We start from the raw sequence: 57,671 nt of genomic DNA, 5'->3' as shown, positions 1-57,671 counted from the left end.
ATTGTTCTTGCGGGCATTGAACCGGTAGCTCCACCACGAATAATGCCCCGGCTCCTGGTTGAACATGCGAAAGGTATCCACATACCCGTGCTGGATGAACCGATCGATCCAGGCCCGCTCGCAAGGAAGAAACCCGGACCGTTTGGCGTTGGCCTTGGGATTTTTCAGGTCAATCTCCTTGTGGGCGGTGTTGAAATCTCCGAACACCACAATGGGCTTGGTCTTCCTCAGTTCCTGGGCATAGGCGAGAAAGGCGTCGTAATAGCCCATTTTGAACTCCAGACGCTCCTCACTGGACTGCCCGTTGGGAAAATAGATGTTAAAAAGATAGAATCCGGGATATTCAAGGAGAATGAGCCGCCCTTCTCCCTTGAAGCTGCCATCCGGAAACCCGGTGCTCACCGAAAGGGGCTTGATGCGGTACAGACAGGCCGTGCCCGAATACCCTTTCTTGACCTTGGAGGCATTCCAGATGGCATCATACCCTTCAGGGGATCGCTCCTGGGGCTCAAGCTGATCTTCCCTGGCCTTGGTTTCCTGAATGCCCACCACATCGGCGTCGGCCTGGCGAAACCAATCCCAGAACCCCTTTTTCATGGCCGCCCTGATTCCGTTCACATTCCACGAATACAGTTTCATGGTGCTCCTGCTGGTTATTCTGTTTGCTGGACAGCCTGTTCCAATCGAACCTGCATGTCCCCCTCATGCTTTTCCACAAGCACATACCCGCCAGCGGCAAAACTTCCCGGATTGACAATGACGGTATCACCAATACGATCCATGCCCCTGGATTCATGGATGTGCCCGGTTATGCAGACATCAGGCTGCACCCGTGCAATAAAATCCCGAACCGATCGGCTGCCCACATGCATTCCGGAGGTGATTTTGTCCGTGGCCGTGTCCATGGGCGGATTATGGGACATGAGGATCAGATGCTCGTACTCGCCACAGGAGGCATGGGCCTGATCCAGCCACTCCTTGAAGACCTCTTCTGTTTGTTCAGACGGAGTATGAAAGGGCGTGGGCAGGGAATACCCCAGACCGATGAGCCAGACACCGTATCCCAGGTCCACGGCCCGCCCATGGGTATTTATCCCCTGTTCCGTGAAAAACCGATCCACATCGGCCAGGTCCATATTTCCGATCTGGGCCAGCACACGGAGGTTGTACTCCTTGATTTTGTTGATGATCCCTGCGGCTTTTCTTCTGTCTCCACAATTGGTAAGATCCCCCGAGATCAGGACATGCTGGGCTCTGTCAAGCTGGGAGATCCCGGGCAGGTACGTCAGATTTTCGTGAATGTCGCCCAGGGCGATCCAAATTTTCCCGGTATCCATGGACTTGCTCCTTTGTGTCCGCGCATATGGTCGTCCCTTGTCCATATTCACATGCGTTGTTGTTTTTTCAGTTCACCATCATGCTCTGCCGACTGACCGGACAGGAATGCTCGCCTGACGAATCTCCATGTCCGCCACGGACCAGCCACCAGGGCAGTCAGACATGCCAACCATTGATCCCTTACGCCACTTGCCATGGACAAATCAACCATCCGTTCCCGACTTCTTCAATGCCGCAAGGCCATGTCCAGAGATGCCAGGTTAGCGGCCAACGAACGCATCCTCCGCAGGATCACCCGCCTTGAGGCATGGCAGCATGCCAGGTCCATGCTCCTGTATCTTCCGGTCAACGGCGAGGTGGATACCTGGCCCTTTTTCGAGGATTGCATGCGTCGCCATGTGCAGGTGTTCTTGCCCTGCTGTCGCAAACAAGAACCCGGGTGTATGGATTTTTTCCAGGTCAGGAACAAGGATCAACTGGTCCCCGGGGCCTACAACATCCCGGAACCCGACCCGGACCAATGTCTGCTCATGCGCGAACCCAGTGCCGACATCGTCCTTGTGCCGGGCGTGGGATTTGACCGACACGGCTTTCGCATCGGCTACGGAGGCGGCTACTACGACCGATTTTTTGCCCGCCACCCCATGGACAAAGCTTTGATCATCGGTCTGGCCTTTGCCTGCCAGATCATGGACCAGCTCCCCCATGACCCGTGGGACAAGCCGGTGGATATGGTTGTGACGGAAGATGAGGGTATCACAGAATAAACACTGTGCTCAATGAGCACACAGTGCGCAGTACACAGTGCACAGAGTATTTTGTTTTGAAGTAGTTTCTATTTAATCTGATACTTCCTCTTGAAATTGAGGAGGTCTGTTGTTTGCTTTGTGGTGTTGAGTCAAACAGATATGTTTAAACGCTTCTGATGTTTTGCATACCCAAAAATTGAATATTCGTATTGGATTGGAGCAATGGATTCTACTCTGCGAACTGCGTACTGTGCACTGTGTACTATACTATGCACTGCGTACTCTCCCATGTTCTGCGAATTTTATTCTACAAATATCATAAACCACAAGTAACGCCATGATCCCCTACATTCCCTTTACCTTTCCCCATCTCCCCTTCATTCGCTGCGCCTTTGGCACCCGGATGCAGGGCGCCAGTACAGGTCCTTTTGCGGAAAGCAACATCTCTTTTGAAGTGGGTGACAAACAAGAAAGGGTTCTTGCCAACCGCCACCGTCTTCGCCGGGAACTGGGCTTTACCCGGTGGTGCGAACTCAGGCAGGTGCACGGCTGCGACATGGTCATTGATCCCTTGGATGACGTCATCCAGGGGACGGAACAACCCGGCGATGGCCTCGCCACCCGGGAACCCCGCGTGGGCTTGGTCATCAAGACGGCCGATTGCCAGCCCATCCTCTTGGCCCATACTTCCGGAAAATACATTGCTGCCATCCATTGTGGATGGAAGGGCAATCGCCAGAACTTCCCCTGCAAAGCTGTGGTCGCCTTTTGCAATGCCTACGGGCTCGAACCCCGGGAAATTCTGGCCGTCCGCGGACCCAGCCTTTCCCCGGCGGCCAGCGAGTTCACCAAATTTTCCACGGAGTGGGGTCAGGCCTTTTCCAGGTATTTTGATCCCGCAACCCAAACAATGAATCTCTGGCAGCTCACCCGTCATCAACTCCTTGAGGCAGGCCTGCTGCCCAGCAACATTTTCGGTCTTGACCTGTGCACCCACTCCATGTCCCAATGGTTCTTTTCCTACCGAAGAAACAAGGTTTGCGGCAGACAGGCATCCATCATCTGGATGGAAAAATAAACGCCACATATCCCCCGACGACAACCGAACATAACGACACGTCCGGGCGGCAACAGGTTGTTCCCTGTGCACCGCGTCCCCTCAACCCGTAAACATTAACCTTTCGAACTTACAATAACGGAGTTCAACCATGCACAATCCCATCGACACCTTCTGGAGCCTGCGCCTGCAGGATACGGCCGAGGCCCTGGAAAAAAACAATTTCGAGGTCTTCACCGCTGCCACGGCCAAGGAGGCCCAAACCCTGGTCATTGAAACCATCCTCCCCCGAACCGGGGCAAAGGTCCTCTCCTGGGGCGGGTCCATGACGTTCAAAGACACCGGTCTGTATGAATCCCTCAAGGACCGGGATGATCTGGAGATCATCGACACCTACGCCAAAAACCTGTCCAAGGAGGACGCTTATGAACGTCGCCGCCAGGCCCTGCTTGCGGACCTCTTTTTCACCGGCACCAACGCCATCACCCTGGACGGCAAGCTGGTCAACCTGGACATGATCGGCAACCGTGTGGGCGCCCTCACCTTTGGTCCCACCAACGTGATTGTTCTGTCCGGCAGAAACAAAATCGTCACCGATGTGGACGAAGCCATGTACCGGATCAAGAACTATGTGGCCCCGGTCAATGCCATGCGCCTTGCCAAGAAGACACCGTGCGCCAAGACGTCCTTTTGCCAGGAATGCAAAAGTCCGGACCGCATCTGTAACACCTGGACCATCACGGAAAAATCCTTCCCCCCCAAACGGATCAAGGTGGTCCTGATCAACGAGGACATGGGCTTCTAGCAAATCCATGCTCTGCCGGAAGATTCCTGTCCCGTTCTTCATGTAAAAAGCCCCGTCTTGTGGCGGGGCTTTTTACATGGCAACACGGTCCTCACATCTTCAAAGGGTTTATATGAAACATGTCCAGGAACATATGGCCTCGACATCCTGAGGATCATGTATCTCCTGCCTGTGCAGGGGGAGGGTTGCCTTCACGCCCCTGCCCGTAAATTCTTGTTGACAAGAACCCGGGTTGGTGCGAGCAGCGCCCTCCGGCAACGTGCCGCGCCATTTCAAAACCACTTTTTCCTTGCAGGTAGACCGCTATGCAAACCATGCCACACATACCTTTCACAGGAACCTCTTACAGGGACATAAGCTATTCCATTCCATGGAATCTTTTTTTGCTCACCCTTGGCGCCCTGTTGCTGGCCACAGCAATCAATGGAATTGCCATCCCGCACGGATTTGTGACCGGTGGGTTTTCCGGGCTCGGCATCCTGCTGTACTATCTGTTTCCCGTGATCACACCGGGCATCTGGCTGTTTATCTTCAACATCCCCATCTTTGCCCTGGGATATTTCACCATCAGCCGAAGGTTCTTTTGGTACAGCATGTACGGGGCCATCATGGTCTCCGTTCTTCTGGAGATCGTTCACATCACCATGCCCATCCATGACGCCTTTCTGGCCGCCCTGTCCTTTGGATGCGTGGCGGGCGTGGGCCTTGGCATCTGCTTCCGGTCCCTGGGATCCACGGGCGGAACGGATATCATTGCCATCTGGCTGAACCAGAAATTCGGACTTCGCATCGGCCAGATCGGATTCATGGCCAATGCCCTGGTGTTTGCAGCGGCCTTTGCCACCCTGGATACCGACAAGGTGCTCTACTCCCTCACCGCGGTATTCATCTCGGCCCAGGTCACGGACTACATTCTCAGTCTGTTCAACCAGCGCAAGCTGATTCTCATCATTTCGTCAAAACCCGATGAAATCGTCAAACAGGTCAACAATCATCTCCGCCGGGGAGCGACCATTCTCTACGGCCGCGGGGCCTATTCCCACGCCCCCAAAAAAATCATCATGACCGTGGTCAATACGCTCCAGATCAAGGCCCTTGAGGAGATTGTCTTCTCGGTGGATGCCCATGCCTTTGTCATCCTTGAAAACACCTTGAACGTCATTGGCAAGGGATTTTCCAAACGCAAAATCTATTAAGCCCTGACTCCCTGCCGGTGCAGGAAAAGGACTATCTCAATTGTTTCGTTTCAACCGTTTGAACTCACTTACCTTTTTTCCGAAGGCATGCACTTGATCCTTTTGCCTCTTCTCAGGAGGAGCATAACGCAATGCCACGTACAGATCCCTGATGGCGCCAATTTCCCGGCTGCGGTCCGGATTCCTGTGCATGAGCTCCGTCATGTATGACACGGGAGGCAATCCCCCTTCATTGGGCCACGCCGATGTCTTCTTCAAAAAACGTTCATAGATCACGGCAACCCTGTCCTGGTCCCGGCGCACAGGCCTTGCCAGATAAAGGAACAATCCCGCTCCGAACCCGAACAGGGCCGCCACGCTCAGCAGAATGCCCATGGGTATTCCCTTCCAGGACCGGACAAGGCCCAGCAATTGGAACAGGCGGCTCTGCCGCGCAGCGCTGTAGTCAAGGACCCACTGGTTCCAGACATTGTTCAGGGCATCCCAGTTGAGGCGCACATGATTCCAGACCCGGCCAAGGGCTCCCAGGGTCGGCGTCCCGAACAGGGTGTCCCCCGCCCGGCCGACCAGGGCCTGAGCACCCTGCTCAATACGCAAGGGAGAAACCACTGCCGTGGGATCAATGCGGGTCCAGCCTGCATCCTCCAGCCAGACCTCGGACCAGGCATGGGCATCGGACTGGCGGACAATGAGATACTCTCCCACGGGATTGGGTTCTCCCCCCTGATACCCCACCACAACCCTTGCCGGGATACCTGCCGCACGCATCAGAAAGGAGAAGGCCGAGGCAAAGTGCTCACAATATCCCTTGCGCACGTTGAACAGAAAATCATCCACGGGATCATCCGTGGCCAGAAGGGGCGGATTCAATGTGTAGAAAAATCCGTTGGTTCCCAAATAATCCAGGGCCTTGTCCACGATCTCACGATCAGTGTCACCGGTTGTTCTCCATGACCGTGCCAGATCCCGGGCCTGTTCTCCCCCAAATGCAGGCAGATCAAGCAGTGCATCCACATCGCCGGTCACCCGATTCGGGCAGTCCGGACATGAGACAAGGGAATACCGCAACCGCGTTGCAATCTTTGCTGGCGCCTTCAGGGTCAGATCCTGCGTCAGGACCACGCCCGGGGGTGCTTTCAAAGGAAAATCAAGGGCGTACATCCATTTCTGATCCGATGGTTCGGCCGTGATCGTGTACCGGACCATGGTGTCTGCTACCAGATCCCCTGCCCGGCCTGGTCCGGGAACGGCCTGGCCCTGCGTCCAGCTTCGGCCATCAAACCGGGAAAGCACAAGCACTCTCCAGTACAGGGAACCCCTGGAGGGCATGAGATCGCCCTCAAAACGGACCCGGAAGGCAACGCCCCGGTCCCGGGCCAAAGAACTGATCCGCCCGGGCTCCATCACATCGGAAAGACCGGTCACCCCGGTTGTCTGCGGCGTTCTGACCCCCCACAAACTTCCTGAAAGGCGGGGGAACAGCACAAAAAGCACCAGGGCCAGAGGCAGGGCCTGCCCAAGGAGCACACAGGTTTTTTTGAGATGTTCTCGGGTCTGCCCTTCCACATGGTTGATCCTCATCTGCACCATGGTCGCCAGAATCACGCACATGATCATGTAACCGGCCATGGCCAGGGACTGGGAATAGAGAACATTGGTCAGGATCAGAAAATAGGCCAAAAGGACCGTGACCATCCTGTCCCGATGGGTTCGCGTCTCAAGGGGTTTCAGAGCGAGCATCAGGCAAAGAAGCCCCACCCCGGCATCACGGCTTGGAGCGCCGGCAAAACTCAAGGCCGCACCGGCCGTGCACCCCAGAGCCAGTCCCACCATCACCCGCCGGGAAAGGAACCCCATCCCCTTGCGACGCATGAAAAACGCACCCATCCAGGACAAGCCGCACAACACGCTGATCCACACGGGAACCCGAACCACATGGGGCGCAAAAACCACCGCCAGCAGGACGAGAATCAGATTATCGGTCCGCAGGTCTTTTATCGTCATCCTTCACCCCCTGCGTCCATTCCATACGAGGCAAGACGCATCAGGCACTCATGCCGGTGATCCGGCCCCTGATCCACGTCCGAAACATGCCCTGGGAGTTCCAGCCAATAGGGAACCCCTTGTTTGTCAGCAGCCAGAACCATGGCGCAAAGTTTTGCAAGACGTTCTTCATCCGATCCTGCTACATCATCCCAACAAAGGCCCACATGACGCCTGGAACCGGTGACAAACTCCTTGGTCAGCAGCCCGGTTCCCCGGGAGGATGCCTTCCAGGCAACCCGCTGCAGGGGATCACCGGGAACATACGGTCTGAGTCCCTGGAAATCATCGCTTCCAGGCTGCCTGCCCATGCCCTGATCCCTGCCGACATGGCCGGACGTTTTCTGGGATACCAGCGTGACAGGTCCGGATGGTTCGGGAAAGACCGCACAGGTTTTCCTGACGGCCACCGTGGACCAGGCCCGAAAGAGTCCCAGAGGATAGGTTGTGGAGATGACCATGGGGGGCAGGGGATGGATTCCCCGGGGTCTTCCCTTGCCAACGACCTTGACTACCCGAGTCTTTCCCGGGTGCAGATCCACGCTACGGGGAAAAAGCGGCTCTCCGGCCAAGGTGATTCGGATGTCGTGCACCTGACGAAACCGGGACCGGCAATGCACATGCAGGATCAAAGGAGCAGGAGCAAACACCTCGTCGGCCTCCACCCTGGTTATGTGGAGCCCGCGCAGCTGGGCATGGGCATGAAAGATGGAGACAAAACCCATGCTGGCCAAAAGAAAGGTCAAAAACAAACCGAGGTTGTTGGTGTAATTGAGGGAGCCCACGAGCAGGGCGATGAGCAGGAGGGCAAACAAAAGCCCACATTTGGTGGGAAGAATGAAGATGTGCCGGCCATCAAGAACAACGGGCAGCTCGACCCGAGGCCGCCTGTCCAACCAGTAGCGGATGCCAGGAGGGGAGTTCATAGGGGAACCGGAACAGAATCAAGAAGTTCGCTGACTTCCTCAACCCCCACAGCACCCTGCCCCGAGGCCGGGGACAACCGGTGAATGGCCACAAAGGGGAAAACATCCTGGATATCCTCGGGCATGACATACTCCCGGCCCTGGACAAAGGCCCAGGCCTTGGCTCCCCGCAGCAGGGCCAGACCGGCCCGGGGAGAGAGTCCGGCCAGAAAACGGTCGCTGGTCCTGCTGGCCTCCAGAATGGACCGGATATAGCTGATCAGGATATCTGAAACATGGACCTCATCCACCCGGTGTTGCAGATGCAGGAGTGTTGCCGCGTCAATAACCGGTTCAAGGTGCATCGGCCGTGTTGTTGCGGCGTCCTGCCTGAGAAGGGTCTGTTCCGCCTGGGCATCGGGATAGCCCATGGCCAGACGAAAAAGAAACCGATCCTTCTGGGATTCGGGCAGGGCAAAGGTTCCTGCCTGTTCCAGGGGATTCTGGGTGGCAATGACGAAAAACGGGGATTTGAGGGACCGGGTTTGGCCCTCCACTGTGATCTGCCCCTCTTCCATGGCCTCAAGCAGGGCAGACTGGGTCTTGGGTGTGGCTCGATTGATTTCGTCGGCCAGAAGAACCTGGGTGAACACGGGTCCGGGATGAAAGGTGAAAAGACCCGCGTTTTGCTCGTACACGGACACCCCCAGGATATCCCCGGGCAGAAGATCCGCAGTGAACTGAATACGGGAAAACTCCAGGCCAAAAACCCTGGCCAGACTCTGGGCCAGGGTTGTTTTGCCGATGCCGGGCAGATCCTCAATGAGCAAATGCCCCCGGGCCAGGAAACAGGTCAGGGCCAGCCTGATCTGCTCCCTCTTGCCCAGGACCACCGTGCTGATGGCGTCCACGGCCGAATCCAGGATATGCTGCATGCACCCTTTCATCCTTGAAGCCCGGGATGACCTACCCCGGGCTTCCTGAGATTACACCTTCTTGACTTCCTTGTACCATCCGCTGGACTGTTCCAACAACTCGTTGATCCGGTTGACCATCTTGTGGGGATCCGAAAGATACCCCTCAAGAAGAAGTGACGACTCGTAAAGCTGCTCGATACACGCGCCCAGATAGAGATCGTTTTCGTCCGCGCCGAATATGGCAATCAGGTTCCGGACCAGGGGATGATCGGCATTGATTTCCATGGCCTTGGGAGGAATGGTATCATCCTTGGCACCGCCGCCCACAAGGCGCATGATCTTCTGCATGTGGGAACTCATGGTGCCGTCCGGGCTGACCAGGCAGGCCGGGCTGGTGGTCAGGCGGTCGGACAGCCGGACCTCGGTGACCTTTTCTCCCAGAATATCCTGCATCTTCTTCAAAAGCCGATCCAGGATCTTGGAGTCGTCCTTGGAGAGTTCTTCCACCGGTTTTTTCTCGTCCTTGTCGGTGTCGGCAAAATCATCAAGGTTTTTGAGATCCGCATTTTCAGCTGCCTTGAGCTTGAACTTCTCGAACTCGCCCACGGCCTCCAGAGCAAACTCGTCAATGGGCTCGTAAAGATAAAGCACCTCGATCCCCTTTTTCCTGAAAATTTCGAAATGGGGATTGAGTTCCACGGCTTCTCTGCTCTGGCCCGAGATGTAATAGATTTCCTTTTGCCCTTCCTTGGCCCGGGAGATGTAATCGGCCAGAGAGGTCAATTCATCCTTGCTCTCGTGGATGGACGAATTGAACCGGAGCAGGCCGGCAAAGCGGTCCTTGTGGGCAAAATCCATGTACCCGATCTTGAAGATCTTGGAGTGTTCCTTCCAGAATGCGGCGTACTTGTCCGGATCGCTCTTGGCCATCTTTTCCAGGGCCGAAAGAATCTGCTTGGTGATGGTGGACTTGATCTTGGCGATGACCCGATTTTCCTGCAGGGTTTCACGAGAAATGTTCAAGGGGAGGTCTTCGGTGTCCACAACCCCCTTCATGAATCCGAGGTACTGGGGCAGAAGGTCCTTGTTTTCTTTCTGAATGAGAACCCGTCGCACATAAAGATCAAGCCCGTACTTGTCCCGCTCCTGGTTGAAAATGTCGTAGTCCTTCTTGGGGATGAACATGAGGGCCTTGAACTGCACCGGGGCATCCACGGATATGTGCAGGGTCTCCAGGGGCGGTTCGCTGTCATAGGTCAAAAACTTGTAGAACTCGTCATATTGTTCCTGCTTGACGGAAAATTTGGGCTCCCGCCACAGGGCCGTGACCTGGTTCACGGTTTCCTCACCCATTTTGATGGGGAAAGAAATGAAGTTGGAGTGGGTCTTGATGATGTGCTTGATGCGGTTCTCGGTGGCATACTCCTTGTGGTCTTCCTTGAGATGGATCTCAATGGTTGTTCCCCGGGGCAAAGATTCGTCCAGGGTTTCCACGTCATAGGAACCCAATCCGTCCGAAGTCCAACGTACCGGTTTCTCGTCGCTTCTATAGGATTGCGACGTGACCACAACCTTGTGGGCAACCATGAATACGGAATAAAAGCCCACACCAAAGCGGCCAATGATATCGCTGGCGTCCTTGTTCTCCTTGCTTTCCCGGGCCATGTTTTCCAGAAACTGTTCGGAACCCGAATGGGCAATGGTTCCCAGAAACCGGACAATTTCATCCCGGCTCATGCCGATACCCGTATCCTTGAGGGTCAGGACATGCTTGTTGTCGTCGGCCTCAAGGGTAATCTCCAAGGGAAGATCCGGATCCTTGACCTCGGTGCCCCTGCTGGTCTCGAAACGGAGCTTGTCCAGGGCATCAGAAGCGTTGGACACCAGTTCACGCAAAAAAATCTCACGGTTGGTGTACAGGGAATTGGTTATGATATCCAAAAGTTTTTTGATTTCGGTCTTGAACTCGCAATGTTCCTGTGCTGCAGCCATATTCTCTCCTTGTGTACACTGACTATGGACTTCAAAAAAAGACGGTAACGCCCGGCCAACAGGGCGTGACCCGATCAGGACCGGATGGCCCGATCAGCGCCTGATTGTCTCTGCGTCTTTCCACACCTGTTCCGCCATAACGGAAGCGAGCATCTTGATAAAACCGATCCCCGGGAAGTCAATATTTACGAACGATCATTCTTGGTATAGGCAATACACCGTTGTCCGGCCAACCATTGCAACCCTTCACGACGTCCATGTCTTTTCTTGCCCATTATTGCGCTCCCCTTCGGAAAAAATATCAGAATCTGATCCGTTACGCAGAAACCAGGGCCAAATACCAGGCATCCGTGGTTTGCGACCTGCATGAGACCCTTGTCTCAAGCAATCTCTTTGAAAAGGGAATCGGGTATGCCATCTTCAGCAGAAAGCTGATCACCGGGGAGATAGCGGCAGGAGTCTTCAGGCTGGACGTATTCTGTCTTGGCGTCCGCACCGCCTACGCCAATGTCATGGACGAAGCAACGTACCAGGAGCGCATCCGCAAGACCAATGAACAAGCGCCCCTGGAGACCATTCACCCGGCATGCTGTTGCAAGCTTGTGGACCAATGCGTGCATTTTGCCCTGAATCTGGGCTTTGGCCCGCACAAGGAATATGATCTGGCCAGAATCATCTTCGGCGATGTGGACCCCGGCGTTTGTCCCAGACGATTCACCTTTGGCAGAAACGGCAGGCCCACCTTCATTCCCCGGGCCGAAGACGATGCGGACCGGTGCCAGAAAATCCTGAATCTCCTCAAGTCCATCTGCGGCCCGGACGGATTCGATTATATACGGGAGTAACCGGTTTCACGGCAAGCATTCTTTCTGCAGGGACCTGCACGCAGGGCTCATGCTGCTGCAGAAGCAATGGCGGACACAGACAGGGCAACAGAACAGATCCCGCCTGCCCTGTGCATGATCCGTCAGGACCCGGGTCGGTCCCCCTTCATCCTGCATCCTGCCGATACACCCGCACCCCGTCCCGGGTGTCCACGATACGGAATCCAGCGGCTGCGATCTCGTCGCGCAGTGCGTCGGCAGCCTTGAAATCCTTTTGTCTGCGCGCCAGGGCCCGCTTGTTGATCAACTCCCGGATGGCCTCGCTGTAGGCACTTTCCCCCAAGGGAATCCCTGAGTAATCCACGATGCCCAAGACCTTATCCATGGACTCCAGCTGATCCCGGCACGCCAGGGCTCCGGCACGGTTCAAACCGCCAGCTGCATGCAGCTGCTTGACCATCTTGCAGAATTTGAACAGCTCCGGCCAGAAATGATGCAGCCCCAGATCCGTGTCAAAGGCATCTCCAAATCCCTGCTTGAGGTCGAACAGGGCCTGTCTGACCTCCTGGCTCACCCCGCCATGGTCTCCAAAGCTATCGGCCCACAGGGTGACCACCAGATCCTGGACATGACGCCAATTGCGCTGCCACATGACCAGATTGTCCCGGGAGGCCGTCAGGGGCTTGTGATAGGACGATGCCAGCAGCCACATTCTGATGGCCCTCGGCTCAATGCCCAGGGCAAGACATTCCTCCATATCGCACAGGGAAAACTCGTCTGACTTGCGATCCACCCCATGGGAAACCATCCAGGCCTTGACCCCAGCCTTGTGTTCCACCGCCCAGATGGAACGCAGATTTTCCAGATGGGGAAAAACCTGATTGGTTCCGGCCAGGCAGACACCAATATCATCAAGCAGATCGACCCCGATACCGGCCATCTGCAAATACCAGGAGGGCCGAACATTGCCCCACTTGGTCTTCAGACAGGTTCCCTCCTTGAGATCCTGCAAGGTGGCCCTTTTGAACAGGGTAAAATCACGCGGATTCTCCTTGACATAATCCGTCAGATCCACGGTCTTGCCAAGGCTCAGCTTGTTCAGGTCAATGCAGCTCAGATCCCCGTACTCCTTGTCTCGCATGATATCGAAATACACGGACCTGAGCTTCTCGTAGGCAAGACCCTTTTCCAGCAGTTTCTCGCACAGGCCCAGCATGGTCTGGACATGGTTGCTCGCCGGTTCGAACACGGCCTCTTCCCCCACCCCCAGCATCCGGGCTGTTGCCGCCACCGACTGCATGCGCATGCGGGTAAACGCTTCCCGGGAAACCTTGGACTCCCTGGCCCCGAGAATGGTCCTGTCGTCATAATCGGCAATGCCCACAACCGCACGGGCTTGTCCCCCCTTGAACTCCGTGTACCGGCGGATGACATCCAAAAGGACCACCCTTCGCCAGGGCTCAAGCTCGGTGACCCGCTCCAGACTGGGGCCAAAGGTGAACAGCCCCAGTGCCCGGCTCGATGCTGCCGGATACACCAGGGATTGCGTTCTGGTATCCAACAGTCCCATGCCTGTTTTTGCCGGCGGTGTGAACAGCGGAGTGGACAAGTACCGATCCCCTCCATCCGGCAGGATACACACCATCAGCCCGGACGTGAGATCACGCGCCACCTGAACAGCACCGGCCATGGCCGCACCGCTGCTCATGCCCACAAAAAGCCCTTCCTTGCGGGCCAAATCCCGACACATGGCAAAAGCATCCTCATCGTCCACATGAATGATACGGTCCAGGGCATGTTTGTCATAGATACCTGGTGGATAGGACTCCTGCATGTTTTTGAGCCCCTGGATGCGATGCCCGGCATAGGGTTCCACAGCAATGACCTCAATGGTCGAATTCAGTTCCTTGAGTCGCTTGCAGATACCCATGGCCGTGCCCGAAGTGCCCAGACAAGCGATCACATGGGTGACCTGGCCATCGGTCTGATCCCAGATTTCCTGACCGGTTCCCCGGTAATGGGCCTCAATGCAGGCCGCATTGTTGTACTGGTCCATGAGCACATAGGTATCCGGTTCTTCACGGGCCAGCCGGTAAGCTTCCTCAATGGCCCCGTCAGTAGCCAGGTGCCCGGGAGTCAGGCGGATATCGGCACCATAGGCACGCAGAATCTTCTTGCGTTCCTCCGAGGCCGATTCCGGCATGAGCAGCATGAGTCTGTACCCCTTGACCGCGCAGACCATGGCCAGTCCAATGCCCGTATTCCCGGAAGTCGGTTCGATGATGATCTTGTCCCGGGTCAGAATGCCCTGCTTTTCAGCGGCCTCGATCATGGCCAGGGCCACCCGGTCTTTGATGGAACCCCCGGGATTGGCAACTTCCATCTTTCCGGCAATGATCACCCCGGGATTGGGGTTGAGACGGTTGATGCGAACAAGGGGCGTCCTGCCAAGGGTCTGAAGTACGTTATGGTGAATCATGATCCGCTTCCGGTTAAGGGAAAGGTCAACAACAGGTGAAAACACGCTTTCTACTCCCAAACGCATTGACACGCAAACAAGGTCCCCGGCTCAGGCATGATCCTCCCGGCCCTGCGAGCCAGCCACATGAGGCTGTAAGGAGCCGTCACCGGCAAGGGACCCGGACCCGAACAACCTGCCGGCGCGCGGCAGATGCCCATCAACGACCATGGAACATAAACACAAGGGGCAGATGGTTCGCCACCATCTGCCCCTTGTGCGTGATGTATTTGTCAGGACTACAAACGCCATACCGTCAGTCCATGCGCCTTGGCCTGGTCACGGTCCAGCATGCCCTTGATATCCGCCACCACGTTGTTCTCCCTTGGCCGGAATACGGACAGAAGATCCTTAGGACGGTACTTTTTGTACGCATCATGGGCCACGGCAATGATCAGGCCATCCAGATCCCTGAACGTTTCCCAGGGTTGCATTTCGATCCCGTACTCCCTTCTGGCCTCAAGGGCATCGGCATAGGGATCATGAACCACAACCTCGCACCCGAATTCCCGGAGTTCGGCAACAATATCGATCACCCGGGTATTTCTGAGGTCAGGACAATTCTCCTTGAAGGTCAGTCCCATGATACCGACACGAGCCCCCTTGATGGTACAGCCGCAGTGGATCATTTTTTTGATCATGGTCTGTGCAACATAGGAACCCATGGAATCGTTGATTCGCCGTCCCGACAGAATGACCTGGGGATGATACCCGAGCTCCTCGGCCTTGAAGGTCAGATAATAGGGGTCCACCCCGATGCAATGGCCCCCCACAAGTCCGGGCCGAAACGGCAGAAAATTCCATTTGGTTCCAGCGGCCTCCAGGACTTCAAGGGTATCAATGCCCATCATGGCAAAAATGTGGGACAGCTCGTTCATGAGAGCGATGTTCAGATCCCGCTGGGTGTTTTCAATGACCTTGGCGGCCTCGGCCACCCGGATGGACGAAGCCCTGTGAGTCCCCGCAGCCACCACGCGCCCGTAGAACGCACCCAGAAGATCGGCAACTTCAGGAGTCTGCCCGGCCACGATCTTGGTAATGGTCTGCAAGGTATGCACCTTGTCTCCCGGATTGATACGCTCGGGCGAATACCCCAGAAAAAAATCCTTGCCGCACACAAGACCGGATTCCCTCTCCAGAATCGGCCCGCACACCTCTTCGGTCACACCCGGATACACTGTGGATTCGTACACAACAATGCTTCCCCGGCGCAGATGCTTTCCCACCACGGTGGAGGCCCCCACAACCGGAGTGAGGTCGGGACGTCGATTCCTGTCTATGGGGGTGGGCACGGCCACCACGATCACTCCGGCCCGTTCTATGGCTGCAGGATCCGAGGTGAACTCCATGTCTGCCTGCTGCAGACGCTCGTTATCCACTTCAAGGGTACGATCCCTGCCGGCCCTGAGTTCGGCAACACGTCCTTCGTTGATATCAAAACCAATAACATCAAAATGTTCGGCAAAAGCCACGGCAAGGGGCAAGCCCACATAGCCCAGTCCGATAACGGCTACAGCCACCTTTTTGTCGGCAAGATCATCATATGTCAGCATAAAAGAACTCTCTGTTAGATGTACAACCCCAAAAACCGGAAGATTGCCTCCAGGGCCCTCTCCCGGCAAAACGGATAAAACAGACCAAGCGGCTGTTGCCCTTCAGGGACACAGGGCAGATATGCACGCCAACCTGACAGCCTTCGACCTTCCATTCCCTGGCAAAAATACGTTTGTCTAGGCAAGGGTAAAGGGTGTGTCAAGAATGCCAGGCAGATGGATCACCCGCCAATACTCACCCCCTGGCGAGCAGTCTGCGCCCAAGTCCCGACCCCCGTTGGATTCTGCGCCCCACGGCCCGGACAATCATCTCCGGGTCACCCACCAGAGTAACCTTTTCCCTGGCCCGGGTAATGGCCGTGTACAGGAGTTCCCGTGTCAAAACAGGGCTGTCGGCATCGGGAAGGACAAGCAGGACATGATCAAACTCCGAACCCTGGCTCTTGTGCACGGTCATGGCAAAGGCGGGTTCATGAGCAGGCAGGCGGACCGGAGCAATGGAACGCATGCTGTCCTGTTCCTGGTCGGGGAAATGGATATGCGGGCGCCCCTTGGCATCAAGGGCCACCAGGCCGATATCCCCGTTGTACAGACGAACCCCGTAATCATTGACCGAAACCATGACCAGGAGTCCTTCCGGCCAGAGAGCATGGCGTTGCATAACGCCCTGGGCCTGGAGAATGTCGCCCACAAGCTTGTTCAGCATGACGGTCCCGCGTGCACCGTCATGCACAGGGGAAAGGATCCTGAATCGTTGCAAAAGGTCATAACGGGTCTTGACCTCGCGGCTGACATAGGCAGGAACATAGCCTTCCTGAATCACCGAAGTGACAACGGATGCAGGATCGCGAACGGTTTGCGTGTTGATCCAGGAAATATCCGGCAATCCGGCATGAAGGATCTCCAGTGCTCTGGCGCCGTCACCATGGCGTATGGCAAGACTCAAGGCCTTGATGCCACTGTCCTCCCGAAATCGATAGCTTTTTGTCAGGGGAACCACCGTATCCAGCAACCCCCGTTCCGGTCCTGATTCGGGCAGCGGTTCGTCAGGATTGTCCTCTGCACCAACGGTTTGGGCATAGTCCCGGACAAAGGACAAGGAAAACACTTCCAGCCGATCCTGACCGCAGATATCCCCGAGCACGGCTCCGGCTTCCACCGAGGCGAGCTGATCCCTGTCGCCCAGAAGAATGAGCCGGGCATGATCCGGCAATGCCCGAACGGTCTTGGCCATAAGGGGAAGATCCACCATGGACACCTCGTCCAGCACCAGCAGATCCACATTCAAGGGGTTGTCCCGATTGTGCCGGAACTCCGGACTTCCGGAAACCCATCCCAAAAGACGATGCAGAGTCACGGCCGCTGTGGGCATGCGTGCGCCCACACCCTCTGGCAGGTGCAGCCGTTTTCCTGCGCCCTGCAGGGAATCCCCAAGGCGTGCGGCCGCCTTGCCCGTTGGTGCGGCCAGGGCAATGCGCAGGGGATGGGGGCTCTGTTCCAGGATCAGGGCCAGAATTTTGGCCACCGTGGTTGTCTTGCCGGTTCCTGGTCCCCCGGAAATGACGCAAAGCCTGCGGGTAACAGCTGCAAAAGCAGCCACTTTCTGCCAGAATCCCCCCTGTCTGGTATCCGGAAAATACCTGTTCAACCCCTGGCCCAAACGATTCATGTCAATCCCGGTTATCCGCTCCCGGGCCAAACGGGTCAGACTGGAGGCCAGTTCGGTCTCGTAGTCGAAATACCGCTTCATGTACAAGCGGAACCCGTCAAGGATGAGAGGTCGATCTTCACCCGGCCTCCCCACCACAAGGGCCCTGCCAAGGCGTTTCAGCCAGGTGGCCTGATCCGGCCAGGCAATGCCGTGAGTACGCAGTTCCCTGACAAGGGCTGCATCCATCCTGGAAAGATCCAGACAGATGTTTCCCTGGCTGGTGTGGCGACTGAGCAGGGCTGTTCCCAGGGTAAGCAGGGCATCATCCTTGTTCTCCAGACGGGCAACAAAGGATGCAAGATGCAGATCAATGGGGGAGAACATCCCGGTTTCCTGCAAAAGAAGAACGGAATCGGGAAAGGAAAACGGAGCCCTTGCCTGTTTCATGATATCATATCCCAAGCTTCCTGCGTGTCGCAAAACTCATGCAATCCCGGCTTCGACATCCCTTTCTCCCATCAAAAACGTTGATAATTCACGGACAAACCCGGGATCAGGTCTTTCCCGGTAGATCCCGTATTCCGGTCCCAACTTCGCATTCACGCCCCGCAGAAAAACATACAGGATACCGCCGAAATCGCGCTCGTAATCATAGGTGTCGGGCAGACGCATGCGCAGATAGGCGTCCAGGGCCACGGTATAGATATGGGACTGGAAAAAATACATATGTTCATCCATGGCCCGGACAAGCTGCTCCTTGTGATACGCCTGAAAATCATTGCCCAGATGGTTGGACTTCCAGTCAACAAGATACCACTTGCCCTGATACCGGAAAACCAGATCAATGAATCCGAGCATAAATCCCTTTCTGGGGGAAAAACGCAACCCTTCCACGCTTCGGGGAAACGGTTCGGGCAGGATCTGTCCCCACCTGGCGTACACCTGACCCAATCCCTGGGGAGTGATTTGTTGCAGAGGATAGTGGAATTCCAGTTCCGGCAGGGTTTCGCGTACCTGACTCAGGGAAAATCCATGGCCAAGATCCACACTCACCACCTCGTGCAGGGCCGCGCTCACCACCGGGGTCCAGGCGTCTTCCATGCCGTAGCGCTGGAGTTTCTCCCGTATCAGCTCGCAACATGCCTCTGAACCTGCCAAGGAAAAATCCAGTTGTTCCAAAACAGCATGCAGCATGGTTCCCGGCCCGGCCCCCCGGGGAAAGGCAAAAAAGGAAGCCTGATCCTCCTGACTGTCTGTCTCCCGGGAGGGTTCAAAGGGTTCGTCAAAACCGGGACGGGCCGTATGCTCCTGGCCCCTGACCAGGGACGAAAAGCTGGATATGCCAAAACGCTGTTCAATGACCCGCTGGCATCTGGGCAGTTCAAGACGTGAGCTCAAGGCCAAATCCGTGAGAGCTGCAGATTGTCCCGGGACATCAGGCATGGGATAGACAGCACATCCGGGAATCTCCCGTTCCAGTTTTCCAAGTTTCTGCAACAGGGTTGCGTTGTCGATCCCCTTCCACGTCTCCACCAGCTCCTGAAGGGCACAATCTCCTTGGGGACGATATTCGGAAAAAAGATAGGCCATGGCCGAGGACTCTCCAGATCCGATCCGTCCGCAGGCCAGATAGCACCGCGACTCGGCCCGGGTCAAAGCCACATAGGCAAGGCGCATGGCTTCTGCCAGGGCCTCCCTGCCCGCCATATCCTGCCGCTCCCGGGATGCCGATGTGCTCAGATCCAGCACCATATTTCCTGCAGCCGGATCGTGAACCAGTACCTCGGCCCCCTTGCCAACCCCATCAAAAAGAAAAGGACAAAAAACAATCGGATATTGCAGCCCCTTGCTCTTGTGAATGGTCACGATCTGCACGGCCAGCTCATCGCTTTCCAACCTGAGCTGATGCTCTTCGTTTTCACCCGCATCCCGGTTGCACTGTTCGGCAAACCAGGCCAGGAGGCCGGACATGTGCAGCTCGTGTTCCTGTTCGGCCCCATGCAGAATTTCCATGAGGTGGAGAACATTGGTCAGCATGCGTTCCCCTCCCTCCAGCCCCAGCAGACGGGGCCGCACGGCCCAGCGGGTCATCATGGCCGAGAAGAAATCCATGAATCCCCGAATCGCCCACGCATCCCGCATATCGGCAAAATCAGTCAGAATCCGATCCCACTCGTCTTCATCGTCTTCCAGATGATCGATCATGGCCATATCAAAACCGAGCATCCTGGTGGACAAGGCCGCCTTGACCCTCGAAGGCGTTCCGCAGGTTGCGACCCCGTCCATGACCCGAAGCAGCTCCTGGGCCTCGTCACTCTGGAAAACATTGCCACTGCCCGCAATGACACAGGGAAGATCACAGGCATGCAGGGCCTTTTGCACCATGACAGCCTGCCTGTTGGTGCGCACCAGCACGGCCAGGTGGCGGGGCTCCACAGGCTGATGATCCTTGCCCACAGTCACAAGGCCCTTTCGGCCCATACGCACAAGGCGCGAAGCCTCGGCCGCAACACCCCGGGCCACCAGCCGGGCTGCGGTCTCCTTGGGAATATCTGTTTTGCTGTTGGGGGCCAGGGTTTCCTTGTCCAGAAACCACAGATGCAGGGGACTTGCTGCCGCCTTGATGCAGGCGGCAGCAAGATCCGGCTGGTCTTCAAATTCGTCATGAAAAAAGGTGCGGATCCCTTCGTGAACAACCAGGTTGCCCCGGGTTTCAGGGGCCGGACGCACCGGATCGAACCCTATTTCCCGAAACACAAAAGGCTGGGTCATCCGGGCGAACACCCGGTTCACTGCCTCCAGAAGCCCTGGCTCGGAACGCCAGTTGGTGTCCATGGTGTATATCCTGTCCACCTGATTGACGGCCTGCATGTAGGTAAAGATATCGGCACCACGAAAACCGTAGATGGCCTGTTTGGGATCGCCAATGAGAAACAGGATATGCGAAGGGGTTTTGAACAGGGTGGAAAAAATGGTGTACTGAACCGGATCGGTATCCTGGAATTCGTCAATGAGCGCAGCCGTGTACGTGGATCTGACGGCCTGGAGCAAAACATTGTTCCCGTTCCTGAGCACATTTCTGACCCGCAAAAGCATGTCATCATAGCCATACACATTGCGGTTCTGTTTGCGTTCGGCCAGTTCACGGATCAGGTACGCGGCAAACCCGGCCTTGAGGGCGACGATCCGATCCCGAAAGGCTGCATCCAGTTGTGTTCGCGCTTTTTCCAGACGATCGCAGGCTTTGAAAAAAGGGTGGTTGGGAGGGGTACTTTTGGCAATACACCTGGTTTGGATACCGGACTGGGTTACCAGTACAAATTTTTCCGGCAGATCCAAAGACGGTTCCTTGTGGGCAAACATGACCTCAAGCCCGCCAAGCAGCTTGGATACTGTTTTGTCGTTATATGAGTTCTTTTTCAGTGGCGGGCGTGTGTAAAGAATCTTGTGCACCTCTTCCCTGCTCTGCTTCCACAGAAAACGCGCCTCGTGGAACCTGCTGGCATAGTCATCCTCGAGCTTGCTGGTGTCGGGTGCATCCCCCTGCGGCTCGACCACGATTTCCTGATGGTTCATGAGGGTCTGGGCCAGGGAACAGAGAACCCGCAGGGAAAATTCACTGGCATGGGTCAGCAGAAAATCCGCAAACAGGGACGAAACGCCGGAACAATGCACCCGCCAGTAATCTTCGGCAATGCCATTGACCAGGGCCGATTGATCCGTGAGGATCTCGGCGTCAAACGTCTCCTGACTTTCAAAGGCATTTTCCGTGAGAATACGCTGACAAAATCCGTGAATGGTACAGACCGCGGCCTCGTCAAATTCCTGCAGGGCCAGGGTCAGCCGGTTCACGGCAAGGTCAGTTTCTCCGGCCGCACGAACTCGGCCGAGAAGGTCCCGCACAACCGGTTCCCTGCTCTCTTCTCCTGTCTGGAGCAGCAAAAGGGCGTCACGTATGCGTCCCCGAATGCGCTCCCGAAGCTCGGCAGTTGCCGCTCGGGTATAGGTGACCACCAGAATCTGCTGTACCCTCAGCCCCTGTTCCAGAAGCAGCCGCAGATACAAGGCGGCAATGGCATAGGTCTTGCCGGTCCCGGCACTGGCCTCAATCAGATTGGCCCCTTCCAGGGCAACCGTGGATATGTCGAGTCTCTCGGCCTTCATTCCTGTCATCCTTGCCTGGTCATCGCCTGCACAAGAGGTCCGAACACCTGTTCGGCCAGTTCTTCAAAGCGCTGGTCAAGGGCGTCCACATCCCTGAAACACAGGGAGAAATAGGGGTTTTCCCTTTCTCCCTTGTTACCGCCATAACCCGACCCCAGCCATGCTGTCCGGGCCTTTGCGCGGCCCCTGGAAAGATCCTTTTTGCTTTCCACAGCAAACACATGGGAGGACTCCGGGAAAAAAGGCAGGCAGGTGTTGTGGCCCTGATCAAACAGATCCACAAGTTCCTCGAGACGTGACAGGGCATCATCCACCGGATCAAAACGCCACGTCCCGTCTTTGGCAACCATCCACGTGGTGCGCACCCCTTTGGACGGAGCAAGAACCTGCAGGACCAGATGGTGAATCCAGGCCCTTAGAAAATCCCTGCCCTTGGCCTTGGCAAACCGTTGCAACACCTGTCCCCGGGGAAAGACATCTCCCAGCAGGGCTGCAATATCATGGTGATGACAAGCAATGGTTCCTGTCAGGGGTTCCAGACCGCCATCCCCGCTGGTTATGGCCTCCACACGCATGCGCATCGCCCCCACCTCTTCCTGCAGGACATCGAACTGTCGCCGCCCCAACGTACCCGGAGGCAGTTTATTGGCTCCCCGAGCCCGGGCAAAGGCTTCTTCCCATCCCTTTGGGTCGGCGTGCATGAGGTCCTCTCCCAGCAGATAGCCGACCAGAAAATCCAAACGCTCCAGAGGTTCCACATCCTGCAGACCATCCTGCCCGGCATGCAGAATGATGCCCAGACGACGCTGCACCAGAAATCTGGCCGGATTGTTCCAGAACTCGAGAAAGACATCCAAAGGGAGTTCCCGGACCGGCTCTTCTTTTAAGGCAAGAGGACCCTGGATAAAGGGAGAGGAGGTTCGCGGCTGAAGCAGTTTGACCGCTCCCTCAAGATTGTCCCGAACATAGCTTGTACAGGGTGAATCCGGATCAAAATAGGAGGGATGAAATCCCTGCAGCCGGTGGATGACGGTCAACCGTTGCGAGAGCGTGCCCTGGTCAAGGGGATAATACCTGTCCAGGTAATCCATGACCTCACTTAAAAGAACACTGGGAGGCAGGGGCGTATTGTCCCGGGCATCCTGACCCAGATAGGAAAAATAGATCTCGTCACGAGCAGATATCAGGGCCTCCAGGAAAAGATACCTGTCATCCATGCGCAGGGAACGATCCCCCTTGCGCATGGCCGTACGAATGAGATCAAAACCCACAGACCGGTCCTGACGGGGAAAGGCCCCGTCGGAAAGTCCCACCAGACAGACGATTTTAAAGGGAATGCTGCGCATGGGCTGCAGGGTGCAGAAGCTCACTCCGCCGGACAGAAAACGACCCCCCGAAGCAACATCCCCGAACGCGTCCCGGAGCAGACAGCGCACCGTTGGAAAATCCAGCTCCCCGTCAAACCCGCTGGCCTCGGCCCGGGCAAAGACATCCTCGATTCCGGTGACCAAATCCAGAAGGCCCTCGGCCAGCGTCTCGCCCGCCTGCATGAGATCACGGATAAGATCCACAAGATCCGTGCGCCACCCCCGCGCCGACCGGGGATGCTCCAGGTTGGTGACATGAGCAAACAGGATGCGTACAAACTCCACAAACCGTCCGAGAATCCCGGCCTGCCCCCCCTCGATCAGGTCAAAGGGAACAATAGCCCCTCCCCGGTTTCCGTCCGCATGCTGATCACGCTCTTGGGTTGCCGATGACCACATCTTCCGGGGCATCATGACCCCGAGCAACATCCTCTCGAGGCCGTTCACCCATGTATGTTCGCCATATCCGGGCAGACCGAGTTGCTGCTTGAAGTCCGCATCAATCCCCCAGTTGATGCCCACGCCCCGTACCCAGTCCCGCACAATGTCCACTTCGTCCGGAGCAAGACCGGCCTTTTCCCGGAAAAACACGGAATCAAGCAGTGAAAGGACAGCCGAGGCCTCGAACCGGGACGTGACCAGATCAAGGACCTGAAAAAATCCCTTGACCGCAGGGTGCTCCTGCTCCCTGGACTGGTCGGCTATGTGAAAGGGAATGAATGTCGATTTGCCCTTGTGGGCACCGAACACCGCCTGGACATAGGGGGCATAGGTTCCAATGTCCGGGCACATGACCACGATGTCCTCGGGCACCAGTTCAGGACGCTTTTCCAAACGGTCCAGAAGATGGTCGTGCAGAACCTCTATCTCCCGCATGGGACTGTGACAGGAAGCAATGCGCACGGAATCGTCAGGCACGAACTCGCCCCGCCCCGTCTGGGGCGGGTTGGTCATGCCCAAAATGTCCCCCTGTATCTCGTGCAACAGGGTATCGTTGCCGGGCTCGACAAACACCTGCATATCCTGCTCAAGCAGCCCGTGCGTCAGAAGCAGATCCTGAAAATCACGGCCCAGTCGTCCCAGGGAGGCAAGCAGATCATTGCCTGTTTCCAGATGACTGAGATCCACATTTTCTCCCTGTTTGACCGCCAGGCGGGCCTTTTCCTTCAGGGAAACAACATCTGCCCAGTATTCCTGACAGGGGCTCAGAAGATACAGGGAAACAGGGATATGCCTTCCCAGCCCGCTCAAGATATCCAGATACATGGGGGGGAGACTCGATATGCCGAACACGGCCAGTCTCCGGGGAAACCCTTGGGGCAGGGTCCTTGTTGCCGCCAGACGGTCAAGAAACCGCCGGGTCAGGGAGGCCCGATGGTTGGTGGCGCCGAGCCGGGCCACCAGTTGTTGCCACAGGCAGGACTGCCAGCCTTCGTGTTCATTACCCGGAAACATGGTCTTTCCCTGTTCCCAGGCCACAACCATGTCCGGGCGGAAAATGAGATACTGGTCAAAATGGTAGGCTATCTTTTCGGCCAGCTGATAGATCTTTATTCCCCGTCCGTCCCGCAGGTAACCGGCCAGCGCTCTTCCCTCGGGCCCCTTGACGAATCCGGGCAGGATATCCATGAGCTCCCAGACCATGTTCTCCTTGGCAAAGGGATAGTCCTCGGGTGTATCCGGAAGCAGAAGCCTGAACAGGTCATAAAAAAAGACCACGGGAAAGCTGAAGCGCATGTTGGCACAGATCTTCAGGCGACGGGCCAGTTCCAGGGAAAGATACCTGGCCATGCCCTGGCTCTGGACCATGACGCATTCAGGCTCAAAGGGATCATCCAGAGGACGAGCAAGGGCATGGGCCAGCTGATCCACCAGATCCTCCAGACGATTGCCCAGAAAGGTCCTGCATCCGGTTTGCATGGATTTATTCCTCGACCACCAGCCCCACCTGAGGGGCGATTTCCGCGACCGCACCGATGGCCAGGGTCAGAAAGGCCCCCAGTTCCAGGCCGATTTTGTCGCACTCACGAATGACGTCGCGGTTCACCGAAGCGGCAAAGGCTTTGTCCTTCATCTTCTTTTTCAGACTCTTGGCCTTCATGCCCTGCATACGCGTCGGTCTGACCAGGGCCGCGGTATGGATCAGCCCGGTCACGGTCTCTCCGCATCTGAGGGCAAAATCCAGGTCTGTTTCCGGCTCGACCCCGGTCATGTCGTTGTGGGCCCGGATGGCGTGCAGGGCTTCATCCGGAAGCTGGCCTTCGAGCATGTCCGCCCCCACCATCCCGTGTTGCTCGGGCGTGTCGGCAACCATGGAATAATCCAGATCATGAAGCAGGCCGGCCATGCCCCACACGGCCTCGTCCTGTCCCTTTTCCCGGGCCAGGGCCTTGAGCACGGCTTCGGATTCAAGGCAGTGGTTGATGAGACTTTTTTGAGGGACATGCGCCTGCAACAGTTCCAGGGCGTGGTCACGTGTAAGCATGGTCGTATTCTCCTTGTCGTTGAAAAGAGCCGTCATCCGGAATAATGACATGGGTTTGCTTTCCTACTCCACCAGCGCGTCACCTTCAAGCGGCAAGGGCATCAAAAAACATCCCCGGAATCTTCCGATTCCGGGGATGTGGGAGTGTTTGCAGCCGGGCCAACGACCTGGACAAACAGGATACACGACACGGTAGCCCTCATCCGGGGCTACTGGCGCATTCTCTCGATGATCCTGCTCAAATCCGTGGCCAATTGGGACAAACTGCTCACGGCATTGGCCGACTCGCTCATGGTCTGGGCCGTTTCCGAGGCAATGACGTTCACCTCTTCGGCCGAACGGGCAATCTGTTCCGACGAAACAGACTGCTCTTCCGAGGCCGTGGCTATGGCTCGGACCTGATCGGCCGAGGCGTCTACCAAACCTACGATATGTTTCAGGGAGGATCCGGCCCGCTTGCCAAGCTCTGCCGTTGTTGTCACTTCCTCATGGGCCAGGTCCATTTCGCCCAAGCTGGTTTTGGTCCCGCTTTGGATACCATGGACCACCGAGGCCACTTCCTTGGTGGCGGACATGGTCTTTTCGGCCAGTTTACGAACCTCGTCGGCCACCACGGCAAAGCCTCGGCCTGCCTCTCCTGCCCGGGCCGCTTCAATGGCGGCATTCAAGGCCAACAGATTGGTCTGATCGGCAATGTCATTGATCACGTTGATAATGGTGCCGATTTCGTCGGACTGAGTACCCAGCGCGTCCATATGGACTTTCATCTGCTTAACCCGTTCCTGAACCCTGCCGATGGCAGCAATGGCCTTATTGACATCTTCCATGCCCGTCTGGGCCTGTTTCTTGGTCTGCTCAGCATTGGTCGCGGCTTCGGAGGCGTTCTGGGCAACCTCCATGACCGTGGCGTTCATTTGTTCCACCGCCGTTGCCATCTCCGTGATCCGTGCACGTTGTTCGTCAGCACCCCGGCTGGCCTGGGCAACCTGATCAGCCAATTGTTCGGCAGCCGTGGCAACGCTTCCCGAAATGGAATGGGCATCATTGGCCGCTTCAGCAATAATGGCGTTCTGGGTTTCAATGGTCTTTTGCTGGGCCCTGATTTCCGAAAGATCCGTGATGATGGCAAAGGCCCCAATGAGCGTGTTGTCCAGATCGTACAGGGGAGCGGCATCAATGAGCCCATATATCTCATGGCCCTGGCGATGTTTCACGTCCATGTGCTGTTTCTCGATGACCACCTTGTCCCGCATGACCTTCCCCACCACAGTGGGATGGTTGGGGTCATTGTACAGGAATTCGGCAATGGAACTGCCAACATACTCCTCGGGTGTCCCCTCCAGGCCAAGAAGTTCCAAAATGGCCTTGTTAACAAAAGTGATACGCTCCTTTTCATCGACCACATAGCAAGGCACGGTCATGCCGTGCAGGATACCCCTGGAAAACCCGAGTTGTTCCTTGAGAACATTGACCATTTTTCCCAGATTGTCCGAAAGGACACCCAGTTCATCGGGTGAGCCATCATCAAACCTAGCTGAAAAATCTCCTTGTGAAACCTTGTGAGAGGCCCCCAGAATAGCGGCGATACGGTTGATCACGCCAACATGAATGAATCTGGTTACCAGGCCGATCAATACGAGCAGACCGATGATGCAGACAATAATGATCTTGACGATATGGGAATTGATGGTCTCCAACTGACCGGTAACATCCTGGACAAAGACCATGGACCCCAGAATACGTTTGGACGAACCGTGACAATGATAGCATGAAGGCGCATTCATGATCGACAAAGATCGGACAAACAGATCTTTGTCTTCCGCTTGGATCAGAGCATGCTCAGCCATCTGGTCCTCAATGGCCTTGAGAGCAAAATCCGCCACCTGTGACTCGTTGTAGTATTGTTTGAAATCCTTGCGCACTGCCTGGGGATCCGTGCTGTAGGTCACGTTGCCCCTGTAATCCGTGAGAAACAGCTTGGTGTCGGGAAATTGTCGGGCAACAGCCTTGATCTCCTCGCGGGTGCCCTCATCATTGCCGATGATCATGGGACGCTCAATGGCGTGCATGAGCAATTCAGCCGAACGGCTCACCCCTTCTCCCAGCTGTCCCACCATACCTGTATACTGCCAATAGATGGCCAGGCCAACAACACCTGCAAAACCGAGAAAGGAAAGAGCAGAAACAAGAAGACCTATCTTGGCATTGAGGGATTTTCTGAATATGTTCATAAATCCTCCTAATGCGCACCGCTATGGAGCAGCGGTTTGTAGTTGAAGTCCTTGACCCGTTGCGCATTGTGACAATGGGAACAGGTAGTGATGGTCGGAGTACGGGTAATCAGTTCCGGATCGCCATCACCGGCCACATGTTCTTTGCCCGGACCGTGACAGGTCTCGCAGCCCACATCAGCGAATTGCGGCGTCTTATCATAGGAAACAAAGCCCCCCTTCTTGTATCCGGTTGTATGGCATCCAAAACAGCTTTGCTGTTCTTCGGGCTCAAGCTTGGGCAACATTTTCTCGACTTTATCCCATGAATGTGCCTTTTTGGAATATTTCATAAAGGTCGCATACTCTTCTTCATGGCAAGCACTGCAGGACTTTGACCCCACATACTCGCCCGCGCTGGCCGGGGCAGCGGCCAACAGTCCACCCCAAAACCAGATCATACCAACAATCAACAGTCGTACCATCATACGCATCTCCCACCTGCCTTGTTGAATCGTCTTTGCGCACCGAACATTCTCCCCAGCGACCTCACCTGAAAGCTGAAGCCACCATGGAAATCGTTGTTGCCGGTAAGCCGCCCGCAGTCCATTCTGATAGACCTTGAGGTAAACGCATTCATTCATACAACCATCTCCCGAGTGCGTGATGTTTCGAACATTCAAGGAGCCTTATCGTCATACAAATTGTGGAAGACTTAATCGCAACAAAGGATCGCGTCAATGACTTTTCGAAACAAACCCAACAGACCCTAGAAACTGCACGAAGAATCCGAAACATTTGTCTGACTATGACGACCATTACCCGTACAAGCACAGCCAACCGCCCTACCTTATATATGTAAGGGAAAAAGGACTTTTTTTGGCCAGCAAATACACTGGACCGCTGTCAAGAATGTTGGACAAGGGCTTGGGCCCTCAATATCCGTAACTGTTCACCGGAACGCGGTCCCCGTCCCTGCCAGGTTGCGGGAAGATGAATATTATGGATGATCCTGAAATCATGAAGAACCCGATCCGTCATGTCGATTCCGCCATCAGCAACCACCAGGGCACATAAGTTACCTAGCAGTTCCCTTGATCCCACGCTGGTCAGCAGATCCACCCGCGTACCAGGGCGCAAGATATCGTACCGGGCCAGAGTCATATGCCATCTGGATGCAGCCATGCCTGCCCGCACCAATCCGCTGGGCAGACGCAACCGTTTTCCCAGCTTCCGGACGATGTCCACCCCGGCCCTGTCATGGCCATGGTGGGCCGGCCGCACATCCTGCGGGGTCATGATCTTGCCCAGATCGTGACATAATCCCATCCAGACCCGGACAGAATCGCCGGCCAGACGGTCCATGACCTGACACAGATGCTCCAGCAGGGTTTCGTCATGATAGGGAACCGGTCCTGCCGGAACCTGTGCCGCCTGTTCCAGCTCCTCGAACCACCCCTTCAGCGCGCCTCCTTGACGACAGATGGTCACGAACCTGGCTGGCTCAGATCCAGCCAGACTTTTCATCAATTCCTTGCCCACCCTTTCAGCAGGCAGATGGCGACACGCCCCCTTGGCAGCCACCCGGCGCATGACCGCAAGCAGATGGGGATGCACGGAAAAATCCGGAAGACAGGCGGCAAACCGGGCTGCCCGGTACACCCTGGCCGGATCGACAAAAAAGTTGTCGTCCGCAACAGGATAGAGGAGCTTTGCCCGCAGATGCTCCAACGCACTGGGATGGGCAATGATCCTGCCATCCTCGTCCATGGCCAGGGCATTGATGGTCAGGTCCCTTGTCTCCAGATCCTCTTCAATGGTCTTGGCCGTGGAAAGCGTGTATTCGTCGCCGTGCACATAATAAACAGCAATCTTTTTCCCCACGGGCTTGGCGTGGGGATAGCGACGCAACAGCTGTTCCCTGGTCCCGCCAATAACAACATAATCCCTGTCGCCAACAGGTCTGTCCAACAGAAGATCCCGGACGGCCCCGCCAACGAGATACCTGCGCCAAGGTCTATTTTTCATCTACGGATTCAGCGAGCTGTCGGAAGATATCGTCGCGAACAATGGTGTTCTTGCCCAGGGCCTTTGCTGCATACAGGTAACGATCAGCCCGCTCAATCAGCCGGGTTGCTGTTTCTCCGGGCCGATGCTCGGCCACACCTGCACTTATGGTCTTGTGAACAGGTCGCGACATGCTGTCCCGGCACTGGACCATCCGCGCAAAACTGCGACGTATGCGCTCAGCCACCTGCACGGCTTCCGGGTTTTCCGTTTCAGGAAGCAGGATGACAAACTCTTCCCCGCCATACCGAAAGGCAGTGTCGTTTTTCCTGACCACCTTCAAGATAACTTGGGCCAGATTTTTCAGCACGTGGTCCCCCATGGGATGACCAAAGGTATCGTTGTATTGCTTGAAATCATCGATATCCATGAAAATGAGAGAAAGCGTATGCCCATACCGATGGCACCGCTCCAATTCGACATCTATCTGGTTGAAAAAATGACGGGAATTGTAAAGGCCCGTGAGCCCATCCTTGATACTGAGCTCACGAAACTTTTGTTCGCTTTCCCGCAATCGCCTTTCAATCAGTTTGCGTTTGCTGATCTCCCGCTCGAGATCCGATGTGCGGATCCGCACCTGCTCTTCAAGATGTTCCTGATACTGCTGGTTTTCACGGATCAATCTTCGCCGTTCCAAGGCCTTGTTCAAGGCATGATCCAGCACGGCAAAATTGCTCAAGGGCTTGGTGACAAAATCCCAGGCTCCCAGGCGCAAGGCATCAATGGCGTCCTGGATGACCCCCGTTCCGGAGACTACAATCACCGGTGTGGTGGGTGACTTCCGGGTAATGGTCTTGATGACTTCGAGGCCATCAACCTCAGGCATCCTCAAATCCACGAGAACCAATGTGGGATTTTTGCGAAAGAACATCTCAAGACCCTTTCGTCCGCCTTCCGCCAGGAACACCTCGAACCCCCGCTCGGAAAGATACTCCCCAAGGGTATCCAGAATGAGGGATTCGTCATCAATAACAAGCACCGACAGCCTTTCAATTTGCATGGAAAAATACCTGGTTTTCGGCGACGCCCCTGGACGATCAGGTCATATCCGGGTTCGACGCCAGGAATGAAAAAGATTGACAACCTCTCACGGATGCTTATTTGTACTTTTCACCAAATAACACTCAAACAGGCCGTTCAGAGCTGATTGCAGGCATTTTTCATGCCGGGTGGCAGGTAAAAAGGTTGCGGACCCATTTGACAAACTCCCAACCGGTATTTACCTAGCAACCAACTTTTCTGAACAGGAGGAAAACTATGTTTGAATTGACAAAGGCCGCCCAGGAGCAGCTTGAGCGACAATTTGAAAATCAGGACATCATGCCCATTCGGGTGTACATGGCGGCTGGCTGAGGCGGGCCGCGCCTGGCACTTGCTCTGGACGAGCAAAAAGAAAACGATAATACGTACACATTTGGCGATTTTACATTTGTGGTCGACAAGGCGCTCATGGCTACGGCCGCACCTGTCAAGGTTGAATTCGATCAGCATTACGGTTTTTCCGTATCTTCGAGCATGAAGATGGATTCCTCGGGTTGTTCGGGATGCGGCGGGTCGTGTTCGGGCTAATAGCTTGAAATACATTTTATTGCAAACAAAAGGACCGGAAAACCGGTCCTTTTGTTTTATGTGCACCTACAGGAGTTGGCAGGAATCAACAACATCCCCACTCTCTGGCCACATCCTTGGGTCCGAGCACCCTGTATCCTTCCTGCTTCAACGCACTCACAACCTTTTCAGGCTCTTCAACACCGATTCTGAACACGAGCATTCTTGCCGTGGCATGATAAAATGTTGCCGTGGCAATAATGTTGACCCCCATATCAGCGAGCAACCGGGTCACGCTGGCCATGACCCCGCTCTTGTCCTCCACCTCGATGCAAATGCGTGACCCCGACTGGTTGAGCCCCATCTCCTCGACCAGTACATCGAGCATGACACTACGGCTGATGTAGCCCAGGAAACGTTGATTGGCATCAACAACAGCCAGTCCGGCAAGATTCTGCTCATGCATGATCTGGGCAGCCCTCTCAATCTCCATTTCCGGACTCACACACGGGGGATTGCCCTTGACCACATCCTTGACCGTCAGTTCGTCCAGAAGATAGTTGAGCTCATGACGACTCAGGGTTGTGGCCGGTGAGGGCAAGGCAGCGCGGACATCCTCGCGCGTCACATATCCGGTCAATTTCCCGTTTGTCAGGACCATGAGCATCCACAACCGGTTCTCTTCCATAATCCGATCGGCCTCGACAACAAGGGTTTCGGGACCGATGGTGGGTGTATCCTTGAGCATTTTCAAGCCTACAAACATACTCTCTCCTTATCGTGTGTATTTATGCTGCAAGTACAAAAGATGCCCTGACCGCCAGATTTACCCAAACGGGGCAGCAGCCAACCGTCTGATTTTTCCATAAAACCCGACAATCCCAAACAACCTGTCATGGATATGTCCTGCACAGATGTCTGCTTGCAACTTCAGAATTGTCACGGCAACAACGAATACGAACTTGCCCGGTTTGGGTCAACCATCCAACTTCCCTGACATTGCATTTTCCTTCGTTTTGAAAAATTCTTGGCGTGAAGAAAGCAGTGGTTGCAACGTAGACCTTTTCCAGTCATTCTTGTGCTGACTCTTATGAGCGATCAAGACCCAGGAGCCCCGTGCGCATGATAATCTATCTTCTTGGCGATACCTTTTTCTCTTTAAGAACATGTCTACGTCGCAGTCTGCCTTTTACCGCATCCCTGTTTGTCGGGATACTTCTGATGGTTTTTACCTCTTCCGCCTGGGCTACCCCCCCTCGACTCGTTTTTGCCAAGCGCTCCGTCAACCGGAGTCATGTTGTCTACACCATCAAGAAGGGGGACTATCTGTACGCCATTTTCCGCAAACTCGGATTTGCGGAGCAGGAGATCCCCCGAGCCATCAGAACCACCCAGCACCTCAACCCGAGCCTGGACCTGTCGGCCCCCCTGCTTCCCGGCCAGACCATCCGCCTGCCCCTGCCCCCAGGGCAAACAGCTTCCCTTGCAAACAACGACCAGCCAAGTTCTGCGGCTCCATCAGCTCAACGGCCCCTGCCAACCCCCGCCTCCACAACCTATACCTTCAGGCAGGGAGACACGGTACTGAGCGTTTTGCGCCAGAAAACAGGCCTGACTACCCAGGCAATCATCAGAACCTATCTGGGAACCTTTCTGGCCAGCAACCGGCATATCACTGACCTCAACATGATCCATCCCGGCCAGCGCATCATCATTCCATCCCTGCCCCAGGCCGAACGCCTGCCATCCTCCCATGCAACCAGGGACGCCAGTCCTGCCAGGACAATGCCCGCCAAGCCATCCCTCTATGACCAGTTGTCCCCCCGGGAGGGACAGGCCTGGGTCAAGACAATGCTCACGGCCATGGGATTTGCCTTTGCCCGGGGCCATGAAACCTTTGTACCGCATGCAAGCCGCGGATGGTTGCGAATCAACACAACCCGCACGCCCCTGGTCACCACCCCCTGGGGCGAACTGGTTGTTTTCATGGACGAGTCGTCAACATCTCCCGCTCCGGACCTGGTCCACGGGTCAAAGATCTCCGTGTGCAGGGTTCCCGACACCTGGAATCCGTACCTTGTGGTCCAGGCCCTGGCCCGCCGATTTCCGGAACACCTCGCCACCGAGCCTGCTCCCCTTCGAAAACATATTGGCGGACAGCATGTTTCCGTACACGCCGACATCATGATCCAGTCACGCTGGACCTCGTCCCCCATCACCTATGGCTTCACCCTTCTCCAAGACCGGGAACACCCTTTCCCGTCCCTGCTGGCCTCCCTGCTGCATCACGGCCATATTCGCCTTGTTCAGGGACGTCTTCTGGACCACCACGCGATCCAACTGATCAACCAGCCGTTCATCCGTCCAGAAGACATGTACGTGCCCACCATCACCCGTCAGGAGCTCCTGTCCCGGTACCATGACCGGCATGGCAGGACCTATCCGGTCAAGGGCCTTGCACCTGCTGCCCAACCCGACCTCACATCCATGGACATGACCTTCCACTGGACCGCTGGCCGCAGCCTGGTCTCCCTTACTTGTTCCGTACAACGCTTGCAGACCGAAGAGCAGACAATCATCCTTCTTGACCAGGATTCCAAATATCCTTATCTCGTCGCTCTGCTCAGGCTCAAGGGAATGGCGTGTCATGCCCTTGCCCCGTCACAAACCATGCCCAACCCCGCAACAAGGCCTTCACCATGACCAACATGGCCATCCGGTTTTACGGACAACTCCGAAACATTCCCCAGGACAAACTGCCCCCCATCCGGGAGCTCTTGAGGGACTTCGAACTCTTTGAGCAGGAAAACGCCCTGGATTTCGAATACGAGGGCATGTATATGGACCATGAACCCTATCTGGAACAGATACAGGCCATTCTGGGTGAGCAAGCCAATGGCCAGGCGGACTTCATCGACCTCATCGAATGGAAAATGTTCCGATATGTCATTGAGCAGGGGACCATCACCGAACACGCCATCCCTCTCAATGAGGTTCTGGAAAAATACAACACCGAATGAGCCCTTGTTCGGTCCCGCCCTGCCGGGATCGCGGAAAAAATCATTTGCAAAAGCACAAGGCTCCTGTTTATGGATGCAATGCTGCTGGCGTGGGCATATCCTTTGTCATGACCAACGCCGGGCAGTGATGGTGCTTGTGTTGCTTCCCCGCGTTTTTGCGGCACCCGGCAATGCCGGTTTGCTCGACCAATCCAACACATTGTTTCCTCCGACGAGATCATGACCCCTTCCGTACCCAAGCAGACAGTCTTTGACGTCATCATTGTTGGCGGCGGCCCGGCCGGCCTCTTTTCCGCCTATTATCTTTCCGCCCATTCCAACCTGAGCGTTTTGCTCATTGAAAAGGGCAAACCATCCCTGAAACGTCAGTGCCCCATCAGTGGTGACGAACACGGGGAGTGCATCAAGTGCAGACCCTGCAACATCCTTTCGGGCATCGGCGGTGCCGGACTGTTTTCCGATGGCAAGCTCAATTTTATCCACAAGCTGGGCAAGACCGATCTGACCCAGTTCATGCCCGTCTCCCAGGCCAAGGCCCTCATCGAGGAAACCGAACAGATTTTCAACGCCTATGGCATGGACGGCCAGGTCTATCCCACGGATATGGAAGCGGCCGAGGCCATCAGAAGACGTTCCCGCAAACATGGTGTTGACCTGCTGCTCATCAAGCAGAAACATCTGGGCAGTGACCGTCTCCCCCAGCACATGACCAGGATGGTCGAGGCCATGCGTGAAAACATCGTCATCCACACCTCGGAGACGGCCAAGGATATCGTGGTCAAAAACGGGGAAATCCGTGGCGTGGTCACCAACCGGACCACCTATTCGGCCAAGAGCGTCATTCTGGCTCCCGGCCGTGTGGGCGCCGAATGGATGGGTACTCTGGCCACCAAATACAAACTCCCCCTGTTTCAGCGGGGCATTGAGGTCGGGGTGCGCGTGGAGGTGCACAAGGAAATCATGCAGGACCTCTGCGACATCATCTATGACCCGACCTTTTTCATCCAGACCCAGAAATACGACGATCAGACCCGCACATTCTGCACCAATCAGGGCGGTTACGTGGCCCTGGAAAATTATCAGAATTTTGTCTGCGTGAACGGCCACGCCTACATGGACAAGAAATCCGACAACACCAACTTCGCGTTTCTGTCCAAGGTAGTGCTGAACGATCCCGTCACTGACAACCAGGCCTATGGAGAATCCATTGGCAAACTGGCCACCCTTATTGGCGGCGGCAAGCCCTTGCTCCAGCGATTTGGAGATCTCAAACGGGGACGCCGGTCAACCTGGTCCCGCATCCGCAAGAGCTATGTGGAGCCGACCCTGACCAACGTGGTGTGCGGTGACCTGGCCATGGCCCTGCCCGAGAGGATTCTGACCAATATCGTGGAAGGACTGGAACGGCTCAACCTGGCAGTGCCCGGCATCGCCAACAACGAAACCCTGCTCTATGCTCCGGAAATCAAGTTCTTTGCCACCCAGGTGCAAACCAGCAACGAGCTGGAAACTGACATCAGGGGCTTGTTCGTAGCCGGGGACGGCCCCGGGGTTGCGGGCAATATTGTTTCGGCCAGTGCCACCGGGCTCATCCCGGCCAAGGCCATTGTCGACCGCCTGGGATGATGGCAATTAGAAGTCTGGTTCACCCCAAACGAATCAGGCGTGGCGCCAATCCCGATCCTTCGCGCACCAGACCGTGATCAAAAGGTGATATCATGAAACTTCTCGAAGGTTTGAGTCGATTGTTCTTTTACCTGACATTCTTTCCCTTTCTTCTGGGATTGCTGGCCTTTGCCAACTGGCTGGTGGACCTGCTCGTCTAGCATCAAGGATGCACCATGACCGCACGCTTTGCCCACCCAAGGGGTGTTCTGGCCGACCTGCTGGACATGCCTCCCGAGAACATTCCTGACAGCTGGATTCGTGATAAGGCCATCTTTTCCCTGATCACCGAGTACTACGGTCCGTCGCTGGAGATCCTCAGAAAGCTCGAACATCCCGATCCCACGGTGATCCCCAAGCTTGATGCCGTAGGCACGACCCTGGACAAGGCAACCTATGCCAAGCGGGTCAGAAGCCGCATCGCCATCCTGGAAGAACGCAAACAGGCCCGGAAAAAGGGGGTGACGGCCTTCATAAGCCGCCTGTTTCGATGACCCGGCACGAACTACGCATGTGTGTCCAAGAGATGCCCCGGCATGATTGACGGGGTGCCACCCGTACCGAACCATGCACACCCAATCTTTGCACAGGTGATAACACCATGGCGCATCCACTTCCCATCCTGATCATGAATGGTCCCAACCTGGGCTTTATCGGCCAACGCCAACCCGAAATCTATGGTTCCCGGACCTTGGACGATCTTCCGGCCATGCTCGCCACGGTCATGGGAAACAGGGCCGACCAGATCAGCTTGAGCTTTTTCCAGTCCAACAGCCAGGGTGCCCTCATCGACCGACTGGAACAGGCATGGCAGGACAAGACGGCCGGCATTGTCCTGAACGCCGGTGCCTACACCCACACGAGCCTGGCCCTGGCCGACTGCCTGGCCTGGATCAAGATCCCCTGTATCGAGGTCCACATCAGCAATGTGCATGCTCGCTCCAATCCCCTTCGCCACACAAGTCTCATGGCTCCGTCGTGTATCGGTGTCATTGCGGGTTTGGGCATAATGGGCTATGTATACGGAGTTCAGGCACTTTTTTATCATATTCACCAGCGTGCCCAATGTTCTGCAGACAGCAGGCAGGCCTGAAAAACCTTCTGCCGGGTTTCTTTCTGTCTTTTTGTGAGAAACTAGGCCTCCTGTATCCCCTTTTCCTGTTTTTTATCATTTGAGGAGTACTACATGATTTCAACAACCGACTTCAAAAAAGGCAAAAAAATCGAAATCGACGGTGATCCCTGCGAAATCCTTGATTTCCAGCACTTCAAACCCGGCAAAGGGGGCGCTTTCATGCGCACCAAGTGGCGCAACCTGCTAACCGGTGCTGTTGTGGAAAAAAACTTCCGGGCAGGCACCAAGTTCAACGAGCCCGACGTGGAAACCAAGGAGATGCAGTATCTGTACAATGACGGCAAAAATTACGTATTCATGGATCTGACGACCTATGAGCAGATCTCCGTGGAAGAGGACGTCATGGCCGGCAAGGGGGGATATATCAAGGATGGCCAGACCATCAAAGTCATGAATTACCAGGGACGCCCCATTGACCTGGACATTCCCCTGTCCGTGGTGCTTGAAGTAACCAGCACCGACCCGGGCCTCAAGGGAGACACGGTCAGCGGAGCAACCAAACCGGCCACCCTGGAAACCGGCATCACGGTCAATGTCCCCCTGTTCATCAACGAAGGCGACAAGATCAAGGTGGACACCCGCACAGGGGACTACCAGGGACGGGAAAACTGATCAGAACCTGCACGTTCCCCCTCGTTCCACCAGACGATTCCGCAAAGGCCTAGGAAATCATTCCAGGGCCTTTGCGCGCTTTTTGTCCCTGGCACACATCCGTTTCAATCACTGCTCTTTCCTGACTGTGACACGTTGACAACATGACCGAACCACACACCCGTCTCCAACGCGAATTTTCGTCCCTGGCCCTGCTTTTTGCCGCCATGTTCCTCGGATTGAGCCTGTTCACCTTTTCGCCCAGTGATCCGGGGTTCAACCATCAGGCAGGCCACACCATGCCCATAGCCAATCAGGCCGGTCTGGTCGGGGCCTACACGGCAGGTATTCTGGTCGATTTTTTCGGACTGGGTGCCCTTGTTTGGCCCTTTGTCTTTCTGGGATGGGGAGCATCCCTGCTCTTCCCCAAACTGCGTCCTTCATGGTGGCGCATGCTCGGAGCAACGCTGACCTTTATCCTCTGTCTGGCGTGGCTATCCTTTCCCTGGGCCCAGGAACATCTCCGTTTTCTGGGCATGCAGGGGGGCGGTTTTCTGGGAAACACCCTGTTTTCCCTGTGCAACACCTATCTGAAACATTACGGAACCATCCTGGTTCTGGTCTTTTGCAGCGTCATCAGTGTACAGATTGTTTTTGGTCTTTCCTGGACCTCCATGGGCCACCGGTTGCGGGTCAAATGCCTGGACGTGTGGTACACCTTGCAGACCCGCAGAGCAGCCACAACCCGACCAGCCGACCAGCGCGGCCGCAAAGGGAGAACATCCCCGAACAAGCCGTCCCGGACCCAGGAGACTGCGCCCGTTGAAGACCAGGAACCAACGCCTGCCCCAAAACCGACTCCAACGCGGCCATCACGCTCTCCTGCCAAGACAGCCAACAGCGCCTTGCCCGGACTGGAACTTCTGAATCCGGTGCCCGATTCCCAGCCCAGGATCCCCAAGAGCCAGTTGGAAGATCTTGCCCGGCGGCTCAAGGAATGCCTGGCTGATTTTTCCATCCAGGGCGAGGTACAGCGTATCCAGCCCGGCCCCGTCATCACCATGCTCGAGTTCAAACCGGCTCCAGGAGTCAAGATCAGCAGAATCTCGGGGCTGGGCAATGACCTTTCCCTGGCCCTCAAGGCCATGGCCGTGCGCATTGTCGCCCCCCTCCCCGGCAAGGACACGGTGGGCATTGAAATCCCCAACCGGGAACGGCAGACCGTGTACCTGCAGGAGATTCTCTCTTCCCCGACCTTTACCAAAACCAAGGCCAAGATTCCCCTGGCCCTGGGCAAGGACATTCAGGGCCAACCCAGACAGGCCGATCTGGCCACCATGCCCCATCTGCTCGTGGCAGGCGCCACGGGTGCGGGCAAATCAGTCTGCCTCAACACGCTCATTTTGAGCATTCTGTATAAATCCGGTCCCGAAGATGTAAAACTCCTGCTCGTTGATCCCAAGCGCATCGAACTGGCCGTGTACGCGCCCCTGCCCCATCTGGTCCATCCCGTGGTTACGGACATGTCCCTGGCCAAAAGCGCCCTGGAATGGGCCGTGTATGAAATGGAACAACGCTATGAAGCCATGGCCAAGGTGGGGGTACGCAACATCGCCAGCTACAACCAGAAGCTGCAGGGCATGGGCAATGTCCGGCCCGAAAAACTCCAGGGCCTGAATCCCTACCCGTATCTGGTCATCATTGTGGACGAACTGGCCGATCTCATGCTCACCGCCGGCAAGGAGGTGGAGGTGTCCATCGTCCGCCTGGCCCAGCTCGCCCGGGCAGCAGGCATTCACCTCATCCTGGCTACCCAGCGACCGTCCGTGGACGTGGTTACCGGTCTGATCAAGGCCAATTTTCCTTCCCGTATCGCCTTTCAGGTCAGCTCCAAACACGACTCCCGCACCATCTTGGACGGTGTGGGCGCGGAATACCTTCTCGGACGCGGGGATATGCTTTTCAAGAAGAGCGGCGGCAACCTGACCCGCATCCACGGTGCCTTTGTGGATGACGACGAAATCGCTGCTGTTGTCGACTTCTGGGCCGCCAAGGGCAAGCAGGAATTTGAACTGGATTTTGCCAGCTGGAAACAGGAACAAAGCGCTTCAGCCGGACCCGGTGGATCGGGCAATGACATTGCCGATGATCCCAAGTACGGCGAGGCCGTGGCCTTTGTCATGGATCACGGCAAGGCCTCCATCTCCCTGATTCAGCGCAGGCTGCGCATCGGATTCAACAAGGCCGCCCGGTTCATCGAACAGATGGAGCAGGACGGCATCATCGGCCCCCAGGAAGGGAGCAAACCGCGAAGCGTGATCAAAAAGTGATATGGAATGGGGGAAGAAGAAACAGGTATGGGATGCAGAAAATGCCAAAGGCAGTCCACCCGCATGCCGGCTTTCTTCCCTTTCTCACATTGCTTAACCATGAAAATGTTCGAATATTTTCAAGAATGACAAGGACCGACCCATGACTCTTTCCGACATATCAATACGGGAACATATTTCCCGAACCGTGATGGAACGCCTGGACCAGGATCTGGAACGCCGCCGTGAGGCGTTGCGGGATTATCTGTCCCTGACCATGCCCAATCTGAGCGAGACCACCTCCGACCATCTGGCAACCATGGTTCCCACCGTGCTCCCTGACCTGTACGCCAAATGGATCGCCATGTTCACGGACCGGTTGCTGGAAACCGTTCCCAGAAACCAGCTGGAATTTTTATGTGACGGGAGTGAAGAGAACTCGGCCGCTTTGATTCTCATCTACATCATGTTCCTGGAATCCGAACGCATGGAGCAACAGATTGAAGACGATCTCAAGGCCTACGGCCTTGAGCACTCCACCGATCCGGACGCCGGCGGCATTGTTGCCGACTACCTCCGGGCCAAGGTGGAACAATTGCGGGCGTCGGTGGGCGGAAACAAGGGCTGATACGGACAAGGCCAATCCGCTTTCCTGCACACGCTCCCAGGAATGACAAATTGCGGGCAGTGCACGTTGGACATTGACTCCAGCACCCTGAACACGAGCTCCTGACAACATACACCCTCAAACCCGAACTTCCTTATGCGCGTCATCAAAATCGGAGGCGGATGCCTCCATGGCAAGGAAACCATCGCCCAAATCCTTGATCTTGTTGCTGTACACGGCAAGGGGCAGGTCATTGTGGTTTCCGCCCTCAACGGCATCACCAACAGTCTGATCGAGGGCATGGATCTGGCCCTCAAGGACGAAGAAAATATCCCCGCCATCATCAGCCGGCTCAAGAACAAGCACATGCTCGTTGCCAGGCATCTCATCGCCTGCAAGACCAAGCAGCAGGCATTTGCCCGGGATCTTGCCAAGGCCCTGAACCGGTTGGAACGGCTGTACTACGGCCTCAACTTCACCCGGGAGATCTCTCCCAGAATGCGGGACATCATCAGCAGTTTCGGGGAACGGTTTTCTGCGGCCCTGCTCGCCTTTGCCCTGGAATGCCGCGGGTGCAAGGCCGTGTACCGGCTGCCCCACAAGATCGGCCTGATCACCGACGGCAAATTCGGGGACGCCACGGCCCTTTTGTCCAAAACCGCAGACCATTTCAAAAAGCACCTCAAGCCGGTTATCGCACCGGATACCGTGGTCTTTGTGCCCGGATTTTTCGGCGTCAGCGCGGAAGGGGATATTACCACCTTTGGCCGCGGAGGAAGCGATTACTCGGCCGCCGTGGTCGCGGCCGCCCTGGACGCCCAGTCCCTGGAAATCTGGAAAGATGTGGACGGATTTTTAAGCGCTGATCCCCGCATGGTTCCGGGAGCCTCCCTCATTCCCACCCTGTCCTATGAAGAAGCGGCCGAACTGGCCTATTTCGGAGCGGCCATTCTGCATCCGCGAACCATTGAACCCGTACGCAAGAAAAAAATCCCCATCGCCATCAAGAACACCCTGCACCCGGACATTCAGGGCAGTGTCATCACCATGGAAAGTTCCCGATGCCGCATGGCCGTCAAAAGCGTGGCCCACACCACTGACATCGGCATTCTCAAGGTGCACGCCTCGGGTGTTGGTGCCAGACAGGGCATCCTCGGTCTGGTGGCCAACCGGATCGCCGAGGCAGGCATCAACATCAAGTCCGTGGTCACCTCCCAGACCTGCATCAGCCTGCTTTTGGCCAGTCAGGACCTCGAAGCCGGTCACATGGCCCTCAAAACCCTTGATCCCAAACCCTATCAGCGCATAGAAAAGGTGGACAACGCCGCCCTGATCGCCATTGTGGGCGACGGGTTGCTCCAGTGCAAGGGCATTGCGGCCCGGTGTTTCAGCGCGGTTGCCAAGGCCGACGTGTGCATCGAAATGATCTCCTTTGGGCCTTCCAAAGCGGCCTTGTACTTTCTGGTTCCCAAAAACGAACTGGCCACCACGGTCAACGCCATCCACACGACGTTTTTTCAGGAAGACGTCGCTGAAGGACAACCCTGTCATGAAACCTGCTCCTGACCGAAGCGCGGAATATCAGGTCGTGGCCCCCGTATACGACCGGCTGATTGCCCCCCTTCTTGCATCCGAATACCACAAGGCCCAAATCCTGACCGAACACATCAAGGCCAAGACCGTCGTTGACCTCTGCTGTGGAACCGGTGTTCTGGCCAAACAGCTGGCCACCGGGGGCTTCACGGTCACGGGGGTTGATCTCTCCGTGGACATGCTCAAGCAGGCCCGGGGCAAACACCATCCCAACCTGACCTTTCTCCATGCCAACGCTGCCCGGACCGGTCTTCCCGCAGACCGGTTCGACCTGGCAATCATTTCCATGGCCTTGCACGAAAAACCGGCCGACCTGCGTGAACAGATCATGCTTGAGGCCAAACGGCTGATTACCCCTTCCGGACACATTCTGCTCATTGATTACTCCCGCCCCACTTCCCTGACAGGCCGATTCGCCCGCATGGTTGCCGAAGCCATTGAACGCCTGGCCGGCAGGGAACACCATGCCCATTACCGAACCTTCATTGCTGCCGGAGGACTGGAAGGACTCATCGACCGTGCCAATATGGTTGTGCGTGCCTGCCACTCCTTTCACATGGGTCTCATCAAGGTCTGCCTGACCAGCACGACCCACCCGTAAACAAGCCATCCAGGGCACAAGGTGCAACTGTGCCCGGGTCGTCTGCTCCCTGCCGGGCGCAGGCTCTTTGTGGTATTTATTTGCACACCTGCCCGGATCCCGATATATGCGGGGCATTTCCTGTTCCCCTTTTCCGGAGTTCCCATGCACACCCCCTCTCTCCTCCGCACCCTGTCCATGATCCTCGGCCTGGCCGCCCTTGTCGGCATTCTTGTCTATCAAACCGGCATGTTCACCCGGGGACGGATAAAGCCCGGAACAACCCCTCTGCCAGCATCGATCCAGACTCCGGAAACAACCCTGACCGTAACACCCCAGGTTCTGCCCCTGTGCTACACGGGCGTGGGCACGATCACCGCACGGACTACGGCGGACATTGCCGCCCAGGTTACGGCAAAAATCACGGCCATCAAGGTGCATCCGGGTGACCGGGTCAAGCAGGACGACATTCTGGTGGTTTTGGACAACAGGCCCTTCAAATCCCGTATGGATCAGGCCCGGCAGGGACTGCTCGCTGCCGAGGCCATGCGATCCCAGGCCGATCAGGCCATCAAGGCGGCCAGGGCCCGTTTCGACCAGACCCGGTCCCGGTACAAGAGAATGCAGGAGATGTTCGCCTCCCGGACCATTTCCTCCCAGGATCTGGAAGTGGCCCAGGCCGAATACCTCCAGGCACAGGCAGGACTGGAACAAGCCAAGCAGGGGCTTGAGGCGGCCAAGGCCCAACGGAACCGATCCCGCAAGATGCTCGAAGAGGCAGCCATCAACCTCGGCTTCACGACCATCAAGGCTCCCATGGACGGGGATGTTGCCAGACGACTGGCCGATCCCGGCGACCTCGCCGTGCCCGGGCAGCCGCTTCTGACCATCCATGCCGGGGAACAACTGCGCATTGAGGCGGTGATTCGCGAGGGACTCATGGGCAGGGTTGCCCTGGGGCAGTCCGTGCCCGTGGACATCGCGTCACTCAATCAGACCGCTACAGGCATTATCGAGGAAATCGTGCCCACGGCAGACCCGCGCACCCGGACCTTCATGGTCAAGGCGGCCCTGCCGGAAATGCCGGGAATCTATCCGGGCATGTTCGGCAGATTGCGCATCCCGGTCGGCCAACGCAAGGCCCTGCTCGTCCCCAGACAGGCCATCAAACGGGTTGGTCAGCTGGAAACCGTCCTGGTTCGCGAGGGGGATCACTGGGAACGGATCTTTGTCACCACCGGACCGGCCATGGGCGACAGGATCGAAATCCTTTCCGGACTGAATCCCGGTGATGTCATCGGCATGGGAGGCATTCATGACTGAACACCATGGCCCCCAGGGAATCATCCCGGCCATTGTACGAACCTTTCTCCAGGCCCGGCTTTCGGTCATGTTCATCCTCTTTGCCCTGGGCCTGGGCATTGCCGCCATCCTGACCACCCCTCGCGAGGAGGAGCCCCAGATTGTTGTGCCCATGGCCGACATTTTCGTGCATTTCCCCGGAGCAAGCGTCCATGAAGTGGAACAGCTCGTGGCCACGCCCCTGGAGAAACTGCTCTGGCAGGTGGATGGCGTGGAGGATGTCTATTCCACCTGTCAACGGGACATGGCCGTGGTCACGGTCCGTTTTTTTGTGGGCGAAAACCGCGAAGATTCCCTGATCAAGCTGCACAACCAGATCATCTCCCACCAGGACGAAGCCCCGCCGGGCCTTTCCGGATGGGCGGTCAAACCCGTGGAAATCGATGATGTGCCCATTGTCTGCCTGACCCTGTACTCGGACAGGTATGATGATGCCCAGCTGCGACGCATCGGCGAAGAGGTTCTCACAAGGCTGTCGGAAATTCCGGACATCTCGGCAACATCCATAACCGGTGGGCGACGACGTGAAATCCGGGTGGAACTGCTCCCCCAGAAACTGAGCGGCTTTGGCGTCTCTCCCATGGAGGTCTTTGCCCGTCTCCACGGGGCTGACGATTCCGTCACCGCCGGGACCCTGACCTCCATGGGCACCACCATGACCGTGTCCAGTGATTCCTTTCTGCAGTCAGCCGACGATGTCCGTTCCCTGGTGGTGGGGGTACACGATGGCCGTCCCGTGTACCTGGGCGATGTGGCCCGGGTCGTGGACGGTCCCGAGGAACCGGTTTCCTATTCCAGGATCAATCTGACCCCTTCCCATCCCAGGGTGCCCTCCCTGCAACGATCCGGCGGGGAGCGAGCAACCTATCCCGCAGTGACCCTGGCCCTGGCCAAAAAACGGGGCACCAACGCGGTCAAGGTGGCCCGGGATATCCTCGCCCGCATGGCTGCCCTGGAAAAGACCGTACTTCCGGACGGTATCCATGTGGAAGTGACCCGCAATTACGGCCACACCGCTCAGGTCAAGGTCAACGAGCTGCTTTCCAACCTGTTTTTCGCCATTGTGACCGTGGTTGGCCTGCTGGCCCTGACCCTGGGATGGCGCGAGGCATTGGTGGTGGCCCTGGCCGTTCCCATCAGTTTTTCCCTGGCCCTGTTTGTCAACCATCTTCTGGGCTATACCATCAACCGGGTCACCTTGTTTGCCCTGATCCTCTCCCTGGGGCTGGTCGTTGACGACCCCATCACCAACGTGGAGAACATCCAGCGCCATATCAGGGCCGGGGACATGAAACCCAGGCAAGCCACCCTGTTTGCGGTGCGCGAGGTCCTGCCGCCGGTGATCATGTCCACCCTGGCCATCATTGCCTGCTTTCTTCCCCTGTTCTTCATCACCGGGATGATGGGACCGTACATGGCCCCCATGGCGGCCAACGTCCCCCTGACCGTGACCTTTTCCACCCTGTGCGCCATCACCATTGTCCCCTGGATGTCCCATGTACTTCTCAGAAAACAGGCCGCACCGGCTCGTGCGCTACCCGTTGATCCCGTCACAACGCCTGTTGGCAGGGCCTACCGGGCCACGGTCCTGCCCCTGCTGAACTCCCGAGTGCTGCGCTGGACCGTGTTCTTCCTCATTCTGATCATGCTCGCGGGTTCCCTCACCCTGGTGTACTTCCGTCAGGTTCCCCTGAAGATGCTCCCCTTTGACAACAAAAACGAGTTGCAGATCGTTCTGGACATGGACGAGGGAACCTCCCTGGAAAACACCGACCGGGTCATTGGCGAGCTGGAACGCTATCTGACAACGGTTCCGGAAATAATCAGCTTTGTCTCCTACACCGGCACGGCCTCGCCCATGGATTTCAACAGTATGGTCCGCCACTATTTCCTGCGAGGCCTGCCCCACCAGGCCGACATCCGGATCAACCTGGCCGACAAGGACAAACGGGTCCAGCAAAGCCACGCCATCGGGCTGCGCATCCGCAAGGATCTCACGGCCATTGCCCGCAGGCACAACGCACGTCTCAAGCTCGTGGAGTCCCCGCCCGGTCCTCCGGTGTTCTCCACCATCACCGCGGAAATCTACGGCACCCCGGACATGACCTATGACCAGCTCCTTGCCGGGGCCGCCCATGTCCGCGCCATCATGGAACAGGAACCCGCTGTGGTCGATGTGGATGATACCTCGGAAACCCTGCGCAACAAGCTCGATTTTGTTCTGGACAAGGAAAAGGCCGCCCTGCACGGCGTGGACACCCAAAATGTTGTCCAGACCCTGACAGCGGCCATCAAGGGACTTTCGCCCGGCCTTGTTCATCTGGAGCATGAACGGCAGCCCCTGCGCATCCGACTGACCCTGCCGCGAGCCCTGCGATCCGATGTCACCGGCCTGGGGCAGATTCCGGTCAAAACCTCCTTTGACACCATGATCCCCCTGGCCGAGCTGGGAACCTTTGAACGCATTCCCCAGGACAGGACCATCATGCACAAGAACCTTGAGCGGGTGGTCTATGTGACCGGTGAAATGGCGGGTCAGGCCCCGGCCGAAGCGATCCTGGACATGCAGAAGACATTGCGCGCCCATCCCCCGGCCAAAGGCATCCGGGTCAACTGGCGGGGTGAAGGCGAATGGAAAATCACCGTGGATGTCTTTCGGGACATGGGCATTGCCTTTGGCGTGGCCCTTCTCGGAATCTATGTACTGCTCATCCTGCAAACCGGATCCATGGTCCTGCCCCTTTTGATCATGGCGGCCATTCCCCTGACCCTCCTTGGCATCATGCCCGGATTCTGGCTGTTGAACCTGCTCATGGCCCATCCCGTGGGCGGATTTGCCAATCCGGTCTTTTTCACGGCCACATCCATGATCGGCATGATCGCCCTTGGAGGCATTGTTATCAGAAATTCCCTGGTGCTCATCGAATTCATCCAGGATGCGGTCAGGCAGGGCATGCATCTCAAGGAAGCCATCCTCACAAGCGGGGCCATCCGTCTGCGCCCCATCGTGCTCACTGCCCTGACCACCGCTCTGGGAGCCTGGCCCATCACCCTGGACCCCATTTTTTCCGGCCTGGCCTGGGCCCTCATCTTCGGGCTGTTCGCGTCCACGGCGTTCTCCCTCATCGTGGTGCCGGTGGCCTATTTTGCCATGTATGACAAACAGACAGGATAAAAGGTCACAAGGCTTGTTGTCCTCAAATGGTCCGAAGGGGACAAAGAGGGCAGATTGCAGGAAACAGCAAAAACGCCGAAAAGGCCCGCTGCCAACCCGATTCTCACCTGTTACCCCACGAAAACAAAGGGTGGAGCCCACGGGATATGCCCGCACAGAAAACCACCTGAACCACCTGGTCATTGACGAATGGGGGCAGGCCGTGCAACCGGATCTGGGCATCGCCCAACCAGCAGAACAACAGGACATCTTTGCTCACGAAAACCATGCAGCTTGTCAAAATCATCGTGCCTTTTTTGGGGACGGTCCTGGTCTGCATTCTCATGCAGCCGCATCAGGCAGCGGCCCAGAACCGGGCCGTCCCCTACACGGCCACCCTGGAAGGAGCGCCATCGGACGAAGCCCAACAGGCCATCCTGTTGCAGGCGGACACCTTTGCCCGCGAGGACAGGCCGCCCCGCACGCGGGCGTTGCTGCGCAAACGGGTGGCTGATGATCTTCCCACCATTCGTTCCATCCTGCAGTCCCTGGGCTACTACAAAATCCAGATCTCCACGGACGTGGATACGAACATCTCCCCTGCAAGGGTGAGTCTGAACATCACGCCGGGCCCCCTGTTTCGCATGGGCACCGTCACCCTGGAAGGGGTCCCCGACAACGTCCCCCTGTCTCCCCAGATTATAGGCCTGGCACCGGGCACACCGGCAACCGCAGCAGCCATACGCAAGGGGGAGGACATCCTGCTCGACATGCTTGGCAACCATGGCCATCCCTTTGCCCGCAGCACCTCACGGGATGTGGTTGTCGACCATGCCCTCAACCAGGTGAACATCCTCTGGAAAATCGATCCGGGGCCGGCATGCACCTTTGGCCCTGTAACCATTACCGGGCTGGACCAGGTGAATCCGGAGTTCGTGCACCGCACCATTGCCTGGCAGGAGGGGGAAACCTTCAACGCCACGGCCCAGGACACCACCAGGATGAAGCTGCTCAAAAGTGGTCTGTTCGGGACCGTACGCATTGAACACGCAGATACTCCCCAGGCCAGTGGATCCCTGCCCATGAGCATTGTCGTGCAGGAACGGGTTCCGCGAACGGTCAAGGCAGGTCTCGAGTACGCTACGGACACGGGTCCTGGAGCCACGTTTTCCTGGGAACACCGTAACCTTTTTCACGACGGGGAATTGCTGCGAACAAGGGGACAGATCAACGATATCACCCAGGGAGCCGATGTCAGACTGATGTTTCCCGCATTTTTCGGGCCCTGGCAGATGACCACTGAAGGGGCCCTTGCCAGGGAATATACAGATGCCTACACAAGCAAATCCATCACCACAGGCATGATGCTGGAACGCAGGCAGACCCCGTGGCTGCGTACCGGAGGCGGGGTGCGCTATCGGCTCAACACGGTTGATGACAGCGAGGGGGACAAAAAGACCTATGGGCTGATTTCCGTTCCTGTTTTTGCGGATGCCGTCAAAGCCGCGCCCATGCTTGATCCGACCTCGGGATGGACCCTCAAGGGAGAAACAGCTCCCTACCTGGATCTTCTGGGAGAAAACATCTTCTTTGTGAAATCCCGCGTGCAGGGAAGCGTCTATCTCCCCTTGCTCCCCTCCAGGAAACTGACCCTGGCCTTGCGCGGCGCGCTGGGAGTCCTGGGGGGAACAGGTTTGCAGGATATCCCGGCCAACGAACGTTTCTATGCTGGTGGGGGTGGTTCTGTACGGGGATACGCCTACCAGAAAGCCGGGGATCTGGATGATGACAACGACCCAACAGGCGGGTTGTCCAAACTCGAATGCGCTGCGGAACTGCGGGCCACATTTACCAAAACCCTGGGCGGAGTTGTCTTCCTGGATGGCGGTCGAGCCTTTCCCGATGCCGTCCCCGATGATCTGACCGATCTTTTCTGGGGCGCGGGCGCGGGACTGCGCTACTTTACCCCCATCGGCCCCCTCCGTCTGGATGCCGCGTTTCCCCTCAACAAACGCAATTCCATTGACGACGCCTTTCAAATCTATATCAGCATAGGACAGGCATTCTGAATAGGATTGGCTTGAACAGCACGGATTTTATGAAAAAAAATCGTTTTTCATCAATCCTTCGTCCCATGATCCTGCTGGGCGGCAGTGGCCTGGTTCTGGTCGTTGTCATCGGCCTTGTTCTGCTTGGTGCGCTGACCACCCAGCCTGGCCTGAAACTACTGGAACACGGCGTGAACCGGTTTCAGTCCACAACACGCATCTCCGGGTTGCATGGCAATCTGTGGGGACGCTTTGGGGTGGAACAATGCTCCCTGGCCGATGCCAACGGGACCTGGCTGACCATCAACGACCTGGGATGCCAATGGGAACCGGTACGCCTGTTCCACAAGAAGCTGCACATCCTTTCTGTCCAGGCTGCACGTATGGACCTTGCCCGCTGGCCCGAAGCAACAGAAACGACCAGCCCGACCCCATCAACCCGGTTTTCCCTGCAAACCCCATGGTGGTTTCCGGCATTGACCATCAACAAGCTGGGCATTGCACGCCTGGGACTTGGAACCGACATCCCCGGGTCCGTCCCCCTTCTGACCCTTGAGGGATCTGCCGAGCTGACCTCCTTTACCGGGCCCGGCAGGATTCAGGTCCACCTGCATCCCCTTGACCAGACAACCCCGCAACTTGATTTCTCAGCCCTGCTGGATGACGATTCCCTGCAATGCTCGGGCAGGTATGACGATCCAGCAGGGCTGACAACCGCCTTTCTTGCCGGGTATGCCGATCCCCTTCCCATTACGATCCATTTCCAGGGATCGGGTCAGGCCCGCGCCTATCAGGGGACCCTCACGGCCAAGGCCGATACAATGGGAACGGTCCAGATGCGCGGACAATGGTCCCAACACAACGGGAGCCTCAAGGGCACGGTTCTCCTGGAACAGCACGGTCAGCTGGCAGACCTTGCCGACACCATAGGTGAACAGATCGGGGTGGATTTGCAGGCATCCACAGACCGGCTTGGGCAGGAACTCACCACGGATTTTGCGCTTGCAGGTACATGGATGACCCTGTCCGGCACCAGCAGGGTGCGCCTTGACCAAAACAACACGGACACCTCCTTTGAACTGCGCCACAATGACCCCAACCGGCTGGGCGTCTTCCTGGGAATGGGGATCCGCAAACTCGCGCCTCTCACCGGCTCCATCAAGGGCCCCCTGACCAGCCCGACCCTATGGTGTTCCGTGACGGCCGGATTGCTGGAATCCGACCAGATCCGCATGGAAAACCCACGCATCAGCCTGCATGCCCAACCGTCTCCGGACACCGGGACAACCTATGCGGCAACTTTGCATGTGTCCCTGGCCGACATTATCCTGCCTGATATCCTGCACAGTGGCCCGGTAGACATCAGGACCATGTTTGACGCCCTGGGTGGCAAACAGGTTCAGGTACGCCTGCAGACAACCGGTCCGCTTCAGATGCAAGGATCCGGTTCCTTTACCCCTGAATCCGGCACCGTATCGGCCGCATTTTCCGGCAATGCCACCTTGGGCACCCTCCTGACTCCAGACCTGGGTCCGGTGCCCGAATCAATGACCCTTTCCGGCCAGGTCCAGGGCAATGTAGTGAACCGCCAGGGAACAGGGCAACTTGCCATGCGGTGCGGCCGATTCACCCGGGGACCGGATTGGCTGCATGCCCTTCTTGGCCCTTCCAGTACCCTGCAGCTTGCAACAACAATCAACCCCCATGTCATCACCCTCACCTCACTGACCCTGAACGCCACCCATGTTCAAGCGGCCGGCAATGGCACCGTGTGGCCGGACAGGCAGGCGTACCAGGCCAATGTGAAAGGAACCCTCCAGACGGCACCTTTGGGACTGGACCCGGCCCATCTCAGGGCCATGGACCTGACATCAGAACTTGCCGGAAATTCTGACCGCCTTTCGTGTGCCGTGTCGGCTCTCCCGGTCACAACACCGACCTCGACCTTTCCCCTGACACGGATTGCCGCCAACGCCACACTGAACAATCTGAACACGGCCCCCGCAGGAACCTGGGCCGCGCGCATGCAAACCGTTTCCGGGCCTTTGGACCTGAGCGGAGACCTGAACCTGACAACAGGCGTGGCCATCCCTCACGGCAAGTTGCAGGGACTGGGGCTCAAGGGCACCTTTCTGGTGGATATGCCGTCCAACAAACCGTTAACAACGGTTCGCGGTCATATGGCGGCCTCCTCGCTGGAACCCGTGGGAACATTGCTGCAGCAACCCGTGAAGGGATCCCTGGACATGACAGGGAGCTACACAGGTACCAGTGATACCCGACGGCTGAGCCTTTCCGGATGGGCACACGATCTGGCATACGGCCAGACCCTCACCATTGCCGGTGCCAACCTGAACCGGCTGCATCTGGACATGGATCGACCCGACCAGCCCGATCTGGAACTGACCATTGACAACATTGCTGCCGGAAATCTGCATCTGGAAAAGACCCTGTTCCGCACAGCCCGTGAAGGCACAGGCGTTCATCTCGCCATGGAAGTCGAGGGGACCAGACCGGCCCGAATGCAACTGGCTCTTGAAGGCCAGACCCGATCAGATCACCAGGGCAGATCCCTGCGCCTGAACACCCTGGAGGGAGCCTGGGACAGGATACCGATCCGTCTTGTCGCCCCCACCGAACTTTCCGGCAGCAACACCACCCTGCAACTGGACCCCACCACCCTGACTCTTGGAAACGGCACACTTCACGCAAGGATGCATCAGGATGCGCAGCAGATCCATGCATCCTTGGATCTCAAGGATTTCCCCCTGGCCTCCCTGCAACGCCTCGCCCCCGTTCCGTTGCCTGCGGGCAACCTGACGGCCCAGGCCTCCCTTGAAGGGCCTCTTGAATACCCCAACGTGCAAACCACTGTGCTGATCGACCATCTGGCGGAACGCCCGTCCCAAGATGATGATGCCCTGGCGGGAACCCTGCGCATCAATGCCCATACCACCCGGGACCGTCTGGAAGCCACGGCCTCCCTGTCGGGGCTGGGATCTCCCCCCCTGCGTATTGCCGCCGACCTGCCCTTCGCCCTTGGCCTACGTCCTTTCAAGGCCCTGATGTCCAAGACCGATCCACTAAAGGTCACGGCGCAGGGGAAAATTGACCTGGCAACACTCGGCGATATCCTCGCCCCTGCCGATCTTGAGATGGCGGGCAATCTGGATCTGGATGCGGCAGCAACCGGAACCATGAACGCCCCCAGGCTCTCCGGAACCCTGCGTCTGGACAAGGGGCGGATCGAGTATGTCCGCACCGGTACGCTTGTCGAACAGCTCCAGGCCCTGATCCGTCTGAACACCGACCAGATCATCCTGGAATCATGTTCCGCCACAGACGGGGAAACAGGCCGCCTGGAGGCCCAGGGCAGCCTGACCATCCCGTTACAAAATCCCCTGTCCTATGAGATCTCGACCAGCCTGCATGGCACCCGGCTGCTGGCCACCGACACGCTGACGGCATGGGTGGATGGAACCTGCAAGGCCCACGGAAATGCCAGCGAAACATGGCTCCGTGGCAACGTGACCATCCCCAGGGCCGATCTGGATATTTCCCGCAACCCGGATCCCAGTCTTGTCCCGGTGGCCGTTCGGGAAATCCATGTGCAACCCGAACATCAGGTGGTGCCCGAGGCGCAGGCATCACCCCCTGCAGACATCAATCTGGACATGGCCGTGACCATTCCCGGTCGCATGTTCGTGCGCGGCCGGGGACTGGAGTCCGAATGGAAAGGTGCACTCAAGGTCACCGGGAAAACAGCAGCCCCTGCCATCAGCGGCACCCTGACATCCGTCCGCGGTTCCCTGGCCTTTGCCGGGCGGGATCTGAACCTGACAACAGGAAACATACAATTTGATGGCGCATACCCGCCCAACCCCGTTTTAAACATCATCACAACGGCCAGCATCAAATCCACTGACGTCCAGGTCAAGGTTCAGGGAACTGCCCAGAAACCGGACCTGCTCATGGAGGCCTCCCCCAGCCTGCCGGAAGACGAAATCCTGGCCCTGCTCCTGTTCGGGTCCTCGGCAGCCCAACTCAACCCCATGCAGGCCCTCCAGCTGGCCAACACGACACGCAACCTGACCGGAAACAGGAAACAAAGCGGCTCCAATCTCATGGGATTCATCCGTTCGCTGCTCGGTGTGGACACCATCAAGGTGGGCTCGGAGAATAGTGACGGAGAAATGCAGGTCGGCGTTGGCAAATATCTGACCGACTCCATCTATGTGGAACTGGAAAAGGGACTGACCTCGGATGAGGACGCCGTATCTGCGGAAATGGAACTGACCCCCAATATTGGCGTGGAAACAGAGGTGGGCACGGATTCCACCGGCAAGGCGGGGATTTATTGGAAGCGGGATTATTGAAAACGAATGGTGATGCGGGGTACCAGGTTTGAGATATTCTTGAAACCAGATACTGCCTGGTTATGTGGCAGTGTCAGACCATTGCGGCCAGTTATGCAATGACACGCCCCACCAGACCGGCAACCTCCAGAGAGATGTCCGGCCTGGTGGCGAGCAACGGGTTGTCCTCTCCCGTTATCGCATTCTCAGGGGTTTTTTGGTATCCTTGGTGGCCGAATCAGGAATGAGTTCCTTGTCATCACGGCACGTGGAAAATCCCAATAGGGAACTCAGGGGACACCAGCCGATGGCCGCGGTCAGCAGCGGGATGATCCCCACAGCCCCCCACCAGGAATCGAAAACCGCCCCCAGGCCAAGCAGGGACAGGCCAATGAACACACGAATGATCCGTTCGCTCTTTCCGACATTGCATCGCATAGCTGCCTCCGGGTTACCAGAACGTCACCAACAGGAACACCTTTCATACCTTCCATGGCATATCTTCTTTTCAGAAGAAACCCTGTACGCATACACCCTGCGAATCATCTTCTGCGGTTGATCCACGCATCACCGCATCCTCGTGCAGGACCCCGCACCCAACGCGTTCACCATTTCGCAGGCAGACACGTTTTCCCTGACCACCCCATTCCGGGCAGATGGCATGGACTCGTTGCCACTGCCCACGCTTTCTAGGGTGAGTTGTTCCCGATATATTCGTGCACATCAAATTTCCGCTTGCAGCCGTCCGCGCTCATGAACCTGACCGTGCCGAACACCGGCCGTTCCTTCCATGGCCGGTCGTGCAGTCCGCCCATGGACCAGAGCACGCCCACGTAGCCGTTGGGATCCCGGCCATCAAGTCCGTACCGGTCGTTGAGACGGATGGCCGTGGCAAGGGCATCCTCGGGTGTTTTCGACCACTCAAGGATTTTCTTGGCCCAGTACATGCGCATGTATCCGTGCATGATACCTGTTCGCCTCATCTCCTGCTGGGCCGCATTCCACAAGGAATCATGGGTTGCGGCTTTTTCCAGGGCGTCCGTGCTGTACACATATTCACGGACATCGTGGCGGTGCTTGTCCAGGGTGGCCCGGCCCCAGGCGGGTATTCCCTCAAGGGAATCGTAGTGCGGATTGTGCAGGCAGTAATTGTCCGCCAGCTCCCGCCGGATGATGATTTGCTCCAGAAAGGCCTGCTGCCCTTGGGTACGCGGTGACGCCACCGCTTCCAGGACCACGCGCTGGGCCGCGATCTGACCGAAGTGAAGCCAGGGTGAAAGCCTTGAAAGCCCGTTGGCATTGGGGTCCCTGCTGGCCCGGTCGTAGCGGTCCAGGCCGTGGGCCATGAAAGCGTGCATCCGGTCCATGCCCCCTGTATAACCGGGCGTGATTCCGGCAACGGGCAGAACCGTACGGTCCACCTCAAGACCGGCCATGAGATCTTCCCCATCGGGCTCAACGCAGGGTATGTCCTGTTCCGGCAATGCTTCCCATACGGGGAATGGCTCCAGAAATTCGGCCAGCAAACGCTGGATTCTGGGACGAATGGTTCTGGCTGCGTATTCCTGCTTGTCCGAAACCCGCCAGACAGGCACGATGTTATGCGCATCCACCTCGTGCACCGGAATATCGAGATGCTGCAGCAGTTCCCGTTTCCATTCCTGCTTGATGCGCAGGGGATCGAAATCCGTGACAACAAGCCCGGCATTGCACGCTCTGGCAAACGACCGAACCACATCAGGAGGATGTCCCGGTCGAATCCTCAGGCAAAGCCCCCTCTCCCGTGCCCGCGCCCATGTCTCCACAAGTCCCTGCATCATGAAATCATACTGGCGGATGCATGCCTCTCCAAAAGAGCCAGTCAGACAGAAGAGAATATGCAGGGGGACCCGCGCCTGCCGGGCCATGTCTGCCGCATGAATCAAGGCCCAATTGTCATCCACCCGCTGGTCCCGGCTCATCCAGTAGACCACCGGGCCTGCGCCCTGCACAGCCTGGTTCAACCTGCGGATGCGGTCCGGATGCACAGCTGCCATCATGCACGCTCCTGGTCATTGAGCTGACGGACAAATATTTCCTGAACATCCTGAAACTCCTCGACAACGATATACCGGGATACGCTCACGGCAAACACGGCTGTATCCGCATCGTTCAAAAAATCCTTCAGCCGGGGATGCGCCTGCATAAGCAGCCGTTTCATGGAGTCCGCCGGACTACCGGCAAGCTCGGTTGCGGTCCCAAGAACGGTCACGGCCATGGCCCCGTGGGGATCGTCATCCCCATTCTCCCGGTTATCTGCCAACAGGGAAACCACGGGATGGGCGATCATGTTTTCGTACTTGCGGGTCGATCTGGGAGTGGCCAGCGCGATGTTCGTCAGATCAGGAGTCACGGCAAAGACCATCAGGCTGCAGTAGGGGCCTGCTTCCGACTGGGTGGCCAGGACCATGCTCTTCTGTTCCGCCAAAAAGGTTCGCAGGGTCGTGCGCCACAAGGGGTCCTCGGTGAGCACGATGCAGGGCCGAATCTCTTCGTCCAGCGGTTCGCGCACAACACAGGACGGTTTGGCGATCACCCTGGCTGGCGGTCTGATCACCGGACAAAGGATGTGGCGGGAAATCCCGCGAAGCATCCCCTTGAAGATCAGGACGTGAAACGGGGCGAGCAGATACCAGTACACGATTCCCCACAGTCCCCGGGGAAGAAAGCGTGCGCTTTGCACAAGTTCGGTCCGCCCTCCCTCCTGGGCGGTAAGAGTGAACTCGAGCAGGGCTTCGCCAGGGACCTTCATCTCTGCCAGAAGGGTCAGCTTGTGGCTCTTCCGCACATCCAGAACCCGCCAGAAATCCAGGGCGTCTCCCACCCGAATATGCCGGGGATCACGCCGGCCCCGGCGAAGGCCGACCCCGCCCATGAGTTTGTCCACAAAACCGCGCAACTTCCAGAGGGCATTGCCATAGTACCACCCCCGCTGCCCCCCGATGGTCCGGATGGTCTCCCAGACCTCGGCAGGACGTGCCTGCAGCACGGTGGCATAGTTGCATGACAGCACGGTCCCTTCGGCATATTCCTTGTCACCGCAGGTCACCCATTCGGGCGTATGCACCACACCGGCATCACTCCAGAAGGTATCCACGGTCTGCTGCCGGACCCGCTGAAGAATACGGGCAATGGCCTCCTGACAGGACAGCAGTTTCTGGGGAATGAGCTCGGCGATGCGCATATCCGCACACACCACCTCGTTTCTGAGTCCCTCGGCCAAAGGCCTGGCAATATTCGCCGGAAGGGGAGTGACAAGGCTGATCCAATGGGAACTCAGCCTCGGGGAAAGCACGGGCACCGAAATAACGATCCGTGGTTTGAGCCCCGCCTCTCTGGCGTAGATCTGAAAAAGCTCCTCGTAGGAAAGAATGTCCCGCCCACCAATATCAAAAACCTGCCCCAAAGTGGCCGGCTCCTCCAGACATCCCGTGAGATAGCCGAGCACATTGCTGATGGCGATGGGCTGGCACCGGTTCCTGACCCATTTGGGGGTGAGCATGATGGGCAGCCGATCAACAAGATACCTGAGAATCTCGAAAGACGCGCTCCCCGCTCCCAGAATCATGGCCGCTCGCAGCCAGGTCACGGGTACATCCCCCTGCATGAGGACCTCTCCCACTTCCATGCGCGAGGCAAGATGCTCGCTCAGGTCCTTGCCCTGTATCCCCAGCCCCCCCAGATAAATAATCTGTTCAAGACCAGCCTTGGACGAGGCCGCCGTCATGTTCTGGGCAGCCTGGCGATCGATTTCGGAAAAATTCCTGACGCCCGACTGCATGGCATGCACCAGATAAAAGGCCGCCTGGCATCCGGCCAGAGCC

At 57.0% G+C, this 57,671-nt stretch carries 40 protein-coding genes (2 of these 40 cut by a window edge); 20 read left to right on the top strand and 20 right to left on the bottom strand.

Translation table 11 applies throughout. The annotated features are described in order from the left end of the window. A protein-coding gene (locus DPF_RS04615; RefSeq protein ID WP_069857691.1) for an exodeoxyribonuclease III crosses the window boundary here: on the bottom strand, positions 1-639 show its 5' portion. Its footprint begins 129 nt before the window's first position; the window shows 639 of its 768 coding nt (coding positions 1-639); its start codon is at positions 637-639; its stop codon lies off the left edge, out of view. 14 nt (positions 640-653) lie between these two features. Further along, entirely contained in the window at positions 654-1,337 is a 684-nt protein-coding gene (locus DPF_RS04610; RefSeq protein WP_083254468.1) for a metallophosphoesterase family protein, read from the bottom strand. Positions 1,338-1,532: 195 nt separating this feature from the next. Between DPF_RS04610 and DPF_RS04605 the strand changes: the two genes are divergently transcribed. The 4 genes from DPF_RS04605 to DPF_RS04590 all read left to right on the top strand — a co-directional run bounded on the left by DPF_RS04605 (position 1,533) and on the right by DPF_RS04590 (position 5,145). Then, a complete protein-coding gene (locus DPF_RS04605) occupies positions 1,533-2,105 on the top strand; it encodes a 5-formyltetrahydrofolate cyclo-ligase (RefSeq protein WP_069857689.1) in 573 nt (190 codons plus the stop codon). A 319-nt stretch (positions 2,106-2,424) separates the two neighbouring features. Beyond that, positions 2,425-3,165: a purine nucleoside phosphorylase YfiH/LACC1 family protein gene (locus DPF_RS04600; protein WP_069857688.1), complete on the top strand. Its 741-nt coding sequence runs from the start codon at positions 2,425-2,427 to the stop codon at positions 3,163-3,165. A 130-nt stretch (positions 3,166-3,295) separates the two neighbouring features. Continuing rightward, positions 3,296-3,949 carry a lactate utilization protein gene (locus tag DPF_RS04595; protein WP_069857687.1) on the top strand — a complete coding sequence of 218 codons (654 nt, stop codon included), beginning with the start codon at positions 3,296-3,298 and terminating at the stop codon, positions 3,947-3,949. A gap of 314 nt (positions 3,950-4,263) precedes the next feature. Beyond that, on the top strand, positions 4,264-5,145 hold the full coding sequence (locus tag DPF_RS04590) for a YitT family protein (RefSeq protein ID WP_069857741.1): 882 nt from the start codon (positions 4,264-4,266) through the stop codon (positions 5,143-5,145). Positions 5,146-5,181: 36 nt separating this feature from the next. Here DPF_RS04590 and DPF_RS04585 read toward each other — a convergent pair whose 3' ends face one another. The 4 genes from DPF_RS04585 to htpG are packed head-to-tail and all read right to left on the bottom strand — an operon-like array spanning position 5,182 to position 11,002. Beyond that, positions 5,182-7,149: a transglutaminase TgpA family protein gene (locus DPF_RS04585; RefSeq protein WP_069857686.1), complete on the bottom strand. Its 1,968-nt coding sequence runs from the start codon at positions 7,147-7,149 to the stop codon at positions 5,182-5,184. Then, positions 7,146-8,114, bottom strand: a complete 969-nt coding sequence (locus tag DPF_RS04580) for a DUF58 domain-containing protein (protein WP_069857685.1) — start codon at positions 8,112-8,114, stop codon at positions 7,146-7,148. Before DPF_RS04580 ends, DPF_RS04585 begins: the two co-directional genes overlap by 4 nt. After that, positions 8,111-9,028, bottom strand: a complete 918-nt coding sequence (locus DPF_RS04575; RefSeq protein ID WP_069857684.1) for an AAA family ATPase — start codon at positions 9,026-9,028, stop codon at positions 8,111-8,113. The genes DPF_RS04580 and DPF_RS04575 overlap by 4 nt, the downstream gene beginning before the upstream one ends. Positions 9,029-9,079: 51 nt before the next feature. Continuing rightward, on the bottom strand, positions 9,080-11,002 hold the full coding sequence (gene htpG / locus DPF_RS04570) for a molecular chaperone HtpG (RefSeq protein WP_069857683.1): 1,923 nt from the start codon (positions 11,000-11,002) through the stop codon (positions 9,080-9,082). 257 nt (positions 11,003-11,259) lie between these two features. On the opposite strand from htpG, the gene DPF_RS04565 reads away from it, so the two are divergent. Further along, complete coding sequence (locus DPF_RS04565) at positions 11,260-11,847, top strand: hypothetical protein (protein ID WP_069857682.1); 588 nt, start codon at positions 11,260-11,262, stop codon at positions 11,845-11,847. A gap of 145 nt (positions 11,848-11,992) precedes the next feature. Here DPF_RS04565 and DPF_RS04560 read toward each other — a convergent pair whose 3' ends face one another. The 10 genes from DPF_RS04560 to DPF_RS04515 all read right to left on the bottom strand — a co-directional run bounded on the left by DPF_RS04560 (position 11,993) and on the right by DPF_RS04515 (position 30,841). After that, a complete protein-coding gene (locus tag DPF_RS04560; protein WP_176724164.1) occupies positions 11,993-14,305 on the bottom strand; it encodes a cysteine synthase in 2,313 nt (770 codons plus the stop codon). A gap of 278 nt (positions 14,306-14,583) precedes the next feature. After that, entirely contained in the window at positions 14,584-15,897 is a 1,314-nt protein-coding gene (locus DPF_RS04555; RefSeq protein WP_069857681.1) for a nucleotide sugar dehydrogenase, read from the bottom strand. Positions 15,898-16,132: 235 nt separating this feature from the next. Then, positions 16,133-17,995: an exodeoxyribonuclease V subunit alpha gene (gene recD / locus DPF_RS04550; protein ID WP_141721054.1), complete on the bottom strand. Its 1,863-nt coding sequence runs from the start codon at positions 17,993-17,995 to the stop codon at positions 16,133-16,135. A gap of 36 nt (positions 17,996-18,031) precedes the next feature. Beyond that, positions 18,032-21,712, bottom strand: a complete 3,681-nt coding sequence (recB, locus tag DPF_RS04545) for an exodeoxyribonuclease V subunit beta (RefSeq protein ID WP_069857680.1) — start codon at positions 21,710-21,712, stop codon at positions 18,032-18,034. Between the two features lie 5 nt (positions 21,713-21,717). Next, on the bottom strand, positions 21,718-24,999 hold the full coding sequence (recC, locus tag DPF_RS04540; protein WP_069857679.1) for an exodeoxyribonuclease V subunit gamma: 3,282 nt from the start codon (positions 24,997-24,999) through the stop codon (positions 21,718-21,720). 4 nt (positions 25,000-25,003) lie between these two features. Then, complete coding sequence (locus DPF_RS04535) at positions 25,004-25,564, bottom strand: HD domain-containing protein (RefSeq protein ID WP_069857678.1); 561 nt, start codon at positions 25,562-25,564, stop codon at positions 25,004-25,006. A gap of 209 nt (positions 25,565-25,773) precedes the next feature. Further along, positions 25,774-27,795, bottom strand: coding sequence for a methyl-accepting chemotaxis protein (locus DPF_RS04530; protein WP_069857677.1), 2,022 nt, complete (start codon positions 27,793-27,795; stop codon positions 25,774-25,776). A gap of 8 nt (positions 27,796-27,803) precedes the next feature. Continuing rightward, on the bottom strand, positions 27,804-28,418 hold the full coding sequence (locus DPF_RS04525; RefSeq protein ID WP_369689585.1) for a multiheme c-type cytochrome: 615 nt from the start codon (positions 28,416-28,418) through the stop codon (positions 27,804-27,806). A 262-nt stretch (positions 28,419-28,680) separates the two neighbouring features. Further along, the gene (locus DPF_RS04520; RefSeq protein WP_069857676.1) at positions 28,681-29,802 is read right to left on the bottom strand and encodes an HD domain-containing protein; all 1,122 of its coding nucleotides are present in this window, start codon (positions 29,800-29,802) and stop codon (positions 28,681-28,683) included. Then, complete coding sequence (locus DPF_RS04515; RefSeq protein ID WP_069857675.1) at positions 29,792-30,841, bottom strand: GGDEF domain-containing response regulator; 1,050 nt, start codon at positions 30,839-30,841, stop codon at positions 29,792-29,794. Before DPF_RS04515 ends, DPF_RS04520 begins: the two co-directional genes overlap by 11 nt. A gap of 257 nt (positions 30,842-31,098) precedes the next feature. On the opposite strand from DPF_RS04515, the gene DPF_RS14435 reads away from it, so the two are divergent. After that, positions 31,099-31,410, top strand: coding sequence for an IscA/HesB family protein (locus tag DPF_RS14435; protein WP_083254465.1), 312 nt, complete (start codon positions 31,099-31,101; stop codon positions 31,408-31,410). 85 nt (positions 31,411-31,495) lie between these two features. Here the strand turns inward: DPF_RS14435 and DPF_RS04505 are convergent, their stop codons facing one another. Beyond that, on the bottom strand, positions 31,496-32,155 hold the full coding sequence (locus DPF_RS04505) for a CBS domain-containing protein (protein WP_069857674.1): 660 nt from the start codon (positions 32,153-32,155) through the stop codon (positions 31,496-31,498). 356 nt (positions 32,156-32,511) lie between these two features. On the opposite strand from DPF_RS04505, the gene DPF_RS04500 reads away from it, so the two are divergent. The 14 genes from DPF_RS04500 (at position 32,512) to DPF_RS04435 (ending at position 53,829) form a co-directional block, all read left to right on the top strand. Further along, positions 32,512-34,092, top strand: coding sequence for a LysM peptidoglycan-binding domain-containing protein (locus DPF_RS04500; RefSeq protein ID WP_069857673.1), 1,581 nt, complete (start codon positions 32,512-32,514; stop codon positions 34,090-34,092). Next, positions 34,089-34,409, top strand: a complete 321-nt coding sequence (locus tag DPF_RS04495; RefSeq protein WP_069857672.1) for a hypothetical protein — start codon at positions 34,089-34,091, stop codon at positions 34,407-34,409. The genes DPF_RS04500 and DPF_RS04495 overlap by 4 nt, the downstream gene beginning before the upstream one ends. Before the next feature lie 219 nt (positions 34,410-34,628). Then, positions 34,629-36,035, top strand: a complete 1,407-nt coding sequence (locus DPF_RS04490) for an NAD(P)/FAD-dependent oxidoreductase (RefSeq protein ID WP_069857671.1) — start codon at positions 34,629-34,631, stop codon at positions 36,033-36,035. Positions 36,036-36,250: 215 nt separating this feature from the next. Next, complete coding sequence (locus DPF_RS04485; RefSeq protein ID WP_069857670.1) at positions 36,251-36,568, top strand: hypothetical protein; 318 nt, start codon at positions 36,251-36,253, stop codon at positions 36,566-36,568. A 107-nt stretch (positions 36,569-36,675) separates the two neighbouring features. Continuing rightward, positions 36,676-37,167, top strand: a complete 492-nt coding sequence (locus tag DPF_RS04480) for a type II 3-dehydroquinate dehydratase (protein WP_069857669.1) — start codon at positions 36,676-36,678, stop codon at positions 37,165-37,167. A 93-nt stretch (positions 37,168-37,260) separates the two neighbouring features. Further along, complete coding sequence (gene efp, locus DPF_RS04475; RefSeq protein ID WP_069857668.1) at positions 37,261-37,821, top strand: elongation factor P; 561 nt, start codon at positions 37,261-37,263, stop codon at positions 37,819-37,821. A gap of 143 nt (positions 37,822-37,964) precedes the next feature. Further along, a complete protein-coding gene (locus tag DPF_RS04470; RefSeq protein WP_069857667.1) occupies positions 37,965-40,130 on the top strand; it encodes a DNA translocase FtsK in 2,166 nt (721 codons plus the stop codon). Between the two features lie 142 nt (positions 40,131-40,272). Continuing rightward, positions 40,273-40,737, top strand: a complete 465-nt coding sequence (locus DPF_RS04465; RefSeq protein WP_069857666.1) for a hypothetical protein — start codon at positions 40,273-40,275, stop codon at positions 40,735-40,737. Positions 40,738-40,872: 135 nt separating this feature from the next. Further along, the gene (locus DPF_RS04460; protein ID WP_069857665.1) at positions 40,873-42,282 is read left to right on the top strand and encodes an aspartate kinase; all 1,410 of its coding nucleotides are present in this window, start codon (positions 40,873-40,875) and stop codon (positions 42,280-42,282) included. Further along, the gene (locus DPF_RS04455) at positions 42,266-42,910 is read left to right on the top strand and encodes a class I SAM-dependent methyltransferase (RefSeq protein ID WP_069857664.1); all 645 of its coding nucleotides are present in this window, start codon (positions 42,266-42,268) and stop codon (positions 42,908-42,910) included. The genes DPF_RS04460 and DPF_RS04455 overlap by 17 nt, the downstream gene beginning before the upstream one ends. Positions 42,911-43,054: 144 nt before the next feature. Continuing rightward, positions 43,055-44,212 carry an efflux RND transporter periplasmic adaptor subunit gene (locus tag DPF_RS04450; protein WP_083254464.1) on the top strand — a complete coding sequence of 386 codons (1,158 nt, stop codon included), beginning with the start codon at positions 43,055-43,057 and terminating at the stop codon, positions 44,210-44,212. Continuing rightward, positions 44,205-47,426, top strand: coding sequence for an efflux RND transporter permease subunit (locus DPF_RS04445; protein WP_069857736.1), 3,222 nt, complete (start codon positions 44,205-44,207; stop codon positions 47,424-47,426). Before DPF_RS04450 ends, DPF_RS04445 begins: the two co-directional genes overlap by 8 nt. A gap of 266 nt (positions 47,427-47,692) precedes the next feature. Beyond that, on the top strand, positions 47,693-49,474 hold the full coding sequence (locus tag DPF_RS04440) for an autotransporter assembly complex protein TamA (RefSeq protein ID WP_069857663.1): 1,782 nt from the start codon (positions 47,693-47,695) through the stop codon (positions 49,472-49,474). 29 nt (positions 49,475-49,503) lie between these two features. Further along, positions 49,504-53,829, top strand: coding sequence for a translocation/assembly module TamB domain-containing protein (locus DPF_RS04435; RefSeq protein WP_069857662.1), 4,326 nt, complete (start codon positions 49,504-49,506; stop codon positions 53,827-53,829). A gap of 174 nt (positions 53,830-54,003) precedes the next feature. On the opposite strand, the gene DPF_RS04430 is transcribed toward DPF_RS04435, so the two are convergent. The 3 genes from DPF_RS04430 to DPF_RS04420 all read right to left on the bottom strand — a co-directional run. Next, positions 54,004-54,246, bottom strand: coding sequence for a YgaP family membrane protein (locus DPF_RS04430; RefSeq protein WP_069857661.1), 243 nt, complete (start codon positions 54,244-54,246; stop codon positions 54,004-54,006). Between the two features lie 251 nt (positions 54,247-54,497). Further along, positions 54,498-55,847 carry a deoxyribodipyrimidine photo-lyase gene (gene phrB, locus DPF_RS04425; RefSeq protein ID WP_369689584.1) on the bottom strand — a complete coding sequence of 450 codons (1,350 nt, stop codon included), beginning with the start codon at positions 55,845-55,847 and terminating at the stop codon, positions 54,498-54,500. Further along, positions 55,844-57,671, bottom strand: partial view of a DUF2867 domain-containing protein gene (locus tag DPF_RS04420; protein ID WP_069857660.1) — the 3' portion only. It continues 203 nt past the right edge of the window; 1,828 of the gene's 2,031 nt are visible here — the last part of the coding sequence; the start codon falls outside the window, past its right edge — the gene reads right to left on this strand; its stop codon occupies positions 55,844-55,846. The genes phrB and DPF_RS04420 overlap by 4 nt, the downstream gene beginning before the upstream one ends.

This window comes from Desulfoplanes formicivorans (assembly GCF_001748225.1).
Lineage (GTDB): Bacteria > Desulfobacterota > Desulfovibrionia > Desulfovibrionales > Desulfomicrobiaceae > Desulfoplanes > Desulfoplanes formicivorans.
This window is presented reverse-complemented; position numbering and strand designations above follow the sequence as displayed.

Bases quoted from the DNA above. Each gene is read 5' to 3' on its own strand.
- DPF_RS04595 (WP_069857687.1), top strand. From the start codon at position 3,296: ATGCACAATCCCATCGACACCTTCTGGAGCCTGCGCCTGCAGGATACG.
- DPF_RS04515 (WP_069857675.1), bottom strand. From the start codon at position 30,841: ATGCAAATTGAAAGGCTGTCGGTGCTTGTTATTGATGACGAATCCCTC.
- DPF_RS04525 (WP_369689585.1), bottom strand. From the start codon at position 28,418: ATGAATGAATGCGTTTACCTCAAGGTCTATCAGAATGGACTGCGGGCG.
- DPF_RS04565 (WP_069857682.1), top strand. From the start codon at position 11,260: ATGTCTTTTCTTGCCCATTATTGCGCTCCCCTTCGGAAAAAATATCAG.
- recB (WP_069857680.1), bottom strand. From the start codon at position 21,712: ATGAAGGCCGAGAGACTCGACATATCCACGGTTGCCCTGGAAGGGGCC.
- DPF_RS04605 (WP_069857689.1), top strand. From the start codon at position 1,533: ATGGACAAATCAACCATCCGTTCCCGACTTCTTCAATGCCGCAAGGCC.
- recC (WP_069857679.1), bottom strand. From the start codon at position 24,999: ATGCAAACCGGATGCAGGACCTTTCTGGGCAATCGTCTGGAGGATCTG.
- DPF_RS04435 (WP_069857662.1), top strand. From the start codon at position 49,504: ATGAAAAAAAATCGTTTTTCATCAATCCTTCGTCCCATGATCCTGCTG.
- DPF_RS04490 (WP_069857671.1), top strand. From the start codon at position 34,629: ATGACCCCTTCCGTACCCAAGCAGACAGTCTTTGACGTCATCATTGTT.
- DPF_RS04455 (WP_069857664.1), top strand. From the start codon at position 42,266: ATGAAACCTGCTCCTGACCGAAGCGCGGAATATCAGGTCGTGGCCCCC.
- DPF_RS04535 (WP_069857678.1), bottom strand. From the start codon at position 25,564: ATGCTTACACGTGACCACGCCCTGGAACTGTTGCAGGCGCATGTCCCT.
- DPF_RS04460 (WP_069857665.1), top strand. From the start codon at position 40,873: ATGCGCGTCATCAAAATCGGAGGCGGATGCCTCCATGGCAAGGAAACC.
- DPF_RS04520 (WP_069857676.1), bottom strand. From the start codon at position 29,802: ATGAAAAATAGACCTTGGCGCAGGTATCTCGTTGGCGGGGCCGTCCGG.
- DPF_RS04580 (WP_069857685.1), bottom strand. From the start codon at position 8,114: ATGAACTCCCCTCCTGGCATCCGCTACTGGTTGGACAGGCGGCCTCGG.
- DPF_RS04555 (WP_069857681.1), bottom strand. From the start codon at position 15,897: ATGCTGACATATGATGATCTTGCCGACAAAAAGGTGGCTGTAGCCGTT.
- efp (WP_069857668.1), top strand. From the start codon at position 37,261: ATGATTTCAACAACCGACTTCAAAAAAGGCAAAAAAATCGAAATCGAC.
- DPF_RS04450 (WP_083254464.1), top strand. From the start codon at position 43,055: ATGCACACCCCCTCTCTCCTCCGCACCCTGTCCATGATCCTCGGCCTG.
- phrB (WP_369689584.1), bottom strand. From the start codon at position 55,847: ATGATGGCAGCTGTGCATCCGGACCGCATCCGCAGGTTGAACCAGGCT.
- DPF_RS04445 (WP_069857736.1), top strand. From the start codon at position 44,205: ATGACTGAACACCATGGCCCCCAGGGAATCATCCCGGCCATTGTACGA.
- DPF_RS04430 (WP_069857661.1), bottom strand. From the start codon at position 54,246: ATGCGATGCAATGTCGGAAAGAGCGAACGGATCATTCGTGTGTTCATT.
- DPF_RS04495 (WP_069857672.1), top strand. From the start codon at position 34,089: ATGACCAACATGGCCATCCGGTTTTACGGACAACTCCGAAACATTCCC.
- DPF_RS04590 (WP_069857741.1), top strand. From the start codon at position 4,264: ATGCCACACATACCTTTCACAGGAACCTCTTACAGGGACATAAGCTAT.
- DPF_RS04610 (WP_083254468.1), bottom strand. From the start codon at position 1,337: ATGGATACCGGGAAAATTTGGATCGCCCTGGGCGACATTCACGAAAAT.
- DPF_RS04440 (WP_069857663.1), top strand. From the start codon at position 47,693: ATGCAGCTTGTCAAAATCATCGTGCCTTTTTTGGGGACGGTCCTGGTC.
- DPF_RS04600 (WP_069857688.1), top strand. From the start codon at position 2,425: ATGATCCCCTACATTCCCTTTACCTTTCCCCATCTCCCCTTCATTCGC.
- DPF_RS04470 (WP_069857667.1), top strand. From the start codon at position 37,965: ATGACCGAACCACACACCCGTCTCCAACGCGAATTTTCGTCCCTGGCC.
- DPF_RS04500 (WP_069857673.1), top strand. From the start codon at position 32,512: ATGATAATCTATCTTCTTGGCGATACCTTTTTCTCTTTAAGAACATGT.
- htpG (WP_069857683.1), bottom strand. From the start codon at position 11,002: ATGGCTGCAGCACAGGAACATTGCGAGTTCAAGACCGAAATCAAAAAA.
- DPF_RS04485 (WP_069857670.1), top strand. From the start codon at position 36,251: ATGACCGCACGCTTTGCCCACCCAAGGGGTGTTCTGGCCGACCTGCTG.
- DPF_RS04505 (WP_069857674.1), bottom strand. From the start codon at position 32,155: ATGTTTGTAGGCTTGAAAATGCTCAAGGATACACCCACCATCGGTCCC.
- DPF_RS04560 (WP_176724164.1), bottom strand. From the start codon at position 14,305: ATGATTCACCATAACGTACTTCAGACCCTTGGCAGGACGCCCCTTGTT.
- DPF_RS04585 (WP_069857686.1), bottom strand. From the start codon at position 7,149: ATGACGATAAAAGACCTGCGGACCGATAATCTGATTCTCGTCCTGCTG.
- DPF_RS04480 (WP_069857669.1), top strand. From the start codon at position 36,676: ATGGCGCATCCACTTCCCATCCTGATCATGAATGGTCCCAACCTGGGC.
- DPF_RS04575 (WP_069857684.1), bottom strand. From the start codon at position 9,028: ATGCAGCATATCCTGGATTCGGCCGTGGACGCCATCAGCACGGTGGTC.
- DPF_RS04530 (WP_069857677.1), bottom strand. From the start codon at position 27,795: ATGAACATATTCAGAAAATCCCTCAATGCCAAGATAGGTCTTCTTGTT.
- recD (WP_141721054.1), bottom strand. From the start codon at position 17,995: ATGAAACAGGCAAGGGCTCCGTTTTCCTTTCCCGATTCCGTTCTTCTT.
- DPF_RS04465 (WP_069857666.1), top strand. From the start codon at position 40,273: ATGACTCTTTCCGACATATCAATACGGGAACATATTTCCCGAACCGTG.